The sequence below is a fragment of the Propioniciclava tarda genome, from assembly GCF_900182665.1.
Taxonomy (GTDB): domain Bacteria; phylum Actinomycetota; class Actinomycetes; order Propionibacteriales; family Propionibacteriaceae; genus Propioniciclava; species Propioniciclava tarda.
Genome location: NZ_FXTL01000009.1, coordinates 55,887 through 108,331, shown reverse-complemented (window position 1 = coordinate 108,331; position 52,445 = coordinate 55,887). Strand labels below are relative to the sequence as shown.

General features: G+C 69.9%; 43 protein-coding genes, 3 tRNA genes and 1 other annotated feature (1 of these 47 only partly in view). Of the genes, 11 read left to right on the top strand and 35 right to left on the bottom strand.

The window, feature by feature from the left end; translation table 11 throughout:
• Positions 1 to 52: 52 nt before the first annotated feature.
• Positions 53 to 844, bottom strand: coding sequence for an AAA family ATPase (locus tag FN821_RS08585; RefSeq protein ID WP_131172187.1), 792 nt, complete (start codon positions 842 to 844; stop codon positions 53 to 55).
• 46 nt (positions 845 to 890) lie between these two features.
• On the bottom strand, positions 891 to 1,685 hold the full coding sequence (locus FN821_RS08580; protein WP_131172186.1) for a Crp/Fnr family transcriptional regulator: 795 nt from the start codon (positions 1,683 to 1,685) through the stop codon (positions 891 to 893).
• Positions 1,686 to 1,835: 150 nt separating this feature from the next.
• Between FN821_RS08580 and FN821_RS08575 the strand changes: the two genes are divergently transcribed.
• Positions 1,836 to 2,534, top strand: coding sequence for a sortase (locus FN821_RS08575; RefSeq protein ID WP_165489309.1), 699 nt, complete (start codon positions 1,836 to 1,838; stop codon positions 2,532 to 2,534).
• Between the two features lie 265 nt (positions 2,535 to 2,799).
• On the opposite strand, the gene FN821_RS08570 is transcribed toward FN821_RS08575, so the two are convergent.
• A complete protein-coding gene (locus FN821_RS08570) occupies positions 2,800 to 9,885 on the bottom strand; it encodes an SdrD B-like domain-containing protein (RefSeq protein ID WP_165489308.1) in 7,086 nt (2,361 codons plus the stop codon).
• A gap of 317 nt (positions 9,886 to 10,202) precedes the next feature.
• Here FN821_RS08570 and FN821_RS08565 point away from each other — a divergent pair, with 317 nt between their 5' ends.
• Positions 10,203 to 10,559: a hypothetical protein gene (locus FN821_RS08565; RefSeq protein WP_131172183.1), complete on the top strand. Its 357-nt coding sequence runs from the start codon at positions 10,203 to 10,205 to the stop codon at positions 10,557 to 10,559.
• Positions 10,560 to 10,920: 361 nt separating this feature from the next.
• Here the strand turns inward: FN821_RS08565 and FN821_RS08560 are convergent.
• A protein-coding gene (locus tag FN821_RS08560) for an IS3 family transposase (protein ID WP_131172182.1) occupies positions 10,921 to 12,167 on the bottom strand; the annotation gives its coding sequence in 2 pieces (ribosomal slippage) (positions 10,921 to 11,885 and positions 11,885 to 12,167; 1,248 coding nt in all).
• Positions 11,758 to 11,889: a sequence feature (AL1L pseudoknot), on the bottom strand. Its footprint overlaps the gene before it by 132 nt.
• A gap of 663 nt (positions 12,168 to 12,830) precedes the next feature.
• Here FN821_RS08560 and FN821_RS08555 point away from each other — a divergent pair.
• Positions 12,831 to 14,075, top strand: a complete 1,245-nt coding sequence (locus FN821_RS08555) for an APC family permease (RefSeq protein WP_241660168.1) — start codon at positions 12,831 to 12,833, stop codon at positions 14,073 to 14,075.
• 303 nt (positions 14,076 to 14,378) lie between these two features.
• On the opposite strand, the gene FN821_RS08550 is transcribed toward FN821_RS08555, so the two are convergent.
• Both FN821_RS08550 and FN821_RS08545 read right to left on the bottom strand, forming a co-directional pair.
• Entirely contained in the window at positions 14,379 to 15,374 is a 996-nt protein-coding gene (locus FN821_RS08550) for an alpha/beta hydrolase fold domain-containing protein (RefSeq protein ID WP_131172180.1), read from the bottom strand.
• A gap of 100 nt (positions 15,375 to 15,474) precedes the next feature.
• Complete coding sequence (locus tag FN821_RS08545; protein ID WP_131172179.1) at positions 15,475 to 16,512, bottom strand: hypothetical protein; 1,038 nt, start codon at positions 16,510 to 16,512, stop codon at positions 15,475 to 15,477.
• 180 nt (positions 16,513 to 16,692) lie between these two features.
• Between FN821_RS08545 and trhA the strand changes: the two genes are divergently transcribed.
• Positions 16,693 to 17,364: a PAQR family membrane homeostasis protein TrhA gene (gene trhA, locus FN821_RS08540; RefSeq protein ID WP_241660167.1), complete on the top strand. Its 672-nt coding sequence runs from the start codon at positions 16,693 to 16,695 to the stop codon at positions 17,362 to 17,364.
• Positions 17,365 to 17,870: 506 nt separating this feature from the next.
• On the opposite strand, the gene FN821_RS08535 is transcribed toward trhA, so the two are convergent.
• From FN821_RS08535 to FN821_RS08500, 8 genes are all read right to left on the bottom strand, one after another.
• The gene (locus FN821_RS08535) at positions 17,871 to 18,140 is read right to left on the bottom strand and encodes a ferredoxin family protein (RefSeq protein WP_131172177.1); all 270 of its coding nucleotides are present in this window, start codon (positions 18,138 to 18,140) and stop codon (positions 17,871 to 17,873) included.
• Positions 18,137 to 19,414 carry an FAD-dependent oxidoreductase gene (locus FN821_RS08530; RefSeq protein WP_131172176.1) on the bottom strand — a complete coding sequence of 426 codons (1,278 nt, stop codon included), beginning with the start codon at positions 19,412 to 19,414 and terminating at the stop codon, positions 18,137 to 18,139. The genes FN821_RS08535 and FN821_RS08530 overlap by 4 nt, the downstream gene beginning before the upstream one ends.
• A complete protein-coding gene (locus FN821_RS08525) occupies positions 19,411 to 20,289 on the bottom strand; it encodes an electron transfer flavoprotein subunit alpha/FixB family protein (protein WP_165489307.1) in 879 nt (292 codons plus the stop codon). Before FN821_RS08525 ends, FN821_RS08530 begins: the two co-directional genes overlap by 4 nt.
• Positions 20,286 to 21,059 carry an electron transfer flavoprotein subunit beta/FixA family protein gene (locus FN821_RS08520; protein ID WP_131172174.1) on the bottom strand — a complete coding sequence of 258 codons (774 nt, stop codon included), beginning with the start codon at positions 21,057 to 21,059 and terminating at the stop codon, positions 20,286 to 20,288. Before FN821_RS08520 ends, FN821_RS08525 begins: the two co-directional genes overlap by 4 nt.
• Positions 21,060 to 21,092: 33 nt before the next feature.
• Complete coding sequence (locus FN821_RS08515) at positions 21,093 to 21,605, bottom strand: DUF4395 domain-containing protein (protein WP_131172173.1); 513 nt, start codon at positions 21,603 to 21,605, stop codon at positions 21,093 to 21,095.
• Positions 21,606 to 21,762: 157 nt separating this feature from the next.
• A complete protein-coding gene (mnmA, locus tag FN821_RS08510) occupies positions 21,763 to 22,833 on the bottom strand; it encodes a tRNA 2-thiouridine(34) synthase MnmA (RefSeq protein ID WP_131172172.1) in 1,071 nt (356 codons plus the stop codon).
• 196 nt (positions 22,834 to 23,029) lie between these two features.
• Positions 23,030 to 24,157 (bottom strand): cysteine desulfurase family protein, encoded by a 1,128-nt coding sequence (locus tag FN821_RS08505; protein ID WP_131172171.1) that lies wholly within the window; start codon positions 24,155 to 24,157, stop codon positions 23,030 to 23,032.
• A gap of 4 nt (positions 24,158 to 24,161) precedes the next feature.
• Positions 24,162 to 26,780, bottom strand: coding sequence for an MFS transporter (locus FN821_RS08500; RefSeq protein WP_131172170.1), 2,619 nt, complete (start codon positions 26,778 to 26,780; stop codon positions 24,162 to 24,164).
• A 242-nt stretch (positions 26,781 to 27,022) separates the two neighbouring features.
• Between FN821_RS08500 and FN821_RS08495 the strand changes: the two genes are divergently transcribed.
• Both FN821_RS08495 and FN821_RS08490 read left to right on the top strand, forming a co-directional pair.
• Entirely contained in the window at positions 27,023 to 28,414 is a 1,392-nt protein-coding gene (locus FN821_RS08495; RefSeq protein WP_206662055.1) for an NAD(P)-binding protein, read from the top strand.
• 416 nt (positions 28,415 to 28,830) lie between these two features.
• On the top strand, positions 28,831 to 29,517 hold the full coding sequence (locus tag FN821_RS08490) for a GNAT family N-acetyltransferase (RefSeq protein ID WP_165489306.1): 687 nt from the start codon (positions 28,831 to 28,833) through the stop codon (positions 29,515 to 29,517).
• Here FN821_RS08490 and FN821_RS14890 read toward each other — a convergent pair.
• The 7 genes from FN821_RS14890 to citC form a co-directional block, all read right to left on the bottom strand.
• Complete coding sequence (locus FN821_RS14890) at positions 29,514 to 29,642, bottom strand: hypothetical protein (RefSeq protein ID WP_277751018.1); 129 nt, start codon at positions 29,640 to 29,642, stop codon at positions 29,514 to 29,516. The genes FN821_RS08490 and FN821_RS14890 overlap by 4 nt on opposite strands.
• 69 nt (positions 29,643 to 29,711) lie before the next feature.
• Positions 29,712 to 29,784: transfer RNA gene (locus FN821_RS08485), tRNA-Arg, on the bottom strand.
• Positions 29,785 to 29,809: 25 nt separating this feature from the next.
• Positions 29,810 to 31,183, bottom strand: a complete 1,374-nt coding sequence (gene citX / locus FN821_RS08480; RefSeq protein WP_131172168.1) for a citrate lyase holo-[acyl-carrier protein] synthase — start codon at positions 31,181 to 31,183, stop codon at positions 29,810 to 29,812.
• Positions 31,183 to 32,700: a citrate lyase subunit alpha gene (gene citF, locus FN821_RS08475; RefSeq protein ID WP_131172167.1), complete on the bottom strand. Its 1,518-nt coding sequence runs from the start codon at positions 32,698 to 32,700 to the stop codon at positions 31,183 to 31,185. The genes citX and citF overlap by 1 nt, the downstream gene beginning before the upstream one ends.
• On the bottom strand, positions 32,697 to 33,617 hold the full coding sequence (locus FN821_RS08470) for an aldolase/citrate lyase family protein (protein WP_241660166.1): 921 nt from the start codon (positions 33,615 to 33,617) through the stop codon (positions 32,697 to 32,699). Before FN821_RS08470 ends, citF begins: the two co-directional genes overlap by 4 nt.
• Positions 33,614 to 33,898, bottom strand: a complete 285-nt coding sequence (citD, locus tag FN821_RS08465; protein WP_131172166.1) for a citrate lyase acyl carrier protein — start codon at positions 33,896 to 33,898, stop codon at positions 33,614 to 33,616. Before citD ends, FN821_RS08470 begins: the two co-directional genes overlap by 4 nt.
• 9 nt (positions 33,899 to 33,907) lie before the next feature.
• A complete protein-coding gene (gene citC, locus FN821_RS08460) occupies positions 33,908 to 34,981 on the bottom strand; it encodes a [citrate (pro-3S)-lyase] ligase (RefSeq protein ID WP_165489305.1) in 1,074 nt (357 codons plus the stop codon).
• 289 nt (positions 34,982 to 35,270) lie between these two features.
• On the opposite strand from citC, the gene FN821_RS08455 reads away from it, so the two are divergent.
• Together FN821_RS08455 and FN821_RS08450 are read left to right on the top strand one after the other, a co-directional pair.
• Positions 35,271 to 37,109 carry a phosphoenolpyruvate carboxykinase (GTP) gene (locus FN821_RS08455; protein WP_131172164.1) on the top strand — a complete coding sequence of 613 codons (1,839 nt, stop codon included), beginning with the start codon at positions 35,271 to 35,273 and terminating at the stop codon, positions 37,107 to 37,109.
• A 109-nt stretch (positions 37,110 to 37,218) separates the two neighbouring features.
• A complete protein-coding gene (locus FN821_RS08450) occupies positions 37,219 to 37,626 on the top strand; it encodes a DUF1284 domain-containing protein (RefSeq protein ID WP_131172163.1) in 408 nt (135 codons plus the stop codon).
• A 218-nt stretch (positions 37,627 to 37,844) separates the two neighbouring features.
• Here the strand turns inward: FN821_RS08450 and FN821_RS08445 are convergent.
• The 3 genes from FN821_RS08445 to FN821_RS08435 all read right to left on the bottom strand — a co-directional run bounded on the left by FN821_RS08445 (position 37,845) and on the right by FN821_RS08435 (position 38,527).
• Positions 37,845 to 37,934: transfer RNA gene (locus FN821_RS08445), tRNA-Ser, on the bottom strand.
• A gap of 57 nt (positions 37,935 to 37,991) precedes the next feature.
• The gene (locus FN821_RS08440) at positions 37,992 to 38,441 is read right to left on the bottom strand and encodes a hypothetical protein (RefSeq protein WP_131172162.1); all 450 of its coding nucleotides are present in this window, start codon (positions 38,439 to 38,441) and stop codon (positions 37,992 to 37,994) included.
• A gap of 1 nt (position 38,442) precedes the next feature.
• Positions 38,443 to 38,527, bottom strand: a tRNA-Ser gene (locus FN821_RS08435).
• A gap of 190 nt (positions 38,528 to 38,717) precedes the next feature.
• Here FN821_RS08435 and FN821_RS08430 point away from each other — a divergent pair.
• On the top strand, positions 38,718 to 39,689 hold the full coding sequence (locus tag FN821_RS08430) for an NAD(P)H-quinone oxidoreductase (protein ID WP_131172161.1): 972 nt from the start codon (positions 38,718 to 38,720) through the stop codon (positions 39,687 to 39,689).
• Between the two features lie 116 nt (positions 39,690 to 39,805).
• Here the strand turns inward: FN821_RS08430 and FN821_RS08425 are convergent, their stop codons facing one another.
• Complete coding sequence (locus FN821_RS08425) at positions 39,806 to 41,212, bottom strand: NAD(P)/FAD-dependent oxidoreductase (protein WP_180319750.1); 1,407 nt, start codon at positions 41,210 to 41,212, stop codon at positions 39,806 to 39,808.
• Between the two features lie 294 nt (positions 41,213 to 41,506).
• Between FN821_RS08425 and FN821_RS14260 the strand changes: the two genes are divergently transcribed.
• A complete protein-coding gene (locus FN821_RS14260) occupies positions 41,507 to 42,352 on the top strand; it encodes a hypothetical protein (protein ID WP_165489304.1) in 846 nt (281 codons plus the stop codon).
• Between the two features lie 64 nt (positions 42,353 to 42,416).
• Here FN821_RS14260 and FN821_RS08415 read toward each other — a convergent pair whose 3' ends face one another.
• The 3 genes from FN821_RS08415 to FN821_RS08405 form a co-directional block, all read right to left on the bottom strand.
• Positions 42,417 to 43,250, bottom strand: a complete 834-nt coding sequence (locus tag FN821_RS08415; RefSeq protein ID WP_241660165.1) for an ABC transporter permease — start codon at positions 43,248 to 43,250, stop codon at positions 42,417 to 42,419.
• Positions 43,247 to 44,104: an ABC transporter permease gene (locus FN821_RS08410; protein WP_131172159.1), complete on the bottom strand. Its 858-nt coding sequence runs from the start codon at positions 44,102 to 44,104 to the stop codon at positions 43,247 to 43,249. The genes FN821_RS08415 and FN821_RS08410 overlap by 4 nt, the downstream gene beginning before the upstream one ends.
• Before the next feature lie 197 nt (positions 44,105 to 44,301).
• A complete protein-coding gene (locus FN821_RS08405; RefSeq protein ID WP_425326753.1) occupies positions 44,302 to 45,222 on the bottom strand; it encodes an ABC transporter ATP-binding protein in 921 nt (306 codons plus the stop codon).
• A gap of 109 nt (positions 45,223 to 45,331) precedes the next feature.
• Between FN821_RS08405 and FN821_RS08400 the strand changes: the two genes are divergently transcribed.
• Entirely contained in the window at positions 45,332 to 46,189 is an 858-nt protein-coding gene (locus tag FN821_RS08400; protein WP_131172157.1) for a 1-acyl-sn-glycerol-3-phosphate acyltransferase, read from the top strand.
• A gap of 228 nt (positions 46,190 to 46,417) precedes the next feature.
• Here FN821_RS08400 and FN821_RS08395 read toward each other — a convergent pair whose 3' ends face one another.
• The 7 genes from FN821_RS08395 to FN821_RS08365 form a co-directional block, all read right to left on the bottom strand.
• Positions 46,418 to 47,758, bottom strand: a complete 1,341-nt coding sequence (locus FN821_RS08395) for a DUF4921 family protein (RefSeq protein WP_131172156.1) — start codon at positions 47,756 to 47,758, stop codon at positions 46,418 to 46,420.
• Between the two features lie 216 nt (positions 47,759 to 47,974).
• Positions 47,975 to 48,763 carry an HAD family hydrolase gene (locus tag FN821_RS08390; protein ID WP_131172155.1) on the bottom strand — a complete coding sequence of 263 codons (789 nt, stop codon included), beginning with the start codon at positions 48,761 to 48,763 and terminating at the stop codon, positions 47,975 to 47,977.
• Positions 48,764 to 48,813: 50 nt separating this feature from the next.
• Positions 48,814 to 49,188, bottom strand: a complete 375-nt coding sequence (locus tag FN821_RS08385; protein ID WP_206662054.1) for a DUF4190 domain-containing protein — start codon at positions 49,186 to 49,188, stop codon at positions 48,814 to 48,816.
• 62 nt (positions 49,189 to 49,250) lie between these two features.
• Entirely contained in the window at positions 49,251 to 50,177 is a 927-nt protein-coding gene (locus tag FN821_RS08380; protein WP_206662053.1) for an aminoglycoside phosphotransferase family protein, read from the bottom strand.
• The gene (locus FN821_RS08375; protein ID WP_241660171.1) at positions 50,174 to 51,061 is read right to left on the bottom strand and encodes a phosphotransferase; all 888 of its coding nucleotides are present in this window, start codon (positions 51,059 to 51,061) and stop codon (positions 50,174 to 50,176) included. Before FN821_RS08375 ends, FN821_RS08380 begins: the two co-directional genes overlap by 4 nt.
• Positions 51,062 to 51,309: 248 nt before the next feature.
• On the bottom strand, positions 51,310 to 51,930 hold the full coding sequence (locus FN821_RS08370; protein ID WP_131172153.1) for a hypothetical protein: 621 nt from the start codon (positions 51,928 to 51,930) through the stop codon (positions 51,310 to 51,312).
• A gap of 95 nt (positions 51,931 to 52,025) precedes the next feature.
• Positions 52,026 to 52,445 carry the 3' portion of an amidase family protein gene (locus FN821_RS08365; protein ID WP_165489302.1) on the bottom strand. Its footprint extends 984 nt past the window's final position, so the window shows 420 of its 1,404 coding nt (coding positions 985-1,404); its start codon lies off the right edge, out of view; it ends in the stop codon at positions 52,026 to 52,028.

The window sequence follows — 52,445 nt, the reverse complement described above, 5'->3', positions numbered from 1 at the left end:
TGCACGACGCCCACCAGCGTCGTCTTGCTCACCACCGCCAACGGCGGAACAATCAGATCCACAACCACCGTCCAGACCCGCCAGGGGTGGACTGATCAAAGCCGCGAAATGCGACATTTGAGCTGAAACAGGTCACTGCCCGTTCGGGCCCAGTGGCCTGTTCGAGGGTGGCGAGCCAGTTGGTGGTGAGGCTGTTGTGGCGGTCGGCGAGTTGGTTGGCGACGGTGGGGGTGAGGTGTCGGCAGATCCGCCACCACAGGGCTGAGGCTGCGTGGTCGTCGGGGAGTTGGCCCTCGCTGGCGGCGGCGCAGCGGCGCCAGCTCAGCACCAGATCCTCGCCCGTCAGGGCGAGCAGGCGTCCTTCGACGCGGGCTCGGGCCAGGCTGACATAGGGATGGTTTCGGCCGCTGACCGCGAGGACCATCCTCCTCGGCGTGTGCACCACCAGCTGCTTGACCAGCCTCAGCGCCCCCGGATCCGTCAGCTGGTGCACGTCGTCCAGCATCAGGACGAGGTAGGTCTGCGACAACGAGCGCAGGAGCGCCCGGCCCCAGTCGGCGTCACCCGGACGCCCGCCCCCCATCAAGTCTCGTACCGTGGGGACGAGCCCGCCGAGCGCGTCGATCAGATGCAGGGCGAGCGCAGCTTCGTCGTTGTGCTCGGGGCCGAGCCGGACGCCGATGGCCCGCAGGTCGGCATTCTCCTGCCAGGCCTGCAGCGCGGTCGTCTTGCCGTAGCCGGCCGGGGCAACGATGCTCACAACAGAGCCGAGGCGCACCTTGGCCAGCGACGACAAGAGCGTCGGCTTACCGATCCGCCAACTATTGGCGCGCGCCAGTGTCAATTCCTGCCTTCATGTCCCCCGCTTTCGGGCGTGCCGCGAACGGGCGTCAGTCCGAGACGTTTGCGACCGGCTTCCGCGAGCCGGCGCGCCGACCGCCACGCCGCGCCATCAACCGTGACATCGTCACTTCCGAGATGCCCAGGTAGCGGGCGATTTCGCGCTGGGTCAGTTGAGAGACCGCCTCGGGAGAGCGTGCGAGAAGTGCCTCGTAGCGTTCTTCGGAGGATCGCGTCAACCGCTCCTCTTCGCGCTGCGCCTGCCTGAGCGTCTGCTCCAGCAGAATGCGCGAGCGCAGCGTCGCCCACTCCGCGTGCCGACCGGCGAGCGTCGAGATGTGACGCGCATCCAGCAGGATGACCCGCGCCTCTGTCACCGCGGAGACCCGGTAGGACGGCGCCGGCGCCCTGTCGTACCCCATCGCCGCCGAGGACGGCTCCCGAAGCACGTCGCCGTACAGGGCGAAGAGGTTGCCCGAGACCTCGCCGCGCTCGAGGAAGGCGACCGTCATCTCGCGTCCCTCGTGGGCCACCGTCTGCGCCAACAGGCCACGCTCGACCAGGACCAGGTAGGGGAACGATTTGCCGGGCTCGCACAGCAAATCCCCAGAACACAGGTGCAGACTGGACGCCGAGGCCAGCAGAGTGTCCAGGCGCGGCAGGGGGCCGCCGCCGATCTCGGCGAGCAGCCGCGACGCGAACCCGTGGCGAAGCAGGGGACGGATGTTCTGGGGGGCCGTCAGCAGCACCTGGTCCGGATACAAGGCACCAGATGGATTCGTCATGGGCACCCACTCGACTCGCTTGATGGAACGCTCGGCAGCATTGGCCAGGGCATTCGTCACGGTAGTCTGACCCAGAGCGCCAACTACTACACACCGTAGCAAATGGGCAAGCAGCTCGAGGATTGATCAACACTTGACTACCCACGTCCTAGCAAGGCTCCGCGGCTCGCTGATTATGGCATGGCCGCGACGACTCTCCATAATGACATGGTGTCCGACCAGAGTGTGACCCCAGCGCCGACATCGAGTGACGAACGCCCGCGTCCGGAGCGCCGGACCAGCCGGCGCGCCCTGCTGGCGGCGGGCGGCGTCCTCCTGGCAGCCGGGCTCGGCGGCAGCGCCTACGTCGCCTGGGAGCTCTTCGCAGACCCGCTCATGGACCCGGCTGAAGCCGCCAAGGGCATCTCGGATCTGAAGGACGCCTGGGAGGCCGGCACCCCGGATCCCTTCACGCCGCACACCGTGCCGGGCACCGCGATCGCGTTGCTGCGCATTCCCGACTTCGGGGCCGACTTCGAGGTGCCCGTCGTGTACGGCACCACGAACGCCGCGCTGTCGAAGGGTGTCGGCTGGTTCGAGTCGACCGCCAAGCCCGGCGAGATCGGCAACTTCGCCGTCGCGGGCCATCGCGGCAGTCACGGCCCGTTCGTCAAGCTGCCGGGGCTCGCCGTCGGCGCCCGCGTCGAGGTGGAGACCCGTGAGTCGTTGTTCGTCTACGCGCTCGACAACCACCCGGCCGACACGGTGGTGCTGAACTCCGACACCTGGGTGCTCGATCCGGTGCCTGGTCAGCCGCCGACCACCAAGCCGACCGTGGCCAGGATCACGCTCATCACGTGCGCCGAGCTCTTCCACGCCCCTGATCGCGCCGTTGCTTTCGGCCACCTCGTGGAGTCCCGCGCCAAGTAGCCGCGGCGTGGGGCCCCGCCTCCGCGGAGCAATGCCACACCCCGCGACCTGTCGTCCTCCTGCGTCGCCGTCACGCTGCAGAAACAGGTGAAGACCCCCGGGCTCGCCCAGGTGGTTGTCTCGCCAGCACAACCTGAACCGCCTCCCCAGCACAACCTGAACCGCCTCCTCAGCACAACCTGAACCGCCTCCTCAGCACAAACCAAAGGGGTGGGCGGTGACCCTGTCGGATCACCGCCCACCCCTTGGTCGAGCTAGTCGCCCCTTACTTCGTGGTGCCCGCCGTCTTGCGACCGCGGCGTCCCACGAACAGGAGGCCAGCGCCTGCGATTAGCAGGAGCGGAGCCACGACGCCGGCCCACAGCGGGATGTCTCCACCCGTCTGCGGGAGCGTCTTGCGGCCGACCGGCACCGTCTCGTCATCGGTGGAGGTCACCGTGTCGGGGGTACCGGGCACATGACCGGTGGTCGTGGCCGTGTTGTCGATCGACCTGCGGTGCTCGACATCGTCGGACGTGACCGTGTAGCTGCCCGTCGTGCTGCAGATCGCGCTCTCGCCCACGCTGAGGCTGTCGACGCAGTCAGCGTCGTCCAGGCCCAGCATGTCGTCAGAGATCGTCACCGGAGCCAGCCGGACGCCACCGATGTTCGTCACCTTGAAGGTGTAGCGGATGGTCTCGCCCGCGTCCGCGTAGCCATTGCCGTTGAAGTCGTCCAGGTGGGCGATCTTGTCCAGCGAGATGGCCGGCGGCTCGAGGCCGAGCTCATCCTGAGCATCGTTGTCGGTGCCCGTCTCCGAGGTGTTGGTGTCGGTGCCGGGGACGTCCAGCGGGTTCGTCTCGGGGATCTCTCCCGGAGCCGGGGCCACGTAGGCCACGTTGTGAACCTTGCCGTACGCCTTGTGATTGATCTCGGCCACGACCTTGATCGGCTCGCCGGTGGCACCGGCTGCGAGCTGCACCGTGGAGGTACAGGTCACGTCGACACAGGTGTAGTCATCGCCGCTCATCGAGACCAGGGTCAGGCCTTCCGGCAGGACCTCGGTCACCGACCAGCCAGCGAGCGCGTCCGAGGGACCGTCGTTGTGCGGGGTCAGCGTGAAGGAGACTTCCTGCTTCTGGATGAAGGGACCGGCGGTGTCGAGCGACTTGGCCAGGGTGAGGTTCAGCTTCACCAGGCCTGCATCGATCGTCGGGTCGTCGGCCTTGGTGGCCTCGGTCAGGTTGGAACCCGTCTTCGGCGTGGTCACGTCAGCCTTGCCGGTCGTGACGTCCGGGTTGGAATCGGACACCGTCGCGCCGAGCGTCTGCGTCGTGAACGACGTGCCGTCCGGCTTCACAAACTCAACCGTGTACGCCGTGTTCGGGTACAGGCCCGCGAAGGCGTAGTAACCGTCGGCGTCCGTCGCCGTGCTGTCGACGACCACGCCACCCTTGATGAGGTTGACGGTCACGTCGGGCACGACCGGCTCCCCGGCAGTCTGCTGACCGTCGCGGTTGTTGTCCCACCAGACGTAGTCGCCGATGGAGACCGGCTTGACTTCCAGGTCTGCCTGGGCGTCGTTGTCGGTCGCGGTCGTTGAGGTGTCGGTGTTGTTGTCCGGCACGACGAGCAGGTTGGTCTCGGGCACGTCACCACTGACCGGCGCCACGTAGGCGACGTTGTGGATCTTGCCCAGGACGTCCGCGTTGACCGTCGCCGTCACCGTGATCGGCTTGCCGTCGGCGTTCGCCGCCAGCGGGTTCGCGGCGACGCAGGTCACACCGGTGCAGGTGTAATCCTCACCCTCCATCTTCACGAAGGTGAGCTGCGACGGGACGACCTCGGTCACCGACCAACCCGCCAGCGCGGCCACGGGACCGTCGTTGTGCGGAGTCAGCGTGAAGGTGACCGTCTGGCCCGGGTACCACGGGGACGCGGTATCGAGCTTCTTGGCCAGGGTCAGGTTGTACTTCACCAGGCCCGCGTCGATCGTCGGGTCGTCGGCCTTCGTCGGCTCCAGCGAGTTGTCGCCCTCGTCCGGCGTGGTCACGTCGGCCTTGCCGGTCGTGACGTCCGGGTTCGAGTCGGACGCCGTGGCCCCGGTCGTCTGCGTCGTGAACGACGCGTCCGCCGGCTTCACGAACTCGACCGTGTAGGCCGTGTGCGGCACCAGGTCGCCGAAGGCGTAGTAGCCGTTGGCGTCGGTCACCGTGGTCTTGCCGGTCGGCTGACCGTCCTTGAGCAGGTTGACCGTGATGCCCGGAACCGGAGCCTCACCGGCATCCTGCTGGCCGTCGCGGTCGGCGTCCCACCAGACGTAGTCGCCGATCGAGACCACGTCGACCGTCAGGTCGGCCTGGGCGTCGTTGTCGGTGTTCGTCTTCGAGGTGTCGGTGTTGGTGTCCGGCACCACGAGCGGGTTGGTTTCGACGATGTCGTTGCCCGCCGGGGACACGTACGCCACGTTGTGCGCGACGCCCGTGAAGTCGGCGTTGACGGTGGCCACGACCGTGATCGCCGGGCCGTTGCTGTTCGCGGCCAGGGCTGCGTTGTTCGTGCAGGTGGCTCCCGAGCAGGTGTAGCTGGCATCGGTCGAGGACATCGACTTGAAGGTCAGACCCGCCGGCAGCACGTCGGTCACCGACCAGCCCGCAAGGGCGGCCACCGGGCCGTCGTTGTGCGGGATGAGCGTGTAGGTGACGTCCTTGCCCACGAAGAACGGGCCGGCCGTGTCGAGCGACTTGGACAGGGTCAGGTTGTACTTGACCAGGCCCGCGTCGATCGTCGGGTCGTCGGTCTGGCCGGGCTCCGTCTTGTTCGAGCCGGAGGCCGGGGTCTTCACCGGGGCGTAACCGGTGTCGATCGCCGGGTTCGAGTCGGACGCCGTCGCGCCGGTCGTCTGCGTCGTGAACGACGAGCCGGTCGGCTTGACGAACTCGACGATGAAGTCGGCGTTCGGCTGCAGGTTGTTGAAGTAGTAGTAGCCGTTGGCGTCCGTCGTCGTGGTCTTGCCCGTGGGCTGGCCATCGGGCGTGAGCAGATTGACGGTGACCCCGGAAACCGGAGCCTCGCCCTGATCCTGCTGGCCGTCGCGGTCGACGTCCCACCAGACGTAGTCACCGATGGAGACCAGATCGACCTTCAGGTCGGCCTGGGCGTCGTTGTCGGTGTCGGTCTTGGAGGTGTCGGTCGTGGTGGTCGGAACGACGAGCGGGTTGGTCTCGTCGATGTCATCGGCATCGGGCGACACGTAGGCCACGTTGTGCGCGGTCCCGTTGAAGCCGTTGTCGATGGTCGCGACGAGCGTGATCGCCGGGCCGTCGGCGCCGGCAGCCAGCGCAGACTTCGCGGTGCAGGTCGCACCGGTGCAGTCGTAGTCAGTACCGGTCATCGACTTCAGGGTCAGACCGGCCGGCAGGATGTCAGTCACCGACCAACCCGCCAGCGCGGCCACAGGGCCATCGTTGTGCGGCGTCAGCGTGAAGGTGACGTCCTGACCCGGAACGAACGGACCGGCCGTGTCGAGCGACTTGGCCAGGACCAGGTTGTACTTGACCAGACCGCCGTCGAGCGTCGGATTGTCCGTCACGTTGGCGCCGGTGGCGTTGGAGCCGGAGGCGGGCGCGGTGAAAGCGATCTGGCCGTTGGCCGGATTCACGTCCGAGTCCGTCTTGTCCGTCGCCGGGTCGTTCGACGTGTCGTTCGAGGCGTTCTGCGTGGTCCAGGTCGAACCGTCGGGGGCCGCGAACTTCAGGATGTAGTTCTGGCCGGCGACGAGGTTGTTGAACCAGTAGTAGCCCTGTCCGTCCGTCGTGGTGGTACGACCCGTCGGGGCGCCGGTGGCGTCCAGGAGGTCGACCTTCACGCCCGCAACCGGGAGCTCGGTGGCGCTCTGCAGGCCGTCACGGTTGGCGTCCCACCAGACGTAGTCACCGATCGAGACCGGGGCGTCGTAGAACCCGAAGTCCAGCGTCAGGTCCTTCTGGCCGTCCGTGGTCATCAGCACCGAGGTGGCCGAGCCGGTGGAGGAGTCAACCGCGGTGTCCCCGCCCTGGTTAGCCAGGGTCGGCGCCAGGCCGGCCAATGCGGTCGCAGAGGCGGCCGTATCGATCGACACCGTGTAGGTGTGGCCGACCGGGAGCAGCGGGAACAGGTAGTAGCCGTTGTCGTCGGTCGTGACCGAGCCCACCGGGTGGCCGAGCACATCGGTCACCGCGTTGCCGGACTCGTCCTTGATCGTCAGTACGACGCCCTTGATGCCGGGCTCGCCGGAATCCTGGATGCCGTCGTGGTCGGTGTCCTTCCAGACGTAGTCGCCCACGCTGACCTGCGCGATCGGCTTGATTAGACCGGCGTCGAGCGTCGGGTCATCGGCCTTGTCATGCCCGCCGAGGTTCTTCGACACGCCCTCGACCCACGTCGGGGCCGTGAAGCTGATCGTGCTCGTGGTCGGGTCGACATCGGAGTCGGACTTGTCAGCGCCGGAGTTCTGGGTCGTCCAGGTGTATCCGGACGGCTTCTCGAACTCGAGGGTGTAGGCGGCCTTCTCGGTCAGGTTCTGGAACCAGTAGTAGCCGTCGGCGTCCGTCGTGGTCGTGCCGACGACGTTGCCATCCTTGTCCTTGAGCGTGACCTTGACGCCCTGGGCAGGAAGCTCGCCGGCGTCCTGCTGGCCGTTGTAGTTGGCGTCGTACCAGACGTAGTCACCGACGGAGACGTACGGAGCCGGAATGATGATGCCGACCTTGCGGGGCTCGCTCGCCTGCAGGCGGACGGTGCTGCGGTTCTCCGCGACTTGGTAGGCGCGCTGCGCCGCCGAGTTCCACGCGACCGACAGGTCGAGAGGATCGATGGTCGAGCGGATGGCGTCAGCCGGGGCCTTCAGCGGGATGACGAACACCAGCTTGGTGCCCGGGGCCCACGTCTCGCCGGCGCCCTGGTACGCCTTGATCCGGAACGACTTCACCGAGGACCAGTCAGAGACGCTGGTGACCCAGGTGTCGTCACAGGAACCGCCCTGCCAGTTGTTGTCGGCTGAGCCGGCGGCGACCTCGGGACGGCAGGGGTTCGAGGTCGTGTTGTACTCGATGATCGCGTTGGAGCCGGTCGCCGAGCTCAGCGTGCCGTCCAGGGTGATCGGACCGGTGAGGACCGGCCGCCATTCCGTCTTCCGGTTGCCGGTGGACAGCGTCTGGCTGACGCCCGTGTCACCGACGTAGGGAAGGATGTCGTAGACGACGGTGTTCGTCAGCGGCACGTTGCCCTGGTTCGACCAGCGCAGCCGGTAGGTGAAGTCGCCACCCGCCAGGGTCTGGGCGACGCAGGGGAAGCGGGTGAAGCCGTCCCAGTCCGGGCAGCTGCTGGACGCCTTGCCGGTCGCCTCGGCGACGTTCGGCTCAGTGCCCTTGTCCCACTTCTGCAGGCCGACCGCGGCGGCGGTGTCGATCGACACCGAATCCTGGGCGGAGCAGGGAGCTAACGCCTGGGTGTCCCAGTTGCAGGTGGCCTGGTACTCGTCAGGGACGCTCACAGCCATGGTGTTGGTGTACGTGGCAGCCGCGACCCCGTCCTTGGCCCGGACCGCGAGGCGGATCCGGTACTTCTGGCCGTCCTGGCTGGTGCGCTGGGGCAGATCGATGTTCGAGAAGGTGATCTTCGTCGTTCCATCGGGCTGAACCTCGGCCGTGTAGGGCGGCGTCGTGGCGCTCGCGCTGCATCCGGTGCCGTTGCCATCCCACGTTCCGGCGACCTCGAGGCAGGGGGCGGTCTCGGTGATGAGTTCGAACCCCGCGGGCAACGTGTCGACGATGGTGGACGTCTTCGGCTCGTTGATCGCGAAGGTGCGCCACTCGAGCAGCCACTCGAACTCGTCGCCCGGCACCAGGTGGCTACCACCGGTTGCCGTGACGTGGGTCTTGCTCGGGAAGATCTTCGCCTGCGGCTTGTCCTTCACCGTGTAGGCGGCGCACGGGCCGGTGGCCTGCTGGCTGCCTTCGATGCTCATGCAGTTCGTCAGAGCGAAGCCCACCGGGGCGTCGTCCGCGACCGTTCCGGTGACCACGTACCCGGCGTAGCTGTTGACGGGCAGGTTGTGTGTCGTGACCTTGACGGCCTTCGCCCCGGCCGGGACGTTGAAGGTGTCAGAGTGGGCGAAATCGATCTCGGCGCTCCAGTTCGTGCCGTCCATCGAGTAGGAGAGCTTACCGGCCCCGACCTGGCTGGGCGTGAACCAGTCAGAGGCGACGACCTTCACGTTGACGAGGTGCGCGGGCAGCGTGTCGATCATCGTGAGGTCGGCGGCCTCCACGTTCCCGGTGTTGTGAGCCTGCACGACCCAGGACACCGTGTCGCCGGGCTCCGGGTCGGTGTACGAGGTGCCCCACTTGTACATCGAGATTTCGATGTCGGGTTCGACGAGCTTGACCTTCGCCTCGGCCGTCAGCTGGGTACCGGGATGGCCGTCGGCGTAGGTGACGTCCGCGGTGGCCTTGTTGACCGGCTCGTCGCCGGCACTGAAGGTCGGCGACGGGAACTTGACCGTGATGTAGGCAACGAAGGAAGAGGTGCACGGGTCGCCGTTCCCGCAGGACATCCCGTCCGTGGCGGAGATCGAGGCACTCGGGAACGTGATGGTCCCGGCTCCGTCGTACGTGCCGATGCTGTAGGGGTATTCAGTGTTCGCCGAAATGAACTCGGCGCCGGTCGGAAGGGCGTCCTTCAGCACGACCGACGTGAGGTCGACGCCGCCGGGCGCGACGGTGCCGTTGACCCAGGGGCGCGTCAAGCGCACCTGGTAGGTGACCGTGCCGTCCACGGCGGGATCCCCGTCAGGCAACGTCTTGTACTTGGTGAGCCCCCAGTCGTAGACCGCGGCGGGGGCGGGATTCACGACGATCGTCACAATGTCCGACTTGACCGGCGTCGGGGCGTCGGGGGTCGACGCGCTCGCCTGATTGTCGATCGTGCGACCGGTGTTGGTCGGGACCGACTTGACGTTGGCGTTGACCACGATGTCGAGGGAATCGCCATCCTGGAAGTACTTCGTCTCATCGGTCGCGGAGCCGATGACCCAGGTCAGGGTCTGACCCGTCTGGGTGAAGGCCACCGGGAGGTTCTTGGGATTCCCGCCCACCGTGTAGTTGGTGTACGTCAGGTTCGGGTCCAACACATCGGTGATGGTGCCCGTCTTGCAGGGGTCCTCCAGGCTGGAGCACTGGATGTTCAGCCGATACGTGACGGTGTCGCCCTTGTCGTAGGCGTCCTTCTTGTTGCTGATGGCCTTGGTGATGCCGACGACAGCGCCCTCGGCGTGTGCCGCTGGCGCGGTGAGGCCCAAGGTGCCCAAGGCCAGCACCAGGGACAGCACCATCCCGAGCCAGCGTCTTGGCCACGTACCTGCGCGCCGTTTGACTGTGCGTGATGAATCCATTTTTCGCCTTCCTACCGGCGGGGTATGGGAGGTTGCGCTGGTCCGCGTATCCCCCCGGACGGAGACAGACCCCACCCCGATCAGGCGGAAGGCTATTGAGGGCTCCGACCCTGAGCCACGCGGGCTTATCACGCGATAAGGCGGCACGCTGCGGCGACACCCCCGGGAGAACCCTGAGTCTCAAGAGATGGTCGAGGCATTGCCAGAGGGGAAGTCGGGCCGCCGACCGGCCCCCTCCGTGCCAGTACGGTGGGGACGTGCCCCTGCACCTGCAGCGCCAACGCGAGATCGTGGAAATCCTGACCCGGAACGGCTTCGGGATCCTGGTCGCGGCGTCCGGGCTCGACAAGGAGTGGCCGAGCCGCCGGATCGTCCACGCGCTGACGCCCGAGGAGTACCGCATGGACGCCGCGCTGGCGTCCCCCACGATCGTGCGGCGGACGCTGGAGGAGCTCGGGCCCACGTTCATCAAGCTGGGGCAGATCCTCTCGACGAGGCCAGACCTGGTCCCCCTGCGTTCCAGGCCGAACTCCCGAGTTTTGCACCCGGTGAGTACAGATTGCTGCTCTGGCAAGGGGGTTCGGGCTGTTTTCGGGGGTTCACGGACGCAGTGAAACAAGCCGTTTTGGCGGCCCGGGCGAGGTCACGTCGCCAGGCGCGGAGCTCGGGCAGGGTGGCCCAGGCCTGGTTCAGGCTCGTGCCGGTGGCCTGGTCGATGGTGTCCCACGCTTGGGGCCGGACGATCCGGTGCACGCCGTCCCCGACGGGAATGGCGTCGAGGTGGCGTACGGCGTCGAGCAGTTGTGCGGCGGGCAGGCCAGGTCCAGCGTTCCAACAACCGGGTGACGAGCAGGGCGAGGAAGCAGAGCGCGAAGTGGGCCTCGATATGGGCCCGGGTCCGGGCGTAGACCGGGCGGCTGTTCAGGTCCGTCTTGCTGACCCGGAACGTTTGTTCGATGTATCGCCCCGGGTTTCTTAGAGGCTCCCGGTTGTTGTGACGAACTCGGTTGAGCTGGTCTGTGGTTGATCGTAGAACGTTGCCTCGTATTCGGCGGGTGGCTGGTAGCCGATCTCGCTGTGGAGGCGTCGGTGGTTGTACCAGTCGATGTACTCGGTGACGGCGAATTCGAGGTCGCTGTGGCCGTGCCAGGGGCCACGGTTGCGGATGAGTTCGGCTTTGAATAGCGAGTTGAACGCTTCGGCGGCGGCGTTGTCGTAGCTGTCCCCGGTCGAGCCGACCGAGGCGACCACGCCGGCGTCAGCGAGCCGCTGGGTGTAGCGGATCGCTCGATACTGAACTCCCTTGTCGGAGTGATGTATCAAGGCAGACAAGTCTCGTTGTTCCCGAGCCCGGCGCCACAGCGCCATGTCGAGGGCGTCGAACGCGAGCCGGGTGTGCAGGCTGGTCGAGAGCTGCCAGCCCACGATCATCCGTGAGCACATATCCAGGATGAACGCCGCACAGCCGTCGAACGTGCGAATGTAGGTGATGTCGGCCACCCACAGCCGATCCGGAGCCTCCGCTGTGAACTGACGTTGCACCTTGTCAGTCGGCATCGGCGAGCTGGCCGGGATCGTGGTCCGCGGCGTCTTGGCCTTGCTGATCCCACGCAGCCCGTTGGCCCGCATCAACCGTTCCACGGTGCAGCGCGCCACGTCGGTGTGCCCCTGGCGGTGGAGTTCGTGCCAGACCCTCCTGGCTCCGTACACGCCGTAGTTCGCCTGGTGCACGCTCGCGATGACCCGGACCAGGCCAGCATCGGAACGAGCGCGGGCCGACGCAGGCCGTGTCTTGAACGCGTAGTAGGTGCTCGGGGCGATCTTGATGCCATGGCCACTGAGGACCCGACAGATCGGCTCGACCCCGTGCTGGCTACGGTACTCGTCGATGAAGCCGACGATCACCGTTGTAGGCGGTCGAGCTCCGCCTGTGCGAAATACGCGCTCGCTTGCCGCAAGATCGTGTTCGCCCGTCGCAGTTCACGGTTCTCTCGTTCCAACGCGGCGATCCTCGCCCCGTCGTCGCTGGACACACCTTGGCGGACCCCACCATCGACCTCGGCCTGGCGGACCCAGTTCCGCAACGCCTCGGGATGAATCCCCAGCTGTTTGCCGATCCGAGAGATCGCCCCCGCCCGCGACGCCGGATCCCGACGCGCCTCGACCGCCATCCGGGTCGCCCGGTCCTTCAACTCCTCCGAGTACTTCCTCGGTGCTGCCATGACTCCCATCCTCCCGTGTGATGAGAGCCTCCATCAGACCCGGGGCGATACACGCCGGGTGGTCCCATGACTGGCAATCCAAGTGGTCCCATGAACCTGGCAGAAAACCCGCTACCCCGGTCCCATGCTCATGGCAGGCGACATTCGGGGACGCCGTCAGCGGACTCCGCTCCGGCGACCGTGACGCGGGAACGATCGGAGAAGGTCCGTCTTCGGGGACGCCGTCAGCGGACTCCTCTCGGGCGCCCGTGCCGCGGGATTGTTGGAGAAGGTCAGCCACGGGGGCGGGGGCTCTCGCAATTACGCGATCGACGGCTTCTGCCCGCGAAGCCGCGTTGCCAGCCCACGTCGCCGTACAGCGCCCGGAGCGCCTCCCGTGAGGCCCGCGTTGTGGGGACGCCTTTCACCGCACCAGCGACGGTGAAGCGGAGTGGCCACGAGCCCGACATCTCGCGGGGGTCGGCGACCGAGATGCTCAGCACGTGGCGGGGGCCTCCGTCGGCCGCGGGACTGCCGAACTGGGGGCCGCGACGTTGGCCCATGACGAGTGGCTCGACGGAACGTCAGGCCACCGCGCGAGGCCGCGCCGGCACGCGCGAGGCGTGCGAGCCCGCATCGTGGGGACGTCACGAGCCCACTGCGCCACACCGCTACCGTGACGCGGTGACCGACACGAGCCCAGCCCGCCCCGGCGCCGGGCTCGGACTCGCGCAGGGCACGGCGATGACCGTGGGTGCCGTGCTGGGGACCGGGGTCCTGTCGCTCCCAGCCCTCGCCGCCCAGATCGCCGGACCCGCCTCGCTCCTGGCCTGGCTCGCGCTCGTCGTCTTGTCCATCCCGCTCGCGGCGACGTTCGCCGGGCTCGGCGCGCGCCACCCGGACGGCGGCGGCGTCGCCACCTACGCCCGCCTCGCTTTCGGGCCGAAGGCGTCCGCGGTCGTGGGCTGGCTCTTCTACTTCGGCGTGCCGATCGGCGCGCCCCCGGCCGCCGGCTTCGCGGGCGCCTACGTCGCCGACCTCCTCGGCGGCGGACGCGTCACCCAGACGGTCGTCGTGGTGGTCCTGATCGGGGCCGTCGTCACGATGAACTGGTTCGGGATCAAAGTCTCTGGACGCCTCCAGCTCCTGATCGCCGGTGGGCTGGCCGCACTGCTCGCCCTAGCCACGGCGGTGTCGCTCCCCCACGCGCGACTCGCCAACCTGACGCCGTTCGTGACGCACGGCTGGGCCGCGGTCGGTACGGCGGCCTCGTTGCTCGTCTGGGCGTTCGCGGGCTGGGAGGCGGTCGCCTCCCTCTCCGCCGAGTATTCAGACCCGCGTCGGCAGATCCCCCGCGTGACCGCGATCGCGCTGGCCATCATCGGCGTGCTCTACCTCGGGGTGTCGTTCGCGGTGGTCGCAGTCCTCGGGACGCATCCCTCGGCCGCCCCCCTCTCAGACCTGCTCGAGCTCGGCTTCGGCCCGGCGGCGCGCCCGTTGACGGCCCTGATCGCGGTCCTGCTGTCCTTTGGCGCGATGAACGCCTACATGGCCTCGGTGGCCCGGCTCGGCGCCGCCCTCGGACGCGACGGCGCGCTGCCGTCCTGGTTCGGACGCACCCACGGCGGCGAGCCCCGGAACTCCCTGGCGGTCGTGACGGCGCTCTCGTTGCTGGTGGTCGCCATCCTGACCATCGTCGGCCTCCCGATCGAGACGGGCGTGCTCTTCGTCACGGCCGCGTTCAGCCTGGTCTACGTGGTGGCGACCGCCGCGGCCGTCAAGCTCCTGCCACGCGGCACGACGGTGTGGTTCGGCGCGCTGCTCTCGGTCGCCGGAACGGCCGTGCTCACCCTCCTCGGCGGCTGGCACCTGGTGCCCACGGTCATCGTCGCGACGCTCGCCGTGGCGTACGTCTCGCGTCGCCGCTGATCACCTCGCTCCAGTCAGCGCGGAGTGGCACCGACGAGCGGCGGCGGACGTGATCCGGCGGACGTGATTCGGCGAGTACGGCGCGGATGCCCACGCGTGGGCATGCCCGCGTCCGCGGGGGCCGGGGCTGGTCGGGCGGCAGGTGCCGCGGGGGCCACCGGCGCCACGACCGCGGGGGTCGTCGCCTCGTCCGCCGCCGGCGACGCTCACGCGGGCTCAAGCGGACATCGACCGACGGACCGCGGCTCGAATCAACGTCGACGCGACCCGGTCCACACCGGCGTCACCCGCGTGCCCGCCGCTCTACGACGACAGCGTTAAGCGCCGCAGCCGCGCCGCCAACCGTGCGCACGTCTCGGCCGCCATGGGCAGGCCGGCACGGTTCAGGTGCCCGTGCGGGACGCCGCACATCGTGACCAGTTCGACGTCCACCCCGTCGGCGGCCAGCTGCCGGGCAAACTCCTCACCGGACGCGCGTAGCGAGTCGAACTCGGCGTTCTCGATGAAGGTCGACGGGAACCCGGCCAGGTCCGTCGCGACGCCCGGGAAAGCGTAGGGCGTAGCCATCTGCACCGGACCCCCCAGGTAGTTCACCGAGAAACTGTCATCGGTCCCGAAGAGCAGGGCGGGTGGCGTCCGGACGAGACAGTCACGCAATTCATCAGAGAACCCCTCGCCCGCCGCGTGCAGCGCCGGGTAGACGAGCAGCGCCTGCCACGCCGGCTGACCTTCGTCGCGTCCGCGCAGGGCGACGGACGCCGCCAGGTTGCCGCCCGCGCTGCCGCCGCCGACGGCCAGCCGCTCGGGATCGATCCCCAGGTCGGACGCCTGCGCGCGAGTCCACTGCCAGGCCACCCAGCAGTCGTCGTGCGGGATGGGGAAGTGGACGCCGCCGAGCGCCAGCCGGTAGTCCACCGAGACGACCACGGCGTCCGCCGCTGCGGCCACGAGCCGAGCCGTCTGGTCGGCCTCGGGCATGTCCAGGTCGCCGAAAACGAAGGCCCCGCCGTGAATCCACACCAGGCCGGGCCGCGCGTCGGCGTCCGACATTGGACGGTAGATCCGCAGCGAAACCGGACCATGCGGGCCGGGCGCGACGGCGTCCTCAACACGAACGTCGGGGAGCTCGAGGGCGTCGAAGGGGGCGTCGAAGGCGGCCCGGCGGGCGGCCTGGCCGGGGGTGTCCGGGAGGGCGACGAGGGAGGGGGCGGCGAGGCCGTCGAGGAGGTGCAGCCGCTCCGCGAACAGCGGATGGAATTCGCCCGTGCCGGGGCGAGCGGAGTCGGATGCGGATCCCATGCGGCCTTCCTTGCAGCCGGACGCGACGCTGGTCAGAGGCCGTCCGGGTGCGGTCGAACCACTCTCGCACCGCGCGTCCGGCGGCGCAATCGGACGCCCGCTACTTGATGCCGTCGCGCAGATCCTGGGTGAACTGGGCCGTTTCCTGGGCGGTGTGGCGGGTGCTGGCCTCGACTTTCACGGCCGATCCCGTGGGTAGCAGGATCGTGCACGTCGCGCCCTTGCCCGTCTTGCTGACCCCGACACAGTAGACGTCGCCCTGCTGGAGGCGGGTGTCCGCGGCGGCCTTGTTGAAGGCGGCCGCGGGGTCGGGGGCGTCCTTCACGATGGACGCCGTGTACAGGTCACCCGATCCGGCGCGGTAGGTGCCGCTGTCGTAGATCGTGGCGGACGACTTCTGCGTGGAGGAGTCCAGGGCGTAGCTGCCGACCCGGGCGGGCAGGTGCGACATCTTGGGCGAGAAGGCGCCCAACAGCCACGCGATCGCGAAGCCGACGATCACGAGGACGAGCAGTGCGGCGCCGATCAGGACCAGCGGGTTCATGCCGGGACGAGCGGTGGAGGGTCCGTCCGGCGTCGGCGGCTCGGCGACGGGAGGCTGGGTGTTCTCGGAGTGGGATAGCGGCGGGAAGGCTATGGGGGCCTGCGGCGAAGTTGTGGCGGGCGGGGCGGACGGGACCCCGCCCTGGGCGGGCGGCTGGTAGCCCTGTGCAGGAGCTGGCGCGTGGCCGCCCATGCTGGGTGGGGTGTAACCGGTAACCGGCTGGGCGGGCGTCGAGTGCGCCCCGCCGCCGACGCTCGGCGGCGTGTAGCCGGCGGTGGGATGCGTGGGCGTGGACTGCGCCTCTCCGACGCTCGGCGGGGTGTAACCAGGAGCGACGGCCTGCTGAACTGGCGGCTCGGCGGCCGGGGGTGCGTAGCCCTTGGACGTCGGGGAGTCCGCTGGGCTGCCGGGGACGGGAGGTCCGTACGACGGCACCGTCGACCCAGACGCCCCCGCGTGCGACGGTGGCCCATAGCTGGGGACGCCGGAGGCTGGCGCAGCGGCCGGCTCGGAGGTGGTCGGGGCGTCGCCGCCCGAGGCGTCCGGCTTGCTGGGCGCGGCAGAGTCCGGCGGCTGGTACGGCGGCGTGCTCATGGGTGCATCGTAGGTCCGTGACGATGGCGCGCGGCGGAGCACGGGCCGCACCGTTTCGATCGATCCAGTCGGATCTCCGTCTGCGATCACGCGGCTCTGGCGCCGACGGCGTCCGATCATGGAAGATCGCTGAGCAGCGTCGGACGTGCCGATCGAGAAACCTACGGTACCGTAGGTAACGTGAAGACCGAGTTGAAGGAGCCTGTCGTGTCCGCCGTCGAGCCAAAGCCTACGTGGCGCGGTTGGCTGCACACGGGCATGACGCCGCTGGCCCTGGTGGGCGGGCTGGCGCTGCTGATCCTGACGCCGACGGTCGGTGGACGCGCCGCCGCCGCGGTCTACCTGCTGGCGTCGCTCGCCCTGTTCGGCAACAGCGCGGTGTACCACCGGGGAACCTGGAGCGACCGGGTCCGCGCGGTGCTGCGGCGCGTCGACCACGCCAACATCTTCGTGTTCATTGCGGGCACCTACACGCCCATCGCGGTGCAACTGCTCAGCGGAACGTCGCGGGCCGTCCTGCTGGCGCTGATCTGGGGGATCGCCCTCGCCGGCGTCGCGTTTCGGGTGTTCTGGCTCGGGGCGCCGCGGTGGCTCTACACGGCCCTGTACGTGGTGATGGGGTGGGTGGCGATGTTCTGGCTGGTCCAGTTCTGGACCGCCGGCGGCCCCCTCGTCGTGGCGCTGATCGTCGCTGGCGGGCTGATCTACAGCTACGGCGCGCTGGTCTACGGGCGGAAGCGTCCGAACCCGGCGCCCGCGGTGTTCGGCTATCACGAGATCTTCCACGCGTGCACCATCGCCGCGGCGGCCGCCCACTACGCCGCGATCTGCGTCGCAACGTTCGCTCGCTGACGCTCGCCCCCTAGGGCCACTCATCGATCGACCGGCCGGCCGTGCGCCCACCCAACCTGATTTTGGTCACTCTCAACGCTGAGATCAGGCTGCGATCGCGCGTAGACCCCACTGAGAGTGACCAAAAACGGGTTTGTCTGGAGTTGGCGCCAGACCCGCGAGCTGCGGCCGCCCGTATCCGACCGGCCCCTGCCGGCGATGCTCCCACCTCCCTAGTGATCTCCCACCACGGTGGGTGATCCGCCAGCGCTCGACGTAGACACCGACCCGGTTTTCGTCACTCTCAACGAGGCAATCGCACGCAATCAGGCGTCGTCGCGGTCGTGAGCGGGACCAAAATCGGGTTGCAGGTCGTGGCGCCGCCGGACTGACCCAGTCGACGCTTCACACCTCGCGTCGGGCTCGAACGCTCGGGACGGCGTCCATGGTCCCGGTCGCCACAGCGACGAGACACGCACGGGACGCGTCGTTGTGCGCGCCCTAGCGCGGCTCCCGCGACGACCGGATCAGCCTTCGCGGTAGGCGATGCCCATGCCGCCGCGCGGGTACTGCCAGCGGTATCCCTGCGTCACCAACACGGCGCACGCGCCGCACTCCAGGCACGCGGCGGCGTCGGCGGTAACCCGTCCGGAGACCTCCTGGACGAAGACCCGCGCCGGACAGATGGCGACCAACACCCGACCCAGGGCGGGGTCCAGGCCAGCATCCACCTCGAGATGCGCCTCCACATCCGTGACGAAACGGTTCGTCGCCAGCCGCTGCTCGACGCCCTTCACAGCCCGCGCACCCCCGCCCACAGGTCGCCGACCAGGTCTTTTGCCCGCACGCCCGATCCCTTCAGCGCTCCCCGGACCACCGATCGCAGCGGACGCCTCGGCGTCCCGTCGTGCGCGAACGCACCGCGCAGGGCGTCGGCGAGGAGGCGTCCGTAGTCGTCGTACAGCCGCGGCCTCGCGAGCACGCCCGGCGTCCGCGCGTAGGTCGTCAGGTCCCGCCCGACGACACCGGACATCAGGTCGCGGCGATAGGCGTCCAGGGACGCCTTCGACACATCGGACGCCGCCAGCGCCGCCTCGATCGCGCGCGCGGCGGCCAGTCCGGACGCGGCGGCGAGGTCCATGCCCCGGATCGTCAGCCCGGTATTGATCGTCAGGCCGGCGGCGTCTCCGACGGCCACGATGCCGTCTCCGACGAGGCCACCGAGCCCTCGCAGCCCGCCCTCGGCGACCAGGTGCGCGCCGTACTCGACGACCTCTCCGCCCTGCAGCAGCCCCCCCACGAAGGGGTGATCGCAGAAGTGCTCGAACACCTCGGCGGACGAGCGCCCACTCGCGGCGAGGGCGTCCAGTCGGACGACGATCCCGACCGAGACCGAGTCGAGGTTGGTGTAGAGAAAGCCGCCGCCCGGGACGCCGAGGGTCGCGTCCCCAACGACCGCATAGGACGCCCCCTCGTCGCCCGCGAGCCGGAACCGGTCGGCGAGGACCGTCCGCGGCAGGGCGACCACCGCCTTCACCCCGAGCCCGAGGTGCGCCGGATCATCCGGTCCGCGCAGGCCCGCGTCCTTGGCGACGAACGAGTTGATCCCGTCCGCGGCCACGACCACGCGCGCGGTGAGGTCGTCCTCGCCCGCCCGGACGCCGACCACCCGCCCCTCGTCGCGCAGCACCGAGTCGACCCGGACCCCGGTCAGCACCGTCGCCCCGGCCTCCTCGGCGCGGGACGCCAGCCACGGATCGAGCTTGGCGCGCAGCACCGAGACCGCGTTCGCCGGGGACCCCAGTCGCGCGTCCGCATAGTCGAGCCCCACGGACGCCTCAGCCTTCAGCGTCTGCAGGACGTGGCGCGTGATCCGCCGCTCGACGGGCGCCCCGTCGAACACCTCCTCCAGCCCTCGCCCGAACAGGACGCCGCCGGACAGGTTCTTCGACCCCGGGGTTTCACCCCGCTCGATCAGGACGACCTCGCGTCCGGCATTCGCCAGCTGACGAGCCACGACGTTGCCCGCGATGCCGGCCCCGACGACCGCGACATCGAAGTCGGGGGTCACGACAGCGCCCGGATCAGCGCCGGCACGATCTCGTAGAGATCGCCCACGACGCCGTAGTCCACCTCGCCGAACAGGGGGCTGGCGGCGTCCGTGTTGACCGCGACCACGACGCCCGAACTGCGCACCCCGACCACGTGCTGCAGCTGCCCGGACACCCCCAGCGCCACGTACAGCTCGGGCGCCACGCGGCGTCCGGTGAGCCCGATCACGCGATCGTGAGGCAGCCAACCGAGCCCCGAGATCGGCCGGCTGCACGCCACGTCGGCGCCCAGGCGCGCCGCGAGGTCGCCGATGACCGCGAGGTCTTCTGCCGCCCGGACGCCTCGTCCGACCGCGACGATCCGACGGGAGGTCCCGAGGTCGACGGACGCCGCGGGCGCCGGTTGGCTGTCGACGATCTCCAGTCCGGACGCCGACGCCAGCACTACCCGCTCGACAACCACGCTCGTGCCGGAGTCGACCAGGCCCCCGCCGTCGGCCACCAGGACGGCCCGCTCGACAGCCACCGTGCGCTCGGCGATGCCTCCGTGGACGCCGTGCGTCATCAATCCGTTCTTCAGGCCGATCGGCAGAGTCAGCAAGGGGGCGTCCAACGCCACCGCAAGGCCGCCCGCCAGGGCCCGCTCGGCGTCGGAGGCCGGCACCAATACCAAGTCCGCCCCGGCCTCGGCCACCAGGGACGCGACCGCGCCCCGATACGCCTCGACCGGCCCGGATGTCTCCGCCCAGACGACGCGCCCGACGCCCGAGCGCGCGACGGCGTCCGCCACGGAGGCCGCCCCGAGCACCAGTGCCACCGGCTCCGGATCGACCTCGCGCGCCAGGTCGATGAGCGAGCCGATCGCCGCCGACGTCGTCACGATCCAGGCTTTCACGACAGAACCCCGGCCCCGCGCAGCGCGCTGACAAGCGAGGACGCCGCCGCGTCGGCGTCCGAGCCATCGATCATCACCCGCCGCCGCGGACGCTCCGCCGGGCGCGCCCTGCCCACCATCTGGGGCGCCGACAGCCGGACGCCGAGGGCGTCCAGCTCGACCGCCTCGGACGGCTTGCGTCCAGCCGCGAGGACGTCTCTCATGCCCGGGACGCCGACCGTCGCGGCGTCCGAGGCGAGCGAGAGCACCACCGGACGCCCGCAGCGGACGGTCTCGCGCGCGGCGTCCGTTCTTCGCTCGACGAGCAGGGCGCCAGGGCATCCGGACACCGAACCGACCCCCGAGAGCACAGGCCATCCGAGGTCTGCGGCCAGTACCGAGGGCACCAGTTGGGCGCCCTCGTCCACGGACGCCTCGCCGGCCAACACCAGCTCCACAGCGCCGACGTGGCGGACGAGCGCGGCCAAGGCACGTCCCGTGGTCAACGCATCCGCGCCGGCCAGGCGGTCGTCTGCGACGATGACGAGACGGTCCAAACCCCGGGCCAACAAGGCTTTCCGCGCGAACGGCGTTCCGAGGTCGGCGGCGCCGACCGACACCCCGACCAGTTCGGCGCCGAGGGCGTCCGCGAGCAGACGTCCGACGACGAAGGCGACGGCGTCGTAGTCCGAGACCGCCGGACGCGCCCGCGACCAGTCGACGGAGCCGTCCGGAGCGACGGAGGCGTCCTTCGGATCAGGCGCCCACTTGGCGGCGACGGCGATTCTCACCCGAGCATTGTCGCCGACGGACGGCGCCCGCGCTCAGCCGAGCGTGCAGTCGATGCAGACGTCGGGCGAGACCACGCCGGTGCGCGCGAGCAGGGCGTACAGCTTGCAGCCGACGCAGAACGCGAAGGCGGCCTCGAGGAAGGGGAAGACAACCATCAAAACGCCGATCAGTTGGACGCCGAGGGTCAGGTCCACGGGGGTGAACCGCGAGATCGCGGCCAGGGCGGTGGCCGCGGTAGTCATGACGGCTCCGATGGCCGCAGCGAACCGCTTCGGCGCGTAGGCCACCGGACGCGGGCTCGCCGGGATGAGCGGACGGATCCGGCGAGCGGCGAGGTGCGCGAGCACGCTCACGCGGGGGCCACCGAGCGCGCGCGAGGCGAAGTCGACGGCGAGCGGGGCGTACAGCCAGTACTGGCCGCTGACAAGGGCCGTCGAGGTGAGAAGGAGGACGAGTCCGGCGACGATGCGGACGTTGACCTCGTCAACGGCCGTGGGGATCAGCTTGAGGCGGACAGGGTTGTCGAGCGTGGTGATGGCGTTCATGAGGTGACTCCGATGGTGGCTGGCTGACAGGGACGGGCGCGCGGAAGCGCTTCGTTCAGCGACAGCAGCAGCCAGCCACGAGCAGCAGGTCGATATGCCTGCGCGTGACGAGTCGTTCCACCATGGGGCTCACCCTAGGCGGCTGGTGGTTGAAAGATCAACCGGCTGCGTGGATCGTGGCGCTCACGATCACGCGGTCCGCGTCGTAGCCAACCACGGTTTGGCCAGGGGCGATGCCGTGGATGGGGGCGTCCAGGGTGACGCGGAGGCGTCCGTCCGTCGCCGCGAACGTCGCGGCGACGGGCTCGCCGTGAGCCCGGACTTGGGCGAGCCCGCGCCAGGCGTCCGGGCGGGGGCGTCCGGCCCAGGTCGGCGTCCCGCCCGTCAGCGCGGAAACCGCGAGCCGCTCGCGCGGACCCACCACGACCACGTTGTCGGCGACCGAGATGCTCAGCACGTGGCGGGGGCGTCCGTCGGCCGCGGGCCTGCCGAGATGGAGGCCGCGACGCTGGCCGACGGTGAAGGCGTGCGCTCCCTCATGCGCACCGACGACCTCGCCGGACTCGTCCACGATGTCGCCCGGACGCGTCCCGAGGCGCTTGGCCAGGAAACCCGCGGTGTCCCCGTCGGGGATGAAGCAGATGTCATGGCTGTCGGGCTTGGCTGCCACGGAGAAGCCACGGGCGGCGGCCTCGGCGCGAACCTCTGACTTCAGCGAATCCCCTAGTGGGAAGAGCGATCGCTTCAGTTGATCTGACGTCAGCACGCCGAGCACGTAGCTCTGGTCCTTGCCGGGGTCCTTGGCGCGGAGCAGCGCCGGCTCGCCGTCGATCTCGACGCGTCGGGCGTAGTGGCCGGTGGCGACGGCGTCGTAGCCGAGGGCCACGCCGCGGTCGAGGACGGCCGCGAACTTGATTTTCTCGTTGCAGCGCAGACACGGGTTGGGGGTGCGCCCGGCGGCGTACTCGGCGACGAAATCGTCGATCACGTCGGCCTCGAAGCGGTCGGAGAGATCCCAGACGTAGAAGGGGAGTCCCAGGCGATCGGCGACACGGCGGGCGTCGTCAGCGTCCTCGCGCGAGCAGCAGCCTCGCGACCCGCAGCGCATCGCGGCGGGAGTCTTGTCGAGGGCGAGATGCACGCCCGTGACCTCGTGCCCAGCGTCCACGAGGCGCGCGGCAGCCACAGCGGAGTCCACCCCGCCGGACATCGCGGCCAGCACGCGCATGGTCACCCTTTCGTTCGGACGCCCAGGGTACGTCAGCCCCAACCCGGTTTTGCGCACCCTCAACGCTCGAGGGGGACCTGGAAACGCACCGCCGGTGCGCCGAGAGTGACGAAAATCGGGTTGGCGCCCTGCGAGAGTCGCGTCTGCGTCACAAGCGCCTCACACAAACGCCGCAGTCAGCGATCGGCCAACCGGATCAGAACGCAGCCTGGGCTCGGGACACCGCGTCGGGCAGCGCCGCCAAGAGCCGATCAACGTCCGCCTCGGTCGACTGCGCGCCGAACGAGAACCTCAGCGCCCCGGATGCCTCCTGCGGCGTCCGGCCCATCGCCAGCAGCACATCGCTCGGCTGCGGCACCCCGGCATGACAGGCCGATCCAGTCGAGCACTCAACCCCGGCCGCATCCAGCAGCATCATCACATCGCCGGCCCGAACGCCGGGCACGTACACGTTCACGATGTTCGGCGACGTCACCCCGCCATTGACCGATGCCCCGCTGACAAGCCCCACCACCCCATCGACGAGCCGCGCCCTCAGCCCAGAAAGGCGCACCGTCTCCGCTTCCAACCGACCTACCGCACCACGCACAGCTGCCGCCAGCCCGACCGCGAGCGTCGCGTTCGACGTCCCCGGACGCAGCTCGCGCTCCTGCGAGCCGCCGAATCCCAACGCGATCGGGGCCACCTCGCGCCGGACCAGCAGCGCCCCGATGCCGACCGGCCCGCCCAGCTTGTGAGCGGTGAACGACAGCAGGTCCAGCCCCGACGCCCCGAACGCCACCGGCAGGTGCCCCACCGCCTGCACCGCGTCCGTGTGCACCCAGGCCCCCACCGCCTGCCCGCGCGCGACGACCTCGTCGATCGGCTGGATCACGCCCGTCTCGTTGTTCACCCACATCACGGACGCCACCGCGACCCGCTCGTCGAGCAGCCGGTCGAGCTCGTCCAGGTTCAGAGCGCCCGAGTCATCCACCGAAGCCACCCGAACCTCGGGCAGCTTCTTGGACACCGCTAGCACCGCCGGATGCTCCGTCGCCGACACGACCACGGCCTCCCGCGCCGAATCCCGCGCGACCCGCGCCGCCTGCCCGCCGAGCACCGCCAGGTTGTCGCCCTCGGTGCCCCCCGAGGTGAACACGACCTCGATCGGGGACGCCCCCAGGTCCGCCGCGATGGACTCGCGCGCGTCCTCCAGCAGAGCCCGGCGTCGGCGTCCGGACGAGTGCAGCGAACTCGGATTGCCCACCGCGAACTGCACCGCCGCCATGGCCTCCGCGACCTCGGGCAGCAGGGGCGAGCTGGCGGCGTGGTCGAGGTAGGTCATGGCGTCACGATACGGCCGCCTCAGCCCTCCGCCGCACCGCCGGCACGCTGAGCAGCGCCGCCATCGCGACCACGCACGCCGCCCCGTAGAGCAGGTAGAGGTTCCGGAAGCCGTCGCCGAGCGTCGACTGGTACGTCTGCTCGATCAGCGCCCGCCGGGCCTCGATCTGAGCGAGGTAGTCGTCGCGCGCCTGGTCGAACGCCCCCGGCACGCCCGCCTTCAGCGCCGTCAGTTTGGTGATGGTGTCGTCCAGATCCGCTTGGGACGCCGTGAGCTTGGCTTTCGCGGCGGTCAGGTCCTCGCGGGCCTTCGCCAGGTCGGCGCGGGCCTTCGTCACGGACGCCAGCCCTTCGGCCAGCTTGTCGCGCGCGGTGACCATCTGGGCGCGCTTGGCGGTGGTCGTGCTCAGCTGGGTGCCGAGCGTCGCGTACTGCGTCTTGGTCGTCGCCAGCTTGGACTGCAGCGCCGAGATGGCCGCGTCCAGTCCCGAGATCTGCCCCTGCAACTGGGCCAGCGACCGGATCGAGGTCAACTGGGTCTTGACGGCGTCCGGCAGAGCGGAGGCGACGTTCGGCGGCAGGAAGTCGAGCAGGGTCTTCCCCGGCGGGACCGTCGTCAGCCCGTATTGCTGCATCATGCCGGCGACCTGGGCGAGCTGCGCGCGGGCGTCCTGCTGCTGCTTGACTCCTGTGGTCATGCCGGCGATGGCCTGACTGAGCCCGTCTCGGCCCTTCTTCATGCCGGCGATGGCCTGGTCGACGCCCGAGATGCCCGCCTTGAGGTCGGAGAGGCCTTTGGTCATCTCGGGGATCTTGGAGTCCAGCTCCGCGAGCCCGGAGGTCATGTCGGTGAGCCCCTTCGACATGTCGTCCAGGCCCTTGCCCATGTCGGCCCTGGCGGTGTCGAGGGACCCCAGACCCTTGTCGACGCCGGCGATGATGTCTGCCTGGACCGTCGGGGTCTGCGTCGCGAACATGCGCGTGGCTACGGTCTTCGTCCGGTCGACGATGGTGGTGACGTCCGAGGTCTTGAGGAGTTCGACGAGGTCGGCCGGCAGGGTGCCGCCGCCGTTCATGTCGACCTTGACCACCTGCTGGGCGTTGAGGTCGGGGAAGGTGACGTCTTTGAGCTTGTCGGCCAGGTCGGGGTTGGCCTTCATGGCGTCGAACTTGGCCTGCAGTTCGGCGGCGTACGGCAGCGTCGGGGCTTTCACCTCCGACGGCAGCACGTTCATGATGGCCGTCTGTAGACCCGTCCCGGCGTGGGCGAGCATGCCGATCATCAGCGCCGGCGCGACGGTCGTGCCGATGGAGCGCATGAGAGACAGGGTGCCCAGGGCCGAGTTGGCCTCGGCCTTGTCGGTGCGCTCGAGCATCATGTAGTTGATCGGCGAGCCGACCGTGAAGCCGAGACCCAGGCCCATGAGCGCGAGGGACGCGAAGACGCTCGGCCAGCCCGGATGCGGGATCAGCCACCAGATCGTCACCGCTGCCGCCAGCAGCGACAGCAGGACGCCGAGGCCGAGGACGCGCTTGGGTCCGTACTTGTCGGTGAGGCGTCCGGACAGCGGCGCACCCACCCCGGAAAACAGGCCCAGGATGATGACGAAGTAGCCACCCTTGCCGGACGCGACGTGCAGGGCGTTCTCGCTCAGCTGCGGCACGAAGATGACGCCCATCAGGATGAATCCGGTCAGCGCCGACAGGATCAGCGTGAGCCCGATGCCGCGATTGGTGAAATAGCGCAGGTTCAGGACGGGGTCGTCCGCGCGGCGCTCGGCCAGGATGAACAGCGGCAGCAGCACCACGAAGCCGAGCAGGTACGGCCAGACGTCCAGGCTCTCGACGCTCTTGACCAGATCGAAGAAGTCGATGTTCCGCAGGCCGTACAGCAGGGCCAGGATCATCGCCACGAGCAGCAGGTTGCCCAGGATGTCGATGCGTTTGGCGTCCTCGACCTTGTGGTTGGGCAGGAAGATCACGCCCGCGGCCACGATCGCCAGCGCGATCGGGACGTTCACGTAGAAGATCCATTGCCAGTTGTGCGCGCCCACGATGTCGAGGATCAAACTCCCCGCGGACGCCCCGAAGATGTTCGCGATGCCGTACACGCCGCCGACCAGGCCGAGCGCCATGCCGCGCTTCTCCTCCGGCACTTCGGTGCCGAATTCCGCCGTCGCGATCGGGATGATCCCGCCGCCGCCGACCGCCTGCAGCGCCCGCGCCGCGACCAGGAATTCGAAGCTGTGCACGTCCTGGCTCAGGCCGCACAGTAGCGACCCGATGCCGAACAGGGCGATGGCGACGAGGTAGATGCGCTTGCGTCCGAACCGGTCGGCCAGCTTGCCCATCACCGGGATCGCCGCCGCGTACGCCAGCGTGTAGATCGTGATCATCCAGATGCCGGTCTGTTCGGTCACCCCGAGGTCGTTCTGGATGATCGTCCGCCCCGGCGTCACGATGCCCGTGTCGATGGCGCCCATGAAGATGCCCAGCAGGTACAGCGCCATGATCATGGCGACGTTCTTGCGTCCGGGCGTGAGCCCGGCCTGGCCCGGCGTCGCGGCGTCCAGCCCGACCGGGGCCGGTGCCGACGTCGATGCCGGTTTGGTCCTGTCATTCACGAACCGCGACTCTACAAGATAGTTCAATGACTGAACCGTGCTGGTCCGTGTGCGACCTCAGCGGAGCCCTCTCACGATCAACACCTGAACCCTGATGTGCGCTCCCTCACGGGCATCCAGCCGCGATGGCCGTGCAGAATCGACACTGAGAGCGCAGAATCGAGTGCCCGATGCGGACGTGATTCCAGACGAGCGGTCCACCGCGGGGCACGCGCCGAAACAGCGAGCGTTAGGCTGGCGCCGTGCCCGAGGCCGATGATCGTCCCCAGCTGAGCCAACCGCGTGGCCATCGCGTGGCCATCGTCGGAGCCGGACCGAGCGGCCTCTTCGCCGCCCAGGCCCTGACCGCCGACGACGGCGTCGAACGCGTCGACCTTTACGACCGGCTGCCGACCCCGTTCGGACTGCTCCGCTACGGCGTCGCCCCTGATCACGGCAACATCAAGCTCGTCGGCGACGCGTTGGAGAAGGTCCTCCGCCACGACCGGGTCGGCTTCTACGGACTCGTCGACGTCGGCGTCACCCTGCCGCTGGACGACCTCCGCGAGGCGTACGACGCGGTGATCCTGGCGTTCGGCGCCGGCGGTGATCTGCTGCTCGACATCCCCGGCGAGGAGTTGCACGGGTCGCGCTCCGGACGCGAGTTCGTCGAGTGGTACGGCGGGCATCCGGACGCCGCGCACCAGTCGCTCGCGGACGCGGACGCCGTGGCCGTCATCGGGGTCGGCAACGTTGCGGTCGACGTGGCGCGGGTCGTGCTCAAGGACGTTGCCGCGCTGGCCACGACCGACATGCCCCAGGAGGTCTTGGACGAACTGGACGCCCACCGTGAGGCGGCGGCGTCCGGACACGACGTCTACCTGATCGGACGCCGCGGCCCCCAGCACGCACCCTTCACTACCAAGGAGCTGCGCGAGCTCCTCGACCTGCCCGGGCTGAACGTGTCGCTGTCGGACGGTGCGCTGGACGGGCTGGACAAGTCCGCCCTCGACCGCCGCGCGCTGGCCAATGTCGATGCCATCCGCAAGGCCGTGGAGCGCACCGAGGCCGCCGCGAACCCGTCCGGACGCTGGCTGCACCTGCTGTTCTGGCATCGCCCCGTCCGCATGACGGGCGACGGCATCGTCGAGCAGCTCGTCGTCGAGAGGACGCACCTAGTCGACGGACGCCTCCAAGGCACGGGCGACGAGACGGCGCTGCCCGTTCGACTCGTCCTGCGCGCGGTCGGCTACAAAGGACTGGCCATGCCCGGCGTCCCCTTCGACGAGAAGCGAGGCGTGATTCCGAACGAGGGCGGCCGCGTGGTGGACGCCAACGGCAGCCAGGTGCCGGGCCTCTACACCTCCGGCTGGATCAAGCGCGGACCCATCGGCGTCATCGGCAGCAACAAACCGGACGCCGCCGAGACCGTCAGCGCCTTGTTGGCTGACTTGGCCTCGACCGATCGCCGCGGCAGCGGACGCACCGGCGAAGAGATCCTGACCGCACGCGGCCTCGACATCGCTACGTTCGAGGACTGGCTGACCATCGACGCTGAGGAGCGCGCGCTCGGCGCCTCGCTGGGCCGCGCCCGCACCAAGGTCGCCACCTGGGACGAGCTCACCGACCTCGCCCTCGGCCGCACCGACGCCTGAGCAGGTCAGCGCCTCAGCGACTCATTAGCACCCGCGGCTGCTGGTTGCGGCGAGAGATGGCTCCCTGAGCTTGTCGAAGGGCCCAAGACCAACCCGCTCTGGCCGGCCGAGCGGGTCAACCCGGAAACGGTCACTCTCAACGGCGGAGTCCAGCCCCTCCCACCCAACTTCGCTCGCTGAGAGTGCGCAAAATCGGGTTCCATGGCCCGCCGTCGTGCACGTGGGTGCCGGTTGCAGTCCGTCACAGCGACCCTCACCCCAGCAACCAGCCGTTGACCCATGCCCTCTCCGGCGCCAACCCGGAAACGGTCACTCTCAACGTCCCGGATCGGCTGATCCGAGCTGATCAGCTGGCTGAGAGTGCGCAAATCCGGGTCCGCGTGATGGACGGCCCCATCAGTCGGCAGGATGGGCGCGTGACGCGCACCATCGAAGACCTGTTCCCGCCGTTCGGCGTGACGATCACCTGCGGACCACTGTCGATGCGCCCGCTCCGCGAGTCGGACGCACCAGGGTTCGAGGACGCCGTCCGCACGCACGGCATCTACGACGACGGACGGGTCATGCCGTTCCTGACCCCGTGGGCGGACGCCGGCGATCGCATCGGCGTGAACCTCCTGCAGCAACTGCTGTGGTCCAACTGGGCAACCTTCAGCCCCGACCAGTGGCAGCTGCCGTTCCGCGTCGAGTTCGAGGGACGCTTCGTCGGCGTCCAGGACGTGTTCACCCGCACCCCCTTCCTCGCCACCCGCACCCTCGAAACCGGGTCATGGCTGCTGCGCCCCGAGCAGGGACGCGGCACGGGCACCCTCATGCGTCAGGCGGTCTGCGCGTTCGCCTTCGACGACCTCGGCGCCGAGCGCATGGCGTCCGGAGCCTTCCTCGGCAACGAGCGCTCGCTCGGAGTGAGCCGCAAGGTGGGCTACGTACCGAACGGCGTCCATCGGCTGCCCCAGCCCGACGGGGAGGGTTGGCGGGAGGAACTCCAGCTCCTTCTCACTCCGGACGCCTTCGTTCGCCCCTCTGACCCGGTCGTCTGCACCGGCGTGGACGCCTTCCGTCGCTTCATCGGCCTGGACGCTGAGTCGGACGCCCCGAGCTAGTCCTCGGCCTCGTCGCGCCGCTGCAGGGCCCTGACCAGGGCATACACCGCGCCGGCCACCAGGCACGTCCCGAGCGTCAGCCCCAGAATCCACCACCGCTGGGACCAGTCGGCCGGACGCACCATGCCCGGCATTCTCCACCCGATCCGAGAAACCGAAAGGCCCGGATCAACTGACCCGGGCCTTTCGGTTTGCGCGCTCGGAGGGACTCGAACCCCCAACCTTCTGATCCGTAGTCAGATGCTCTATCCGTTGAGCCACGAGCGCTTGGTTGGTAAACCAGGGAGAAACTCTACCCCGCCCCCAGACCTGCGGCCAAACCGACCGCGTCCACCCGGTCGAGCAGCCACGTCACCGCCAGCAGGTCGGCGCTGCCGCCCGGGCTCAGCCGTCGCGCCACGAAGGCGGCCTCCGCGTCGGCCAGGTCCGCGACCAAGGCGTCCGGTCCCGGCCGCCCCTCGACCACGCCCCGGGCCCACCCACGGACGTACGCCAGCCCCTCGGCGCCGCCCCGCGCGACCAGGTTCGTGTCGTCGTTGGCCGCCATCAGCGCCATCAGCGCCCAGCGCGCCGCATCGTCGGCGTCCCCGGTCTCAGCCAGCCGGGACCGGTAGGCCGGCAGCCCCACCGTCGCCGCCGTCTCGAACCCGCCGGACGCCTCGCCGCGCGCCCCGGTGAGGCCGAGTTCGCGCAGTGCGGACGCCCCGTGGCTCGCGTCCGGACGCCTCCGCCAGTCCTCCAGCCAGCCGGACGCCAGCCGCGCGGCCCGCGTCCGGGCGCGTTCCACCAATCCCTCGGACGCCTGCCCAGCGGCCTCGCCACCCCACGCCGCCAGCAACAGCCCGAGCGCGAACAGCGCTCCCTTGTGGGTGTTCACCCCGCCCGTCGCGGCCAGCATCTCCGCCTCGGCGGCCAGCCCAATGTCCACCAGTCGCGAACGCAGCGTCGCCGCATCCGCCCCTGACCAGGCCCAACCCGTCTGCCAGCACGCCACGAACCACGGCAGCAGCGCCTCGGCGCTGCGCTCCAGGAGTACGAGGTCCATGTCCGAGTGCGACCCGGACGACACGGCGTCCACGAGCCCCGGCTTGGGGGTGAGCCGCGCCTCCATCAGCAGCGCGTCAACCGCGAGCCCCCCGGCCGCCTCGGCCGCCTCCCTGGACGCCCCCGCCGCCAGCCCCGCGCGGGCGGCATCCACCAAGAGCGGCGAATGCCGCCGCGAGCGCGCGCAGCCAGCGGCGTCCAGGTCGCAGACCAGGCACCGCCTCGGCTCCAAACCGAGGTCTCGGCGACTCAGCACCACCGGCTGACCAGCCACGGGCCCGACGACGACGTCGAGATCCCACAGCCGCCCGAGCGGCTCGGACTCCTCCAACGCCACCAGCGCCGCCTTGACCTCCATCCCGGACGCGTCCACCGCCGCCAGCCACTCCGGACCCGTCACCCCGGACGCCGACCGCTCCGCAGCCAGCCGCCAGCCGCGGCGTCCGACCAAGCCCCGAACCGCCTCGACCGCCGCCGCGCAGACCGACCGCGCGACCGCGTCGTCCTTGTCGGCCCCCGGCGACACCACGGTCACGCTGACCACGACGCCCGACCCCAGCAGCGCCACCTGCTCATCGCGGCGCTCCTCGCGGCGGTCGAGCACGTCGGCGCAGGACGCCATCAGGACGCGACCGCCCGCACAACGTCGATCACCGAGCCGTCCCGGTACCGGACGACCCCGACGATCTCGTCCGTCGTCTCGACGGCCCGCGGCCGCCCACAGATCTCCAGCGCCCGCGCGAACAGGGCCTCGATGGTGGTCACCTTGATCCCGGCCGCAGCCAGGCGCTCCGCCACCGCCGGACGCCTCGGGTTGACGCAAACCCCGTAGTCAGTGACCAGAACGTCGACGTTGGACCCGGGCGTGATGAGCGTCGTCACCCGTTCCACGATCGTCGGGATCCGCGTCCGAATCAGCGGCGCCACCACCACCACCAGCTTCGCCCCCGCGGCCGTGTCGCAGTGCCCGCCGGACGCCCCCATCATCAGCCCGTCCGAGCCGGTGAGCACGTTGACGTTGTAGTCGAGGTCGATCTCGAGCGCCGACAGGATCACGACGTCCAGTTCGTCGACGCAGGCCGCCTTCGCCGCGGGCGAGGCGTACTCGGACGCCGACACGATCGTGTGCCCGGGGTTGCGTTCCAAGGACGAGGCGGCGACGAGGTCGAAGCTCTGCACGTCGAGCAACCGCCCGACCAGCCCCCGCTCGTGCAACGCGACCATGCTCCCCGTGATCCCCCCGAGTGCCCAGCCAGCCTTCACCCCGCGACGCTCCATCCGCTCGCCGAGGTAGTCGGTCACCGCCGTCGCCGCGCCGCCCGACCCGGTCTGGATCGAGAACCCGTCCACGAAAAAGCCGCCGTGCTCGACGACGTCCGTGGCGCGCCGGGCGACCAGCAGGTCGCGGGGGTTGGTGGTGGTCCGCGTCGCGCCGACGTTGATCCGGCTCGGATCACCCACCCGCTCCACGACCACGATCAGGTCGACCCGGTTCTGCCGGATCACCGCTGGCGTGTTCGGGAAGGCCACCACCTGCTCGGTCACCAGCACCACGGTCTCGGCAAACATCGCGTCCACCAGGGCGTACCCGAGCGACCCGCACCGGCTCGCCCCGGACGTACCGTTCGCGTTGCCGAACTCGTCGCACGCCGAGACCCCCAGGAACGCCACCTTCGGCCGCAGCTCCCCGGACGCCATCAGCGCGGCCCGTCCGCCGTGGCTGTGCACCTGGACCGGGTGCGGCAGCAGCCCTCCCCGGCTGATCCGCGCGGCCAGGGTGCCGCGCATTCCGGACGTGTAGATGCGGCTCACGACCCCGCGCTCGATGTACCCGACGACGTCGCCGTGGCACGCGTTCAACGACGAGGACGCCAGCGTCAGGCCCCGGATCCCCAGGGCCTCCACCTCGGCGAGCACCTGCAGGATCAGCAGGTCGCCCTCGCGGAAGTGGTGGTGGAACGAGATGGTGTCGCCGTCGCCCAGCCCCGAGCGGCTGATCGCCTCGGTCAGCGAGCCGACCACCTTGCGCGCGCGACGGGCGTCCTTGTCCGCCTGCGTCGACGGCGCCGGCCCCGCGAACGGGACCAATCCGGCGAGCTCGACGGCGTCCGTTGGAACCCGACCCTGCCAGCCGCTCATCGGACGCCTCCCGCGACCTGAACCCCGGACACCTGCGCCAGCCGGATGGTCCGGTGCGCGGCGGCGATGATCGGCGCGTCGATCATTTTGCCGTCGAGGGCGACCACGCCCATGCCGACCTTCTCGGCCTCGACCGCGGCGGCCACGACCCGGTGGGCGCGCTCGACCTCCTCCGGCGTCGGCGCGAACGCGTTGTGCAGCGGTTCGATCTGCCGCGGGTTGACCAGCGACTTGCCGTCGAAGCCCAGCTTCTTGATCACCGCGACCTCGCGCAGGAAGCCCTCGGTGTCATTCACGTCGGCGTAGATGACGTCGTAGCAGTGGATCTTCGCCACCCGCGCCGCGTGCAGGATCGCGCAGCGCGCGAAGAACAGTTGCGACTCGTCGGCGGCGGCGTCGTGAGTGGTGTGCATGTCCATCGCGTAGTCGTACGCGGCCAGCGCGATCCCCATCATCCGCGGGGACGCCGTCGCGATCGCGACCGCATTGACCACCCCGGACGCCGACTCCACGGCCGCCAGGATGCGCGTCGTGCCCGGGACGCTCCCGTACTTGCCCTCCAGGACGCCCAGTTCGGCGTCCAGGTGGCGGATCATCTGGGCGTCCGTGACCATCGGCAGCCGGACGATGGCGACCCCGGCGCTGACGACCGCCTCGAGGTCGTCGCGGAAGAACGGGGTGTTGATCGCGTTGACCCGGACCACCACCGGCACCCCCGCCCACACCGGGCTCTTGAGCGCCTCGTGCACGAGCAGCCGCGCGGTGTCCTTCTCGCGCACCGACACCGAGTCCTCCAGGTCGAACATCACGTAGTCGGCGCCATAAACCTGCACCGTCGAGAGCCACGCGGCGTTCGATCCGGGCACGAACAGCATCGACCGGCTGGGCCGCTCGGCTGGGCTCTTCTTGGCCTTCACAGCTTCCTCCAATCCGGCCTGGCCTGCGCCCCGCGCAGCACGGCCCCCTGGACGCGCGCGCGGATCACGAAGTCCAGCGCGCCCTTGTCCTGGACCGAGATGAGGCCCTCGGTGACCCCCAACCGGTCCAGCTGCTCGGCGACCGTCCGGCGGATCTCGGCGCCGAACTGGGCCTCCACGGTCGAGGTCACCTCGATCCGCAGTTCCTCGGCCGGTGACACCCGGACGAGGGCGTCCGACGACTCCAACGTGCCGGCGACGGCGTCCACTTCGATGCGCATTCACGGCTCCTAACGGCGATGACCAGGGGAAACGAGCGAGCGGAGGTGGGCCAGCGTGGGCCCCGGGACGAGCCGCGCGACGGCGTCCAGATCGCCGGACGCCAGTCCCTGTCGAACTCTGGACGCCGAGACGGCCTCGCCGTCGACCTCCAGTCGAGCGACCTCGTGGACCGCGATGGGCGGGGCGTCCAGCGGCGCCTCGGCCAGCCACCAGCGCATCTCGGCGTTGTAGGCGGCCGTGACGGGCGACAGCGGCTCGGTGCCGACGAAGCGGTCGGTGATGCCGAGGGCGGGCGCGATCGCGGTACGGAACAGCTGCAGGTCAAGCCCGGCGGCGGCGGACGCGCGGGCGTCCTCCCTCGCCAGGAAGTAGTTGGGGAACGTCGCGCGGCTCACGATGTAGCGGCTGCCGGGGTGGACGACGACCTGCTCGCCGAGGTCCAGTCCGGCGATGCCATCGCGGACGAGCCGCAGGCGGGTCGCGGCGTCGAAGGCCGAGGCGTCCTCGCCGACCACGAAGACGTGCAGGGCGTCGCACTCGGACGCCGCCCGCTCGACCAGGTACCGATGCCCGAACGTGAACGGGTTGGCGTTCAGGACGACCCCGCCGATGCGCCGTCCCGGACGCCTCAGCCGGGCCAGCCCGGCGACGTAACTCGACAGCCCGAACGGGGTGTTCTCGAGCAGCACCGCGTCGTCGGTCACGGCCAGCGCGTGGAACCCGAGGCCCTCCAGGATCGCCCGATTGCCCGGACGCGTGAACGCGAACAGGTGCGTCCGGCCGCGATCGGACGCCTCGTCAAGGATCCGCTGCATGAGCCGGGCGGTGACCCCCTCGCCGCGCACCTCGGGCGCGCTCGCGGCGCACTTCACGACGTCGCCCGCGAGGCCGAGGCAGGCCAGGAGGCGCCCGGATGCGTCACGGGCGGTCGCGAAGAGTTCGACGTCGGCGTCCAGACCGAGGCCGGACGCCTTCAGCAGTCCCCGCACCTGTTCCAGCCCTCTGGCGTCTCGGGCAGCGTCGACCAAGCCGATCGCACACCCGTCCTCGACCGCCGTCTCCAGGCCGTCCGCGCCGCTCACCGCAACCTCCCTCGCGGACCGGTATCGATGAAAACTCTTCCACTCTCCTGCCGTGACCGCAGGAATAGCCGCAATGTGTGGATTTCACAGTCACTCTTGCCGCTCCGAACCATCCTGGCCACGGGCGACCACGGGCCGACCGCCGCCCACGGCGTCCAGGACCGAAACCCAACAACCCCGAAGGATCGGGGAGTACGGCAAGATTGCAGCCAGAGGAACGGATCAGTCATGACCGGCTGGGGCGCTGGAAGATGAGCGCACGGCCGACGATGCAACAAAGGAGATGCCCATGCCCGTGGATGCCAAGCAGATTAAGGCGGACGCCCCCGCCGCCGCCCCCGCCGATTTGGTCGCGTGGGTGACCGAGGTCGCCGAACTCACCAAGCCAGACGCCGTGTACTGGTGTGACGGCTCCGTCGAAGAGCGCGACCGCTTCTACGCCGACATGGTCGAGGCCGGAACCTTCATCAAGCTCAACGAAGAGCTGCGTCCCGGCTCGTACTACGCCAAGTCGGACCCGTCCGACGTGGCCCGCGTCGAGTCGCGCACGTTCATCTGCTCTGAGAAAGAAGAGGACGCGGGCCCCACGAACAACTGGGCGGACCCGGCCGAGATGCGCGGCATCCTGAACGGCCTCTTCGACGGCTGCATGCGCGGACGCACCCTGTACGTGATCCCGTTCTCGATGGGTCCGATGGGCGGCGCCATTTCGCAGCTGGGTGTCGAGCTCTCGGATTCGCAGTACGTCGTCGTCAACATGCGCATCATGACCCGTATGGGCGCCGACGCCCTGAAGCTCATCGGCGAGGGCAAGCCGTGGGTCAAGGCCCTGCACACGGTCGGCTACCCGCTGGTGGACGCCGACGGAAACTCGCGTCCGGACGTCGCCTGGCCGTGCAACGACGAGAAGTACATCACCCACTTCCCCGAGACGCGCGAGATCATCTCGTTCGGCTCGGGCTACGGCGGCAACGCGCTGCTCGGCAAGAAGTGCTACGCGCTGCGGATCGCGTCCGGCATGGCGCGCGACGAGGGCTGGATGGCCGAGCACATGCTGATCCTGAAGATCACGCGCGAGGCCGACGGCAAGGAGGTCTACCTGACCGCCGCCTTCCCGAGCGCCTGCGGCAAGACCAACCTGGCCATGCTGCGTCCGACGATCGCGGGCTACAAGATCGAGACGGTCGGCGACGACATCGCCTGGATGCGTCCCGGCCCCGACGGACGCCTCTACGCCATCAACCCCGAGGCCGGCTTCTTCGGCGTCGCGCCGGGCACCGGCGAGAAGACGAACCCGACGGCCCTGCACTCGGTCGACCGCGACACGATCTTCACCAACGTGGCGCTGACCGACGACGGCGACGTCTGGTGGGAGGGCATGACCGACGAGCCCCCCGCGCACTGCACCGATTGGAAGGGCAACTCGTGGACGCCTGAGTCCGGCGTGCCCGCCGCGCACCCGAACAGCCGCTTCACCGTGCGCGCCGACCAGGCGTCCACGATCGCCCCCAACTGGGAGGATCCGGCCGGCGTCCCGGTCGACATCATCCTGTTCGGCGGACGCCGCGCGTCCAACGTGCCGCTGATCGCGGAGACCTACGGCTGGAACCACGGCGTGTTCGTCGGCTCGACGGTGAGCTCCGAGCAGACGGCTGCGGCCGAGGGCGCCGTCGGCGACCTGCGCCGCGACCCCTTCGCGATGCTGCCCTTCTGCGGCTACAACATGGCTGACTACTGGGGCCACTGGCTCAAGATGGGCGAGGTCCTCGGCGACAAGGCGCCGAAGATCTTCCAGGTCAACTGGTTCCGCAAGGGTGCCGACGGCAAGTTCCTGTGGCCGGGCTTCGGCGACAACAGCCGTCCGATCGCCTGGGCGATCAAGCGCGTGTTCGGTGAGGTTGAGGCCGACGACGCCATCTCCGGACGCCTCCCGCGCGTCGAGGATCTCGACCTCGACGGGCTCGACCTGACCGACGATCAGCTGAAGGCCTTGTTCGCGCTCGATCCGAAGGCGTGGGCGGCCGAGGCCGACCTCACCGAGGAGTACTACGCCAAGTTCGGCGACAAGCTGCCCGCTGAGCTGTCCGCTCAGCTCGCCGCCCTGCGCGAGCGCATCGCCTCGGCGTAATACCGCTCGTCAAACGGGGGTCCGGTTCGCCGGGCCCCCGTTTGGCGTCCCCGGGGATGCGGACACTCAGGGCGCTCTAGTCCGGGTTGGTCCTCGCTACCCTCGCGGGGTGACCATCGAGCTGCGCGCCCACCACCTGCTCTGCCTGCTGACGTACGTCGGCCACGGCTACACGCCCGCGTTCGCCGTCAACCTGGACGCCCTCTGCGAACGCCTGTCGGCCGGCGAGGACGTCACGCTCGTGGAGGGTCCGGACGCCGTGTGCGCGCCCATGTTGGGGCTCGGCCACCACTGCGAGGAAGCCCGGCTGTCGGCCCGGGACGCTGCCGCGCGGGCATCGCTGGACCCGCTGCTCGATCTCACCGGACCCATTGCGCTCGACGCGGCGACGTTGCGGACGCTCCGCTCGGCCTTCGCGACGGGCAGGGTCCGCAACGCCTGTGCGGGGTGCCAGTGGCACGAGTTGTGCACGGAGGTCGCCTCAGAGGGGTTCCCGGGCGTCCGCCTGAGCAGCTGAACACCGCGCCGACGGGCGCGACGCCGTCCATCGAGAGCCGGCCGCGTCAGCTGGCGCCGTCCGGCCACGAGACCCAGCCAGCCGGGCGAGACAGCGTCCATCGGGCGACAGCGAGTTCCGGACTCCGTCTAGGCGCAAGACCCAGCGGACTAGGCAACCGGCGCGTCGGCGTCCGCTGTAGAAACGACGAACGCCCCGGCGGAACCGGGGCGTGTCGGCGGAGGCGGCGAGATTTGAACTCGCGATGGGGTTAACCCCCAAACCCGCTTAGCAGGCGGGCGCCATAGACCGGACTAGGCGACGCCTCCTCGCGCTGGGACAGCCTACAAGGACGCCGACGGGCGCGGCAAAGCGGGGAGCGGGCGTCAGTGGAGGTTGCGGTAGCCGCGGTTCGCGTCGAGCTTGGCGGCCATGGCGGCGGCGAGGCGATCGAGCTCCTCGGGGCGGGCTCCGGGGGGCGCGACGATGGACGCGTCCTTGCCGTGGGCGTCCCGGATCGTCAGCTGGTTGCCCGCCATGGTGACCTTGCGGACCTCAGCCCAGGGCAGTCCGAAGCGGGTCTGGGCGCTGGTCAGGACGAAGCCGTCGTCGTCGAGCATCGCGATCACGCCAGCTTTGCGGGCGGCCTCTTGGGCCAGCAGCAGGACGCCGATGCCACCGATCGCGATCACGACGCCGACCGTCAGCGCGACCGACCCCCAGTTGAACGCGCCCGCCGCGAGCATGACGCCGATCCCCAGCAGCGACAGCAGGGCGGCGCCGGCCACGGTGCGGACGGCGGGGCGGCCCTTGATCTGATAGCTGGCGACACTCACGCGGCGAGAGTGGGATTCGAACCCACGGAGCGTTTCCGCTCGGCCGCTTTCAAGGCGGCTGCACTAGTCCACTATGCGATCTCGCCCGAACTCCGCCGCATCCTACCGGCCGCGGTCGTCGGCCGTCGCGCGGGGTGGTCCAGACGCCAACCCCGATTTCGTCACTCTCAGCGCGGGTTTCGTGCCCATCTGCCTCAAGGACGTCGTTGAGAGGGACGTGTTCCGGGTTGAGCGCCGCCGTTGGCCCGAACGGGCCGGGGCTGGCAGTCTGGCGGCATGCGCGCGATCACGTTGACCCAGTTCGGTGGACCCGAGGTGCTGACGGTGGGTGACGTCGAGCGGCCGACCCTGAAGCCGGCCGAGGTGCTCATCAGGACCGCCGCCGCCGGGGTGAACCGCGCCGACCTGCTGCAGCGCCAGGGGCACTACCCGCCGCCGAAGGGGACGTCCGAGATCATCGGCCTGGAGGTCTCGGGGCATATCGAGGAGATCGGGGAGGACGTCACCGGCTGGTCGGTCGGCGACCCGTGCGTCGCGCTGCTCGCGGGTGGCGGCTACGCCGACTACGTCGCGGTGGACGCCGGCCAGGTCATCCCTCCGCCGCCGGGCGTCGACCTGATCACCGCCGCCGGGCTGCTCGAGGTGGCCGCGACGGTCATCTCCAACATGGACCACGTGCGCCTGGCCGACGGCGAGACCTTCTTGGTTCACGGTGGAGCGGGCGGCATCGGATCGTTCGCCATCCAGTACGCGAAGTCGCGCGGCTGCACCGTCGCGGCGACCGCCGGCACCGAGGAGAAGCTCGAGGTGTGCCGCGAGCTGGGCGCCGACATCGCCATCGACTACCACGACGACTGGCCCACGCACCTGCGCGAGGCCACCGAGGGCCACGGCGCGGACGTCATCCTCGACGTCATGGGCGCCAAGTACCTGGACGCCAACGTCACGTCCCTCGCCCGGTTGGGACGCCTCGTCGTCATCGGCCTTCAGGGCGGCATCAAGGGCGAGCTGAACCTCAACAAGCTGCTCTCCAAAGCCGGGACGGTGACGGCCACGTCGCTGCGCTTCCGGCCGACGGCCGAGAAGGCGGCGATCTGCGCGCGCGTCCGGGATGAGGTATGGCCCCTGATCTCTTCGGGACAGATTCGCCTGGCCGGTGAGACCCGCTTCCCGATCGAGCGGGTCCGCGAGGCGCACGAGTGGCTGGCGTCCGGCGAGAACGTGGGCAAGATCGTCCTGACCTTCTGAGGCTTCGACAAGCTCAGCCAACGGGACCCCAGGAAGGCCTCACTCCCTGAACCGCAGCCGCTCCCGAGCGTCGACCGGCACAGGCGCAACAACCGGTCCCTGAGCTTGTCGAAGGGCTATTCGCCGACCAACTTCCAGAACGCGGACGCCGCACGCGACGGGCGTCCGGTGCGTGCCTCGGACGCGTCCGCCCTCGTCATCACGGCCGTCACCCCGTTGACGCCCAGCCATCTGAACGGCTCCGGCTCCCACGAAGGGCTGCGGTGGTTCGCGATCGGCAGCGAGCCCAGGGCGTCCGGATCGTCGCCGGTCATGAGCGCCGCCAGCGTGCGTCCGGCCAGTGCCGACGTCGACACGCCATCCCCCACGTAGCCGCCGGCGAAGCCGAGCCCGGTCCTCGGGTCGAAGGTCGCGGTCGGGAACCAGTCCCGCGGCACGCCCAGGTTGCCGCCCCAGGTGTGCGTGAACGACACGTCGCGGAGCGCCGGGAACAGCTCACGAAGGGTCCCCTGCAGCATCGCGTGGACGCCCGGGTTCTGGTCGAACGCCCGGCTCACCCGCGACCCGAAGTGGTACGGGGCACCGCGCCCGCCGAACGCGATGCGTCCGTCCGCGGTGCGTTGGCCGTAGACCACCAAGTGCCGCCCGTCGTTGAACGTCGGACGCCCCGCGAGACCGATCTCGCTCCACACCGACTCGGGCAGCGGCTCGGTCGCGGTCATCAGCGAGTAGATGGGCGCGATGCGACGCTGCTGCCCGGCCAGCGCCGCGGTGTATCCCTCGGTCGCCAGGATCACCCGCTCGGCCCGGACGAGCCCGCGATCGGTGACGACCAGTCCCGGACCGAAGCCTTGCACCGTCGTCTGCTCGTAGATCGTTGCCCCGCGCCCCTCGACCGCCCGCGCCAGCCCACGGACCAGCCGCGCCGGATCGAGGGCCGCACAGTGCGGCGTCCAGGTTCCGCCGAGCGCACCCGCAACGCGCGCGTGGCGCTCGACGCCGGACGCGTCCAGTAGCTCGTGGTCGTCGCCGAAGCCCCAGTCGGACGCCTCCGCGACCTCGGCGCGGGCGCGGGCGAGTTGAGCCGGGTTGCGCGCCACGCTCAGGTAGCCGCCCTGGACGAACGAGCAGTCGATCCCCTCGGACGCCGCGATGCGCCCGATGTCGGGGACGAGGTCGTGGAGCGTCCGCTGCAATCGTTTCGCCGCTTCGCGGCCGTCGGACGCCCCGGCGCGCGTCGCCACCCGCGCGACCTTGGCCAGGGAGGCGGGGAAGATCGCCGAGCACCAGCCGCCGTTGCGGCCGGACGCGCCGAAGCCGGCGATCTCGGACTCCAGGAGCACCACTCGCAGGGTGGGGTCGATCGCCAGCAGGTGGTAGGCGGTCCACAGCCCGGTGTAGCCGGCGCCGATGATCGCGACGTCGGCGTCCCGATGGCCCGGCAGCGACGGACGCGGCGTCAGCGCCTCGTCGAGTTGGTCGAGCCACAGGCTGACGGGGCGATAGGGGTCCACGGCTGGCATGGGCTGAACTGTAGGGGCCGAAGCGACAACCCGGGCTAGAGCGCTCTCACCGCTCGTGAGTGACCTGGACGCGCGGGAGAAGACGTTGAGAGTGCGCAAAACCGGGTTCGTCCAGATGAGGGGCGAACGCCCTTGCGGCTCCGGGCGCACCGGTCGTACGTACCCGTCGTGACGCCCGGACCTGCTCAAGCGTGTGCCCTCCGCGCGACGCGCGGACGAGGACGCTTCCCGGCGATACTGCTCGAATTCTCGACCCGGACCCAACCATTCACCGCTGCGGCGCGTTAAGGGGGTATGACGATCAAACCCCGCACCGTCGCTGGCCTCGCGCTGGCCCTCGCTCTCGTCGCCGGCCCCGCAGCCGCGACCTCGGCCCACGCGGCCCCCTCCACGTCGATCACCGTGTCGAACTCGGTGTCGCTGAAGGTCCCGGACTTCAAGACCAAGATGACACTCGGCTTCGACTCGGGCTCCTACGCGCTCCAACCGGCGGCCGACGGGCAGTACTGCGATTCCACGGACAACGGCTCCACCGGCAACGAGCCGATGCCGCTCGGCGGACGCCAGTGGCTGTGGGGTTCGAGCCCGGCGTCCAACGATCCTCAGGTGTCTGTGATCGAGATCGTCACGATCTGGGCGGACGGCAAGAAGGCCCTGACGGACCTCCAGAACGACACCGGCGCCTGCCGCTTTGGCGCGCTGAACCTGACCGCCTTCAAGGTCGTCGAGAAGTCCGCGACCGACTTCGGGGCGACGTGGCGCGACGGATTCGGCTCCTTCACGGCGGCGCATTCACGGCTGGTCGGCGACGTCCTGGTCTCCGTGACCGTGACCCTGCCGCGCGGCACCGCTGCGAGCACCGCGGCGGAGGCGACCCGCCTGGCCGGGATCGGGGCCGAGCGGGTGCAGCGCACCGGACTCACCAAGAACAGCCCCGTGGGCAACGAGGTGGTCCCGCAACCGGTTGCCACGACCGAGGCCGAGAAGGCGAAGGTCGCCGCGGACGCGGCCACGCAGCAGACGGCCGCGGTGGTTCCAGCCGCCTCCAGCCCGTCGTCGACCACGCCTCCGGCTCAGCAGTTTGCGGCCGTGGCTACGGCGACCCGCACCGGCAACAGCCTTCGACCTCTCGCTGTTTAGCCCATCCCCAGGTTGACGGCCGACGCCCTCGTGGCGTCGGCCGTCGGCGTGCGGCGTGCCACGCTCAGCGCAGGAAGAGCTTCCGAAGGCGCAAGGTCACGACCGTGACGCCGATCACGCTCATCGCCACGAAGTACAGGATGTGCACGGCCGTGCGGCCGTCGAAGTAGCCGACGGAGAGTTGCCGCATCAGCTCAACCCCGTGCCACAGCGGCAGCGCCATGATCAGCGCCTGGACCCAGCCGGGGTACACCGTGATCGGGTAGAGCGTCGCCGAGAACAGGAACATCGGAAGCAGCACGAAGGGCACCAGGTCGAGCTGCTGGAAGCCCTTCATGTAGCTCGTGGCAGCCATGCCCAGGGACGCGAATCCGAGCGCGATCAGCAGCGCCACCGGCAGCATCGCTAGGGCCCACCACGACGTGACCAGGCCCATCACCCCGAGCACTGCCAAGAACCCCACGGCGTACAGGAAGCCCCGGAACAGCGCCATGAAGATCTCGCCGAGCGCGACGTCCATCGGACCGAGGGCGGTGGCGAGCATGCCTTCGTAGAGGCGTCCGTACTTGAGCTTGAAGAACACGTTGTGGACGCCGTCGTAAATCGCCCCGTTCATCGCGGACGTCGCCAGCAGCGCCGGCGCGATGTACATCGCGTACGAGATCGGACGCCCGTCCGGCCCCGGCACCCCGCCCACCAGCGCGCCCATGCCGACGCCCATCGCGAGCAGGTAGAACACGGGCTCGAAGAACCCGGTCGCGATGACCGCCCAGTTCGCGTTGCGGATCACCCGGAAGCCCCGTTCGATGACGGCCCGCGCGTTGCCCGCGTACAGAGCCGCCACTGTGGGTGGACGCCGCCGCAGCCGCTCCAGGGTCGGACCCATGATCGCGCTCACTTGGTCAACCTCCGGAAGAAGTTGCGGCGCATCAGGACGAGTCCGACTGCGACGTAGGCCACCAGCACCAGCAGATGTGCGACGACGCCCTCGAGCGGGTACGCCATGCCGAAGGCCGCCACCCGCGCCAGCTGGGTGCCGTGCCACATGGGCGAGATCCAGCCGATCCACTGCAGGTAGATGGGCATCACGTCGAGCGGGAAGAACGTGCCGGCGAACAGGAACATCGGCATCACGATGATCCGGTTGATCAGGTTGAACTGGATGCCCTCGTCCTCGATCGTCGCCGAGTACGCGGCCAGCGGCGCGAAGAATGCCAGCCCAGCCAGCATCGCGATCGGCACCGTCAGCACCGACCAGGGACTGTGCCAGGCGTTGAACGGCAGCCCGAGGACCCAGAACGCAGCCCCCTGCAGGATCAGCCGCGCGGTCATTCCGATCGTTTCGCCGAGGGCGATCTGCCCCGGCGTGACAGAGGTGGCGGACGCCGCGAAGTAGTTCTTCTCCCACTTGAAGCCGCCCATGATCGGCCACGTGCCCCAGCCGGCTCCGCTGGTGGCCACCGTCGAAACCAGGAGCGCTGGGGCCACAAAGATCAGGTACGGGACCCCTGCCACCTGCGAGGTGACCAGCGCCCCCAATCCGATGCCCATCGCCGCCAGGTAGATGATCGGATTTCCCAGCGCCGTCAGCAGCACGATGTGGATGAACGGGATCTCGTTGACCCATTGCCGCTGCGCGACGTGGAGTGCCCCCCAGACGCGGGACCGCGCAGCAAGGGCCGCATGATCCACCCCGCCCGTCCCCACCACCGTCGCGACCTCGGACGCCGTCGCGGTCGTTGGCTCAGCCACGGCCGCCTCCCGCAACGGAGCGGCCCTTCGACAAGCTCAGGGAACGGGTGGACCAGCTCAGGGAACGACGGAACACGCAAGAAAGACCCGATGGCTGAGCCTGTCGAAGCCCAACTCCACCCGATGGCTGAGCCTGTCGAAACCCCATTCCGCCCGACGAAACGCCCAGCGGACGCGTCGGCGTCCGGACGAAAGACCTAGTCAATGAGGCTCCGTCCGGTCAGGCGGAGGAACACGTCCTCCAGCGACGACCTCCGGACCAGCGACGTCACCGGGTTGAGCCCCCGGCGATGCACCTCTTCCAACAGCCCTTCGCCATCGTCGGCGTACATCAGGATGCGATCGGGCAGCACCTCGATGCGCCCGGCGAGGTCGCGCAGCTCGTCCACCATCGCGGCGTTGCGCTCGGACCCGAACCGGACCTCCGCCACCTCGCGGCTGCTGTACTGCTTGATCAGTGACGACGGGGAGCCCTCGGCGACGATCTGGCCGTGGTCCATGACGACGAGGCGGTCGCAGAGCTGCTCGGCCTCGTCCATGAAGTGGGTCGTCACCACCAGGGTGACGCCTTGCTCTTTGAGGCGGAACAGCCGGTCCCAGAGAATGTGCCGCGCCTGCGGATCCAGCCCCGTGGTCGGCTCGTCCAGCAGCAGCACCCGCGGCTCGTTGACCAGCCCGCGCGCGATCGTGAGGCGGCGCTTCATGCCTCCCGACAGCGAGTTCACCTTCGCGTTCGCCTTTTCGGTCAGCTGGGCGAACTCGAGCAGCTCGTCGGCCTTCGGTTTCAGGTACGACAGCGGCAGGCCGAAGTAGCGCCCGTAGACGATCAGGTTGTCGCGGGCGCGCAGCTCCTCGTCCAGGTTGTCGGACTGCGGCACCACACCCAGCGACGCCCGCACCTCGGGCCCGCGGGTCTCGGGGTCGAGCCCCAGCACCTCCAACGTGCCTGACGTGCGCAGCAGCGTCCCACCGATCATCCGCATGGTCGTCGACTTGCCGGCGCCGTTCGGCCCGAGCAGCCCGAACGACTCCCCCGGCGCGACATCGAACGAGATGCCGTCGACGGCAGCGAAGTCGCCGTAGTTCTTCCGCAGCTCGGACGCGTGGATCACAGACACATCCAGCAACCTAAACCCGGCCTCCGACATTTCTTAACCCGAGGCTGCGGCATCCGATTCAGTCTTCAGTTCCGGGACCAGACCGGACGCCGTCGCCTACGCTCGCCCCGTGCCCCATCCGGCGCCGGATCGGCGCGACCACGAGGTCCTGCTGAAGACGACGCTGGACGATGCCGTCAAAGGCCTCGCCGCCGGACGCCCGCGCGCCGCCCGTGCCGCCTTCCGGCTAGGGCTGATGCCGTTGGCACGGCGGTTTCGCCGCGAGATTGAGGACGCCGACGAGCTCATCGGGCGCCTCGGCCTCGCCGCCGGCGCAGATCAATTGCTGCGCGTCTACTCGGGCCCGGTCGCGTACAGCGGGCTGGAGCGTATCCCGGCCGAGGGGGCGCTGGTGGTCGTCGCGAACCACCCGGGCACCGTCGACACCCCGGCCGTGATGGCGTCCCTGGCGGTGCGCCGCGACCTCAAGGTGCTCGCCCTGGACCGGCCGTTCCTGCGCGCCGTCCCCCATCTCGCCGCGCACCTGCTCTACGTCGGGGAGTCGGTCGGCCACCGCGGCAGCCTCGTCCGGCGGGCGGCCGACCACCTGCGCTCCGGGGGCGCCGTGCTGACCTTCCCCGCGGGCGAGATCGAGCCCGACCCCGCGTTGAGAAGGGCGGACGCCGTAGCCGCGCTCGCGTCCTGGTCGCGGAGTCCCGAGCTACTGGCGCGGTTGGTGCCGGGCACGGTCGTGGTCCCGGTAGCTGTGGAGGGCGTCGTCTCGCAGCGGGCGCTGCGCTCGCCGCTGGCCCGGCGCCAGCGCACCCGCGACGACCGCGAACTCGCGGCGGCGACCCTGCAGATCCTCCTCCGCGACCGGACCATCCGCCCGCGGCTCGTGGTCGGGGAGCCGCTGCGCGGGCGTCCGGACGCCGCCGCGCTGGCGTCCGCGATGACGGCCTTGATCGGCCAAGCAGCCGGCTCCTGAGGCGGCGTCCGGACCTGACCTCGCCTCTGGCGCCAGGACTGCCGACCGCGATCACTGCACGGCGCGAGACGCCGAATAGGCCCAGGGACTGATCAAGAACGGTCCTGCAGGACGATGGTGCGGACCCCCACCGCCGCGCACCCTTGAGCGATGACGATCATCTTCTGCCTTGTCGCGATCGTGGTCATCCTGGCCACCGCCGCGACGCCGCTCGTCGCCGAGCTCTGATCAGCGCGCCACCTTGTTGTAGCGCAGGCAGTTCGGGCGGCACGCCGCCTCGAACGCGATCTGGAGGTTCTCGGCGACCTTGCCCTGCGCCCGCAGCGCGAACAGTTTGTTGACGACGCGGTCGCGCACGTTCGCCGGATCGATCGTGTTCAGGTAGATCTTCGTCGCACCTTCGAAGCCGGCCAGCGTCGACACCCGCCACTTGAGCATGACGCGCCAGGGCATCGCGAGGTCGACGTCCGCCGGCCGGTAGTGCCACTCCTCGTTGCACGGCACGTCGACGCCGGTCGCCGCGTGGGCGGCGTGAATCAGGTCGGACATCCCACGCACCTCGGCGTCCGTCTGCTCCCACGGGTCGGACGTCTCGCTCTTGGAGTAGATCTCGATCGTCGGGTAGCGATGCCCGAAGCCGGCGAACATGATCGCGTGCTCGTTCTCGGCGATCACCAGGTTCTTGTAGGACGCGTAATTCACCGCATCCTCGTTGAAGACGTTGGGGTTGCCGCGCAGCCGCATCAGCGCGTTCTCGTGCTGGACGCCCCGCTCGTCGATCGCCACCAGCTGCTTGTGCAGGTGGTCGAAGGACGCCCCCGCGGGTTTCAGCCAGTTCTGGAAAACGGCCACGTACCGGGCGTACCGGTTGAGGTCGTACAGGCCCTTGATCCCGTCGATCGTGAAGGCGGTGAACTGGTGATGCTCGTCCATCGTGAGGGTTCCGGACGCCGCCGTTTGCGTATCGTCCGTAGCCCCGTCGACATAGTGCCGGCGCGCGACGATGACGTCGTGGCCGCCGCCGAAGAATCCGGACGCCGCCGCGACCTTCTCCTCGACGCTCAGTTCGTCGATCTGCGCCGGCGTCTTGCCGGACGCCTTGAGCTTGTTGTCGATCACGGCCAGGACGTGGGCGAGCCCCTTCGGGTCTGCGAGGTAGGCGGCCTTGCGCTCGGCGATCCGGTCGGGCAGGACGTAGCCGTAGTTGGCGTTCCAGTAGTCGAAGCTCAGGATCTCGAACAGGTTCGGGATGCGTCGAAATTCAGCGACCGTATCGAACAGGTTGGCCGCAGGCAGCCGGTAGAGGGTCTCGTAACGGCCGTCCTCGTGCTGGACCACCCGCGACTTCTCAGGCGGCGTCTCCAGGTAGCGCTCGGCGCAAAAGGCGCAGTGCCGGGCGTGATCGGCCGGGTCCAGCGGCTTCGGGTCTGCGGTCATGATGCCCAGCGGACGGTTGCCGCGCCCGGGAACCGTCCAGACCTCGGTGCCGCTGAACGGGTTGAGCTGCTTGACCGTGCCGTCGGCCATCGTGCTCAGGTACTCGGGCGTGTGGCGGAACGACTGCAGCATCGGTGGTCCTGTCGTGGTGGTGCGTGCTCACGCTAGCCGAGTCGCAACGTCACGGGCGTCGACAGCACCGAGCGCGCCGAGGAGGCCGCGCCCCGCGATGGACCTACCGCACCAGGCGCCGACGGTGAGGCCCGCGTCGATCACGTGCGTCAACAACAACCTTGCGCCGACCGCGTCCGCATCACCAACAAACCGACGCCGACGGCGTCTCGAATGTCAGAACCAGCGACGCAGCTCGTCGACGGTGCCGCCCTCGGCGAACGGCCGCACGACGGCGTCCGCAGCCGCGATCACCTCGGGCGGGGAGTCGGCGAAGGTGACACCGCGTCCGGCCCAGGACAGCATCTCGATGTCGTTGCGCCCGTCGCCGATGGCGAGGACGTCGGAGGGACGGACGCCGAGGCGTCCCACCACGGACGCCAGCCCGGTCGCCTTGTTGACCCCCTCGGGCGCGATGTCGAGCCAGGCGGTGTAGCCGATCGAGTAGCCGACGCCGTTGAGTCCGAGCCGGTGGGCGAGGTTGATGAAGTCGTCGTCCGAGCCCTCCGGATCGCGCACGATGAGGCGCGTCGCCGGGTGGGCGGCCATGCGCTCCAGCGTCACGACCTCCACCTGACCGCCCAGCTCGCCCGGCGGGAAGGGCTTCGAGACGAGGTAGCCGCGCCCGACCTCCTCGACGCCGAGCAGCGCGGACGGGTGCTCCTCCAGGACGCGCGCAATCGCCTCGCGCGGATCGAACGTCACCACCTCGTCGACGTGCAGCGGCGGGTAGGTGACGAGCACCGCCCCGTTGCTCGACACGTGCGGCCCGGGCGGCAGCCCCAGGGCGTCCACGTGATGGACGGTCCCGTGCCAGCCGCGTCCGGTCGCGATGACGACGTGCACACCGGACGCCGCCGCGTCCCGTACCGCCGCGGCGATCTCGTCCGGGACGGTGTCGTCGTGCCGGACGAGGGTGCCGTCGAGATCGAGGGCGACGAGTTTCGGCTTCCACACGACTGTCACCGTGCCACAGTACGCGGCCGAACTCGACCGACCCACGCCGCGCGGGACGCTCAGATACCGGACAGCCCGACCGCCAGCACCAGCAGGAACAGGAGGAACCACCCCGCGATGGACAGGTAGCCGAGCACGAGGCCCGCGATGGCCATGCCGCGGCCGCCCTCGCCGGTCCGGTTGATCTGACCGAGCGACAGGTGCCCCAGGATCACCGGAAGGAGCGGAATGGCGATCAGCGCCGACACCAGCGAGATGATCGCCAGCACGTTCGTCGGGGCGACGATCGGCGGCGGGCCCACCCAGCCCATCGGGACCTGGGTGGCCTGCGGGTACGCGTTCCACTGCTGCACGGGGTACGGCTGCGGCGCAGGCGTCCGGCCGTACGCCGAAGGACCCGGGGTGGGGAAGGCGTCGTCGCCGGGGGTGTGCATGCCTCAACGGTACGCGGCGCACCGTCGGCGACAACATCGAGTCAGCGCCTGAGCGCCACGGGCTACTCGACGGCCTGCATCGCCTTCGCCGTGGTCACGCAGCGGGTGATCCAGTCGCGCTGTTCGGCGCTGAGCGGACGCCCCGCGGCGCGGGCGTCCCGGACCTCCCAGCTCACCCCGATCATCGACCGGACCACCACCCAATCGCGGCACCGCCGCTCGTCGAGCCCGGACGCGTCCACGAGCGTGTAGAAGCGCTCGCGCAGCGCGTTGCCGAGGTCGCCGGACGCCACCAGGTCGTCCCAGCGGTTCCACAGCATCGGCGCCAGCTCGTAGGCCGGATCGCCCGCGAATCCCTTCGGATCGATCGCCAGCCAGGGCTCGCGGCGTCCGGCCAGGACGTTGTCGTAGTGCAGGTCCCCGTGGACGATCGCGCTGGTCATCGCCCGATCGGACGCCAGCGCGCGGCCCGCGCTGAGCGCCTGCTGGACGAACCGCGGCGGGGCCGGAACGTCTCGCCCGAGGGCCGCCAGGTCGGCCAGCCACTCGAGCACGAACCCCGTCAGCCGAGGCAGGCGCGGCGTGGGCAGCACGTGCAGACGCGACATGAGGCGTCCGACGATTTCACAGGCGTCCAGCGGATCGAGCGCGTTCAGGTCGGCCGGCTCCAGTCGCTCGAGCAGCAGCGCCCCGCGGTGCGGATCCGCAGCCTCCAGCCGCACCGCGCCGAGCCCGCGCCAGGCCTTCAGCGCCTCGACCTCGCCGGCGTTGTCGCGTTCGCCCATGGACAGTTTCAACATCAGTCGGACGCCGTCGGCGCCCGTCACCGGCAGGACCAGCGCGCAGAAGCCGTGCTGCGGGGGGCCATCGGGGGTCAGGTCCCAGTCGGCGCAGACCTCGGACGCCAGCCGCGGCAGTCCGTCGAGCCAGGCCGCCCAATCGGGGCCGAGCTCGGCCCGCTCGGCGAGCCCGGGCGGGATCGCGATCACGCGGTCTCCAGCAGGCGGGCCAGGGTGCGGCGGGCCATCTCGAAGAAGGTCTGGTTGGTGTGCTCGTAGTAGTGCAGTCCGCCGATCGCCATCTCGAACGCCCAGCCCCTGCCGCGCTCCCAGGCGGCGGCGTCCAGCTTTGTCAGGTGGCGGAAGGCCGAGCGGGCCGGCTCGTCCAGGACGGACCAGGCGGGCGCGAGATCGGACGCGGGGTCGCCGAACATCGGCGCGCCGATGTCGATCAGCCCGGCGAGGCGTCCGTCGCGGACGATCAGGTTGCCCGGCACGGCGTCGCTGCTGAGGTGGAGGGCTGGCCCCGCGTGGGGCTCGGCCGCGAGGGCGCGCTCCCAGACGGCGGTCGCGGCGACGGCGTCGATCAGGTGAGCCGTGCGGGCGATCGAGGTGCGCACCCAGTCGGTGTCGGCCAGTGGACGGCCGCCGCGTCCGTTATGCGTCCAGTCGGCGCCGATCGGCAGGGCGTGAAACGCGTTGGCGAGGGCGGCGAGGTCGCCAGCCAAGGACTGCTGGTCTAGCTGGGGCGCCGCGTCCAGCGAGTCGCCGTCGACCCAAGTCCACAGCGACCACAAGCCCGGATAGTCGTCCCAGGGCTCGCCGACGGCGATCGGGCGCGGCACCTCGACCGGGATCCTGCGCGTCAGGAACAGCGCATGCTCGGCCGCGGCCCGCAGCCGGACTCGCGCGTCGGCGTCCGCACTCGGCACCAGGGGGACGCGGGCGACGAACGCCTCCCCGACGCGAAACGGCGCCACCTCCGTGCCCGCCGAAGGGACGCGCTCGATCCGCAGCCCGGCCAACTCGGGCACCTGGTCCTCGATCGCCCGAGCGACGGCGTCCACGCTCACCTCCACCTGCCGAGGATGCATCACGGACGCCATCCTCCCTCTCAACCCGGTTTTGAGCACTCTCACGCCACCTCGACGCGCCTATCCGGTGCCCAACGACCATGAGAGTGACGGTTTCCGGGTTGCCAGCCATAAGGCGGCCCGCCGCGGCGGCGGCCTTCCGACGTTCAGCGCTGGCGCAGACGGCAATCGATGAACTCGACGGCTCGGTAAGCCACCCCGATCGAGGGGATCGCTGAGGTGCCTCGCGGATGCGCTCTTCGGTACCTTCAGCGCTCTTTGCGTGGAAGCGCCGCCGTGCCTGACTTGAACATGCGGCTGATGAAGACCGCGGCAGTGTCGTCCGGTTGGGGAGCCCCGCGTTTGCGGCGGCCCTGGGCGGGCACCTGGCTCGGGTCGACGGTCTCCCAGGGCCCGGCAAGCGGATCCACGGTGATCTCGGACCACGCCCTCGTCGGGACGGCGTAAGGAGCCGCGGCTGGGACGGTCCCCGCGGGCAGTACGGCGATCTGTTTCTCGACCGGTCCGCGCCACGGGTTGAGCCACTCGGGACCAGCGTGGGGCTCAAGCAGGGGCTCCCCCTCGGGCGGCGGGAACTGCGCCAGGAGCACTGGCCCTTCGTCGGGTGGCGTCGACGGGATCTGCTGGTCGGCGGGCAGACCCGAGCCTACGGAACGATGGTCTCCACCGCCCGGGAACGTGGCTGCGAACCACCCCGCGAGAAAGGCGTCCAGGCCCGCGTGCGCCCCGACCCGGCAGCAGCGGACCGCCCCCGTGGCCAAGTCATAGGTGCCGACGAGCAGCGCGTCGGCGTCCAGAACCCAGACGCGCTCGACCGGCTCAAACTGGCGTTCGACGCGCCAAGGGGTGCTGGGGGGTGGGGCTTCCATCGGATTCCTGGGGTTGGCGGGCGAGCTGTTGCTGACCGTACTCATCCTCCGCCCCGGGCGCGGCGGGCGTGAAGAACTCGCGCGGGTGACAGCCCCTACCGGTAGGCCGGAGCGACGGCGTCCCAGGGCTGCGCCTCTTCCAACTCGGCGGCGAGGGCGAGGAGGCGTCCTTCGCCGCCGTAGGGTCCGAGCAGTTGGACGCCGAGCGGCAGGCCGTCGCTCGTGAGGCCCATCGGGATCGACAGCGCGGGGTGGCCCGAGACGTTGAAGATCGCCGTGTTGCCCACGATCGGCGTGGACTTCAGCAGCGATCGCACGGCGCCCAGGCCGTCCAGGAGGCCCAGCTTCGGGGGCGGGACCGTCATCGTCGGGACGGCGATCACGTCCCAGTCGGCGAGCAGGGCGTCCAGGGCCGCGGTCACCCGGCGACCTGCCGCCAAGGCGGCCTCGACGACCCTGGGCGTCGCCCAGCCGGACATGGCCACCGTCGCGCGAGTGCGCGGTTCCAGGCGTTC

Coding starts and splice junctions, on each gene's coding strand:
- citD (WP_131172166.1), bottom strand. CDS start 33,898: ATGCGCATCGAAGTGGACGCCGTCGCCGGCACGTTGGAGTCGTCGGAC.
- FN821_RS08545 (WP_131172179.1), bottom strand. CDS start 16,512: ATGAGCACGCCGCCGTACCAGCCGCCGGACTCTGCCGCGCCCAGCAAG.
- citF (WP_131172167.1), bottom strand. CDS start 32,700: ATGAGCGGCTGGCAGGGTCGGGTTCCAACGGACGCCGTCGAGCTCGCC.
- FN821_RS08395 (WP_131172156.1), bottom strand. CDS start 47,758: ATGCTGCAGTCGTTCCGCCACACGCCCGAGTACCTGAGCACGATGGCC.
- FN821_RS08375 (WP_241660171.1), bottom strand. CDS start 51,061: ATGCATCCTCGGCAGGTGGAGGTGAGCGTGGACGCCGTCGCTCGGGCG.
- FN821_RS08430 (WP_131172161.1), top strand. CDS start 38,718: ATGCGCGCGATCACGTTGACCCAGTTCGGTGGACCCGAGGTGCTGACG.
- FN821_RS14260 (WP_165489304.1), top strand. CDS start 41,507: ATGACGATCAAACCCCGCACCGTCGCTGGCCTCGCGCTGGCCCTCGCT.
- mnmA (WP_131172172.1), bottom strand. CDS start 22,833: ATGCGCGTGCTGGCCGCGATGTCCGGCGGGGTGGACTCCGCTGTGGCT.
- FN821_RS08550 (WP_131172180.1), bottom strand. CDS start 15,374: ATGGGATCCGCATCCGACTCCGCTCGCCCCGGCACGGGCGAATTCCAT.
- citX (WP_131172168.1), bottom strand. CDS start 31,183: ATGGCGTCCTGCGCCGACGTGCTCGACCGCCGCGAGGAGCGCCGCGAT.
- FN821_RS08515 (WP_131172173.1), bottom strand. CDS start 21,605: ATGAACGCCATCACCACGCTCGACAACCCTGTCCGCCTCAAGCTGATC.
- FN821_RS14890 (WP_277751018.1), bottom strand. CDS start 29,642: ATGGTGCGTCCGGCCGACTGGTCCCAGCGGTGGTGGATTCTGGGGCTG.
- FN821_RS08370 (WP_131172153.1), bottom strand. CDS start 51,930: ATGGAAGCCCCACCCCCCAGCACCCCTTGGCGCGTCGAACGCCAGTTT.
- FN821_RS08570 (WP_165489308.1), bottom strand. CDS start 9,885: ATGGTGCTGTCCCTGGTGCTGGCCTTGGGCACCTTGGGCCTCACCGCG.
- FN821_RS08385 (WP_206662054.1), bottom strand. CDS start 49,188: ATGCACACCCCCGGCGACGACGCCTTCCCCACCCCGGGTCCTTCGGCG.
- FN821_RS08425 (WP_180319750.1), bottom strand. CDS start 41,212: ATGCCAGCCGTGGACCCCTATCGCCCCGTCAGCCTGTGGCTCGACCAA.
- FN821_RS08505 (WP_131172171.1), bottom strand. CDS start 24,157: ATGACCTACCTCGACCACGCCGCCAGCTCGCCCCTGCTGCCCGAGGTC.
- FN821_RS08455 (WP_131172164.1), top strand. CDS start 35,271: ATGCCCGTGGATGCCAAGCAGATTAAGGCGGACGCCCCCGCCGCCGCC.